This window comes from Pseudomonadota bacterium (assembly GCA_026388315.1).
Classification (GTDB): domain Bacteria; phylum Desulfobacterota; class Syntrophorhabdia; order Syntrophorhabdales; family Syntrophorhabdaceae; genus MWEV01.
This window is the reverse complement of sequence record JAPLKA010000044.1, coordinates 1-57,331: the sequence shown is the minus strand read 5'-3', so window position 1 is coordinate 57,331 and position 57,331 is coordinate 1. Positions and strand designations below refer to the sequence as shown.

Here is a 57,331-nt window from a genome sequence, read left to right as displayed (position 1 = left end):
TTCATCGACCCCACCCGGGCAAGGAAGCAAAAAAGTATCAGGTCGAAGAACTGCGCGAGTGGTTGATACAATTGGAGGTGACACCATGAAAAATGTAATGACCTATAAGGGGTATACGGCCCGGATCGAATTTGATCAAAGAGATAATATTTTTGCCGGCAAGATTATAGGAATTGCGGATAGCATCACATTCCATGGAGAAACCGTAAAAGAACTCCAGGCCGATTTCCAGGCTGCCATTGATCATTATATAGCAGATTGTGCTGCCACAGGCCGCAGACCATTGAAGGCAGCTTCCGGTAAGATGATGCTCCGTGTTTCTCCTGAGGTTCATGCCAGAGCTATTTCCACAGCAAAAACCGTAGGGAAAAGTCTTAATCAATGGGCAGAAGATGTCTTGGGTAAAGCCGCCCACGTTTGAAAAAGAGTGGTAGAATGTTGTGGAGAACTTATTTTATCATTATCTTACACCCTATGAAGACATCAACCCTTACAAATCTGCACATCAGCCCCTTGCCTGGATTTGTTGTAACTGAATGAAATGAGCAAATGCTTGACAGCTTGTTTTCTGTCCCTGCATAGTCTGGGATGTTCTTCCTGTAATGTGCGCTTCGCGGTTTCTGCCTTAGATGCAACCTTTCAAGTGGCATTAAGCAATACTAATTACTGATTGAATAATTCTATCAACATTGATAATATTTCATAAAACTATGCAATAACTTGGTAGGGCCGATCGGAGGAAGATATTTTAAGAGATATTAGATTTCTTCTAAAAACTCACTACACAAATAGCCGCGCATTGATAATTGGCATCAATCTTTACAAGAATGCGTCGCCTCTATCATATGCTGTTAGTGATGCTGAGGAGATTAAAAACGTTTTGGTTAATGCGCTTGCATTTCCACAAGATAATATAACTTATCTCGTAGATGGCGAAGCAACCAAGGAGAACATCTTACGTTGTTTCATGCGCTTTACTTTATCTGACATTGATCTCGACGAACGAATCTTCATCTTCTTCGCAGGGCACGGCCATACGCGCACCGGAATCCGTGGGGAAGTCGGCTATCTGGTGCCTTACGATGCGGATATGGAAGATTTTTCCACGTTTATCAGGTGGGATGAACTCACGCGGAACGCCGAGTTGATACGGGCCAAGCACATGTTTTTTATAATGGATGCGTGCTATGGCGGTTTGGCTCTGACTCGAAGCCTTTATCCAGGCAGTACACGCTTTTTGAGAGACATGATGCTTAGGTATTCCCGTCAAGTCCTTACAGCAGGAAAAGCGGATGAAGTGGTTTCAGACTCTGGAGGACCACTACCTAATCATTCTGTTTTTACTGGTCATTTAATTGAGGGACTTCGCGGAAAAGCGGCTACTGAAAACGGTATATTAACAGCCAGCGGCCTGATGTCATATGTCCATACAAAGGTAGCAAACGACAAGAATTCGAACCAAACGCCACATTATGGCTACTTCGATGGAGACGGGGATTTCATCTTGCAGGCACCTCATCTATCAGACATAGAGAAATCCGAGGATAAAGACCTCGATAGCCTCATCGTTATACCGTTTTCAGAAGAAGACTTCTCCAGAGAATCCACGTCAAGCAAAATAAAGAGGATCAAATCGTTATTAGCAAGTGACTCCTCATCGATTGAGTTACACGATTTCATTATAGAGGAAGTCCAGCGATTTCTATCTGTTACCAATGAGGATCATTTCAAAGTTCAAAACCAGTTCTCTAAGGATGAACTCCTTGAGAGAATTTCCAAGTACGAGGAACGCAGTAACGATCTCGCCTTACTCACCGCCTGCATTGCTTATTGGGGCAAACCCACCCACAAAGCAATTCTGCAGAAAGTTATGGCAAGGTCAACAGATCGCCTTGAACCGCAAGACGGGCTTGAAGTATGGGCAAATCTTCGTTGGTATCCATTGATTATCGGACTTTATTATTCGGGCATAGCTGCAGTTGAAGGCAAGAGATACGACTCGTTGGCAAACATTTTTTATACGCAGGTTGGTTTTTCCGAGCGCAGGCAGCAGGATGAGTTTTTCGTTGAAGCTATCGCAAACGCAATTCTTGAATTAACCCGTATGAACATATTTAAGCAGTTGCCAGGGTATGAGAGATATTATGCACCAATGAGTGAATATCTGTTCAAAATACTTCAACCTAAGCTTGATGATGTTCTATTTATTGGAAAAAGCTACGAGAGGTCCTTTGACGAATTCGAGGTGCTTTTTGCTCTGGCTGCTGCCGATCTTAGAAAGCAACGCGAAAAATATGTGTGGGGGCCAATTGGTCGTTTTGGTTGGAAAAATCGTGGGTACAACAACGCTCCGCTCACACGCATAATTGGTGAAGCGCGTGCATTGAAGGAAAACTGGGAGCCACTTAAAGCTGGCCTTTTCGGAGGTAAATTCGAAAGTATCAATGATGTGGCAACGGAGTTTCAGCAGGAGGTTTCAAACTTGAACTGGCATTGATTCTAAAAAATGGTTCCGGTGGACTACCAAAATTACGCTTTTGTTGTACGCTGAAGTCAAACGTTATACCCCATTTTAATTCGTAATCCTCGATAACTCATTCATTCTAAATAATTTATTTGTAAGTGAAAGGCAGTCATCCTGTTGGCATAGAAAGCATACAACCTTCCTAAAGTTGGGAAAAGCCTCAGCCCAGAGGTTGTGTATTGAAAAAATAAGACTACCAGGCAGTTCCATCGATGTGTATAATATGGATAATCAATACACATGAGAGGCGAGGAATGAGAACGAATGTAGTTATTGATGACAAACTGATGGAATCTGCTCTCAAGGCGTCCGGTTTGAGAACAAGAAAGGCCGCAATAGAAGAGGGGCTGAAATTGTTGCTACAAATGAAGAACCAGGAGAGAATAAAGGGGCTTCGGGGAAAACTTAAATGGACCGGCGATCTTAACGAGATGCGGTTAGTCAGATGATTCTCGTTGACTTGTCCGTGTGGATCGACTACTTCAATGGCAAGAAAACGGTCATCTTTGTTACATGACGACAAAGACTTCGATCCGATGGTAAAGTTTCTGGGGTTAAAGATAGTAGATACATGATCGACGAAACGATTATAAACTCCCTCCCTGAATCATCAGGTGTATACACATTTCGTGATAAAGAGCAGAATATCATCTACATTGGTAAAGCGAAGAACATCAAGGACAGGGTGAGGAGTTACTTCCGCGAGAGCGAAAAAGATCCCAAGACATCCCGCCTGGTTAGTAATATTGAAAACATCGAGATTATGCTGACGGGGAGTGAAAAGGAGGCATTCCTTTTAGAAAATAACCTCATAAAAGAAAACTCGCCAAAATATAATATCAACCTCAAGGATGATAAAACCTATGTTTCCCTAAAACTTACCGTAAAGGAAACATTTCCGGCCCTTTATATAACGAGAGACATTAAAGACGACGGGGCGCTCTATTTCGGTCCCTATCCCCATGCACGGGACGTAAAGGATGTAATGAAACTTGTTCAGACGGTATATGCGATAAGACGGTGTAAAGATACTGTTTTCAGGAAGAGAAAGCGGGCCTGCATGCTTTTTGAACTGGAGAAGTGTCTCGGCCCATGTGCCGGGCACACAGATCAGCAGACATACAGGAAGGTCGTTGACGAACTCGTCGATTTGCTGTCAGGAAAGGACGAGAAACTCCTGAAGGAGCTCCAGCGACGGATAAAAGAAACCTCCGAAAACTGGAATTTTGAAGAGGCGAAGCAACTGAAGGAGAGATATCTGGCCATCAAGGGGATGGTGGAAAAGCAGCGTGTCCATGAACACCTCGGAAGGAACAGGGATGTATGGGCATTCCTTGAAGGGGATCATGGAGTTAAGATCGTTTTGCTTACCTTCAGAAAAGGCGTACTCGTCTCAAAAAAACATTTTAAAGAATCCTTGATGAAAGTTGCCTACGAAGAAGCCATATCGTCATTCCTTTTTCAGTATTATAACACAAGGCCGATCCCCGAGGAGATTATCCTTTCAGAGGATATTGAAGACAGACACTTTCTGGAGAAGCATCTGAAGGAGAGGAAAAAAGGCGTTGTCAGTATTTACGGCCCAAGGAGCAGGTTGTCAAAGGAAATCATTCCCCTTGCCATAGAAAACCTTCTTGAGCCTGAGGCGCTTGACCTCGGAGATGCCTTCAAAAGATCATTGCATCTGAGGAAAGCACCTGAGCGGATTGAAATCTATGACATTTCGCATTTATTCGGTGCAAACCCCACAGGGGTGATGGTGGTTTTCGAGGCGTTTAAAACATATAAGAAGGGTTACAGGGTATTCCATATACGGTCGGCGCCGTCCATGGACGATGTGGCTGCTATGGCCGAGGTGCTTAAGAGAAGGCTCACGGATGAAAAAATAGGGCCGCTGCCCGACCTCTTTATTGTTGATGGTGGAAAGGGGCAACTTTCTGCAGCAACTAAAGCGCTTAGAGGGCAGAATATCGACAGGGATGTCATTGGCATTGCCAAGGGAGAGAGGAGAAGAGGGATGGATGATCTAATCTATGCCCCAAACCGGAAAAACCCGCTTGTACTCCCCAGGGTATCACCGGTATTCAAAGAGATAGTCAAAATGCGCGATGAAGCCCACCGGTTTGCCGTTACCTCACACCGAAAATGGAAGAGAAAGGAAGACTTGCAGTGATACCTGCTTACTTATTTTTCATCCCACAGAATGCCTTTTCTCTTCAAGTATCCCTGAGCGTCTTTGTCGCCCAATCTGGCAGCAGCTTTATAATTTTCCACTGCTTTTTCAGTTTCTCCCATGTTCAGGTAGACACTGCCCAGGCTATACAGGGCATCAGTATTTTTAGGATTAAGTTCGATTGCAGTGTTTAAATCTTTTAAGGCTTTTTCATAATTCTTCAATGCTGCGTAGTTAATACCTCTACCGGCATAGGCAATGCTGATATTGGGATTTAGCGCAAGCGCCATATCGTAATCTTTTATAGCTTCCTTAAAATCACCTGATTTTGCATAGAGCCGCCCACGGCTTAAATAGGGAAATTCATTCCGGGGTTCCATGTGAATGGCATGATCGAGATCTTTTTTTGCTTTCTGAAAATCATTCAGTTCCGAATAGGCAAAACCCCTGTTAATATACCCTGCGATGTTGTCCGGTTTTAATTGGATTGCAATGCTAAAATCTTCTATTGCCTTTTTGTAATCACCAAGATTCATATATGACAGGCCACGATAATTGTAAGCGGCAGCAGAATGAGGACTTAATTCAATAGCTTTATTATAATCGTCTATTGCCGCATCTGACTTACCGGATTCCACATTGGCATTTCCCCTGCCTGTATAAGCCCGCGCAATGGAATAAATATTATTATCGCCGATCTGTATATCCTGTTTCGCTCGAGTAACTGCTCCGCTGGCTATCCAGGCCTCTTTTTTGGAAACAGGAAGTTTTATCCTGTACCAAAGCCCCCCGCTGTCATCTTTCGATTCATCTAATATTAACAGCAATGTCCCCTTTGTAACATATCCGGCTGGTGGTGCGTTGCGTGATGGTTGTGATCTCAAATGGGCTGCGGGTGCTGCAACGGTTCCACTGTTTGTTTCCTGTTTTATGCTGCGGGGTTTTTGCTTAAATGCAATGGCTTTATCAAATGTCTCTATCGAAGCCTTATATTGAGACTTATTCATCAATACATATCCTTCATCAATCCATTGTTCCAGATTTAATTGTTCGACAGCAGCAAGATACTGAGCCTGTTTTTCTCTGTTTTTTTTAGCCGGTGAGATTTCCTTCTGTAGTTTTTTAATTCTCTTTAAGGCTTCTTCAGTGTTCTTTTTCGTTTCTTCAAGTTCTTCTATTTTCTCCTTGTCTTTAAAATGAAAACCTGTGAAATTCAATATCTTATCAGAATCTATTTCAATCCGAATCTTGAAAGAATAGTTCCTGCCATCCCATTTTTCATTGCTGATCTCCGGTGTTACAATGCCTTCCGCGTAAGCCATGAGCCTGTTTTTTGGTAATTGGAACCTTTTAAATCTATTGTCACTGATTAAATTTGCTTCCAATTCATCAAAAATAAGCCTTTTTGCCTCCTCAAAACCTATGATTTTGCATGTTTCTGCTGTATCGAAATCGTTTCCGGTGTAAACGTATTCCTTTGTAATCGTCATTACCTGGCCAAAAAGCGGGGTAGCGAAAACAATAACCAGAATTAATAACTGACCAACAGCGTACAACCCTTTTTTCATTTTTCAATGCCTCGTGCAGATATTTAAAAATAATTTGCTTTATTTTACATATTATTGTCAATAAATGATTGTAATTTTGCGTAATCTTTGCCATTTATAATCAGCAGAATGGTCTCATGCAAATATCATTTATGTGTGATATAATGGAAAAGTGGTTAATGCTCGAAGATGAGAGGTTCCCATGAGCAAAACAAAAGATCATAATTCGATGAATCGCAGGGCATTTTTGAAATTTGGAGTTATGGGAGTGGCTGCGGCAGCAGGTTTGGGCGGTTTGGGCAGAACAACAGAGGCCGCTTCACCTGCTTCAAGGCCGGGCACAACTCCGGTCTACCGGACGCTCGGCAGGACGGGACTGAAAGTGACGGTTGTAAGCTTCGGCGCCATGCTTACCCCGGACTATGAGCCGATGGAGGCTGCCTTTGATCTCGGTGTAAATTATGTTGATACTGCGCGAAGATACATGAACGGCAGGAACGAGGAAATTGTCGGAAAAGCCCTGAAAGGCCGCAGAGACAAGGTCTATGTAGCAACCAAAACACCGCAGACCTCCCAGTCAAAGAAGGATATCTTCAAAGACGTTGAAACAAGTCTCTCAAAACTCCAAATAGACTATATCGATGTGATCCAGCTCCACAGCCTGACGAGCGGAGAAAGGGCGATGAATCCTGAAACCCGGGAAGCGCTGCTGGAGCTTCGCAAGCAGGGCAAGGTCCGTTTTTTTGGTATTACAACCCACACAAATCAGGCTGACGTTCTAAAGGCCATTACAAATGACCCGGGTAAATTCTTTGATATGGCGCTGGTGGCTTATAACTACAAGAGCGAACCGGCTGTGAAGGAGGCAATTGCCCGCGCCGCAAAGGCAGGCATTGGCATCGTTGCCATGAAAACCCAGGTAGGAGGATACAAGACGGATGCGCTCGGGCCCATCAGTCCCCACCAGGCAGCGCTCAAGTGGGTGCTCCAGGACACGAATGTGGCATGTGCAATTCCAGGCATGAAGGATATGAGTATGCTTCAGGAAGCCACAGCGGTTATGGGAATGAGGTTGACCCGGAGGGATGGGCAGATCCTTGAGCGTTATGCCGAAGCCATCACCCCCTATTATTGCCATCTCTGTGCACAGTGTGAGCCCACATGCCCGCAAAATGTTGCCATCAGCACCATTAACCGTTCTATCATGTATGCGGACGGGTATGGAAATTATGAACTTGCCCGATCCACCTATGATGAACTGCAACAGAACGAATCCGCTTTTGCATGCTCTAACTGTACTGAATGTGTTGCTCATTGTGCCAACGGTTTGAATATTGCTGATAAGATGCAAAAGGCGCGGATGTTATTTGCATAACAAAAAAAATAAAGTCATTGCGAGCGACCGCCGGGAAGCGTGGTAATCTGAGTGATGAGGTGACAATGCGCAAACGGATTACAATGTTGGTTTTCATTTTTTTGCTTTCGTTTTTTGCCGTCAATACCTATGCTGCACCTGCTGATATGATTGTGAAACATGTGATGCCAGCGCCTGGTTTTTCAGAAGGGTGGACGTTGGAAGGCAAAACAAAAACATTCAACCCGGACAACCTCTACAAGCATATCAACGGCGAAGCTGAACTTTATTTACCCTATGGTTTTGAAGCCCTCGGCGCAGCGCTCTACATAAGCAAAGACAATCCGGATAAGGCTCTTGCTGTGGATATTTATAAAATGGGCTCGCCGCTCGATGCCTTTGGCATATATTCCCGCTATCGAAATCCGGATTCACCGGAGGCAAAAATCGGGAGCGGAAGCTTCGTAAATGATTCGCAGTTGATGTTCTACCAGGACAGGTATTTTGTGCAACTTTCTGCGTCAGGCTCTATGAATCCTGAACCCGATGTGTTCATCGACTGTGCAAAAGCGATTGCGAAAAACATCCCCGGTGGGTCTTCCCGCCCTGAAGAATTGGAATTCCTGAACATTCCCGATATTACTCCCCGCACAGAAACATATATCTCCCAGAGTGTTCTCGGATATGCATTCTTTAAAAAAGGTCTGGTAGCAAGGGCAAACCTTGATGGTGAGCCTGTGAGGGTTTTTGTTGTTTTCAATGAATCGGTAAATGCCTCAGGTGATACACTCAGCCGCTATGTGAATTATCTGAAAGAGGCAGGCGTTCAACCACAACTCACAAAGAATCCGGGCGGCACGACCCTTATCACGCTGGACCCTTTGTATAAAGGTCTTATACTTCGCCAGTCAGGGTGCTATCTTATCGGCGTTTCCAACATCAATGATCCATCAAAAGGCACCTTGTTAATTGACAGGATACAAGCCCGCATTCCGGCGCAATAAGAGGATGAAAGATTATGAATGAAGAGCATGTATTGTATGAAGTAAAGGGTCATATTGCCTCGATTACCCTTAACCGGCCTGAGGCGAAAAACGCATTCAGCCCGGAGATGATCAGGCTGTGGCGTGAGTATCTTGAAGAAGCAAAAGAAGACGACAGAGTAAGGGTAATCGTTGTGACCGGGAAAGGCGATACATTCTGCTCCGGCGGGGATATTCGTGATATGGCAGAGGGAAAGCTGAAATCATGGGACATGAAGAGGTTCCTCTGGGACGGTGTTCACCGGATAGTCCTGACACTTGAAGACCTTGACAAGCCTGTCATCGCAGCGATTAATGGAGCGGCCATGGGCGCTGGAATGGATATGGCCATCATGTGTGACATGAGGGTCTGTTCCGATAAGGCAAAACTTGCAGAATCCTATATCATGATGGGGCTTATCCCGGGAGATGGCGGTGCATATTTCCTGCCCCGGCTGGTAGGGGTATCAAAGGCGCTTGAACTTCTCTTCACGGGTGAAATCATCAGCCCCGAGGAGGCGCTTAAGCTGGGCATTGTGAACCGTGTTGTACCTCATGACCGCCTCATGGAAGAGACGATAAAACTTGCTGAAAAAATTGCAGAAAAACCCCCGCTCGCTATCCGGATGATGAAGAGGGCAGTTTACCAGGGGCAAACGAATACACTCAGGGCGCATCTTGACTACATATCATCTCAATTATCGCTTCTTTCCGAGACGGAAGACCATGTAGAGGCAGCAAGATCGTTTCTCGAAAAGCGGAAGCCCGTGTTTAAGGGGAAATAAATCCAGCAAAAGGATAATTAATGCCTTTGGGAAGCATTTGAAATGAAAGACAAATACAAAGTAGAAAAGTCGAAGACACAGGAATTGGAGAAGATCGAGGCACAGGCTTCTCCTCCGGAAGAGAGAGGTGCTGACCATATGAATGCATATGCCGCACCTGGAGATGCTGAAGCACTATTAAGATTGATCCTGGGCCTTTCTACAAACTTTATAATTCTCTCCCCGGATGAAGTTGACGATGGGATAAGCGATGTATTGAAGGCTATAGGAAGTTTTGCCGGTGTTGACCGGAGTTATGTTTTTCAGTTTTATGACAGCGGAAAGAATATGAGCAGAACCCATGAGTGGTGCGCAAAGGGGGTAGAAACACAGATACAAACCGCTCATAGCATATCGACCGATGATCTCTCGTGGCTTTATGAGAGGATAAATGGTTTTGAAGTGGTGCATATTCCTGATGTTACTCGGCTTCCGCCTGAAGCAACGGCGGAAAAAGAAGAGTTTTTACGGGGAGGAATTCGATCCATTGTCGCTGTGCCCATAATATCCGGCTATTCCGCTATAGGGTTCATCGGGTTTGAAAACGTTCATTCAAATAAGACATGGTCTGAGAACATAATCGCTTTGCTTAAAATAGTGGGAGAGATTTTTGCTTTTGCTCTTTCAAGGAAACAGATTACAGAGGCGTTGAGAGAGAGTGAGTCTAAATACAAGTCCCTTTTTGAATGTGCCAATGATGCGATATTTCTCCTCAAAGGAGAGGCATTCGTTGATTGTAATACCAAGACCTTAAGCATGTTCGGGTGTACCAGGGATCAGATTATCGGGCACTCTCCTGTTGAATTCTCACCCCGACTCCAGCCGGACGGAAGGGATTCAAAAGAAAAAATCTTTGAAAAGGTAAGTCTTACGTTATCCGGGAAACCACAGTTTTTTGAATGGAAAAACTGCAGATATGATGGGGGCCTTTTTGATGCTGAGGTAAGTTTCAGCCGTGTCGATGTAGGCAATGAAGTTTTCCTTCAAGCGATTGTCCGTGATATTACCGACCGCAAGCAGGCAGAGGAGAAGCTCGAAGATACCCTGGAGAACCTCCGGGAGGCTATGGGGGCAACCATTCAGGTAATAGCCCAGGTGGTGGAAACGAGAGACCCCTATACAGCGGGCCATCAGAGACGGGTGGCGAATCTTGCCCGCGCCATAGCCACCGAGATGAATCTTTCACATAATACGATTGAAGGAATCCGTATGGCAGGGGTAATCCATGACATCGGAAAGATCTCTGTGCCTGCCGAGATATTAAGCAAACCGGGAAAACTGACAAAGAAAGAGTTCGAACTCATTAAAGATCATCCTCAGACAGGATATGATATTCTGAAGGATGTGGAATTCCCCTGGCCTATTGCTACCATTATCCTCCAGCATCATGAAAAGATGGATGGATCAGGCTATCCCCAGGAATTGAGGGGGGAGGAGATATCCCTTGAAGCGCGAATCCTCGCAGTTGCCGATGTGGTAGAGGCTATTGCATCTTATCGTCCTTATCGTCCGGCGCTTGGTATTGATGTAGCCCTTGAGGAAATCTTGAAAAATAAAGGGATTTTCTATGATGATGAGGCGGTAAATGCATGCCTGAGATTGTTTAACGAGAAGGGATTTACGTTACAATAACAGATGCTTTCTCTTTTTTTCTTCATACATCAACGTGTCTGCCTGAGCGATAAGTTCATCGAGAGTTGAGGGTTTTTCAGGTTCATAGTGCGCTATACCCATGCTCAGGGAGAGTGTGTAGTTTCTCCCTTCAGGTTTGTTGTAATCATCAAGGTAATTATGCAGACGCTTCATGAGGACTTCTCTGGTTTCATCAGTGGTATCTATTGCGAGGATTGCAAATTCATCCCCTCCCATACGGCCTATGATATCCGATTCCCTGAATACCTCTTTGAGGATAGTTGCAATCTCAACAAGCGCCTTATCTCCTTCCTGATGACCCAATGTGTCATTAATCTGCTTCATCCTATCCAGATCAACAAAGAAGAGGAGCATGTCTTTCTTTGTCCTCTCTGTTACCTTCATCTGCTGCTGGGCAAGGGTGAAGAACCCCCTTCTGTTATATAAGCCTGTGAGCTCATCTGTAAGGGACATGGTGTGAAGTTGCTCCTCAAGGCGTTTCTGTTCGGTGATGTCATCACAACTTATTATATGCTCTCCTGTTTCGAGCTGGACAGGGATAAAGTTAACAATCTTCTCCGTACCGTCCTTACAGTTTACCTTGAATATCCTTGGTATTTTTTGACCTTCTTTTGCCTGTTTTAAGTCTTCTACCCATGTTGAGATAACTGTTTTTCTGTACTCAGGATCAGGGTATGCCTTTTTAAACCATGTTCGTCCATCAGGAATATCCTCTATATCATATCCGAACAGCTCTTTGAATTTTGGATTGATGTAGATAAAATTTTCTTTTGTATCAATCAGAACCATTCCAAAAGGTGCATTCTCGGAAAGGGTGAGAAACTTTTTTCTCTCGTTAAGAAGCATCTCTTCTGCCTGCTTGCGGTCGGTAATGTCACGGAAGATGCCCATAAGGTAACGCATTCCCCCAATGGTAGTGGGGGTAGAGTCTATATCGGCATAGAAGATTGACCCGTCTTTTCTCAATACCGGCAGGTCCTCGGCAAGAACTTTCTCCCCTTTTAGCTGTTTTTCAAACTCATCAAGAATATGGGAGATATCCTCCGGTGGGTGGATATCGTAGACGGTAAGATTTTTGATCTCTTCTTTTGTATATCCCAGCATGGAGCATATGGCAGCGTTCCCCTGAAGAAATTTTTTGGTTATAGGATCAGCAAGAAGAATCCCGTCACCGGCCCTATCAAAAATTGTCCTGAATTTCTCTTCGCTCTCGCATAGTGCCTCTTCTGCCTTCTTGCGGTCGGTAATGTCCCTGAGATAGGCAAGTGAAACCGGTTTCCCGTTATAGGTAATTTTTGCTACAGAGACTTCGACAAACAGAGTGGTGCCGTCTTTCCTAATCCCTTTGAATTCATATTTTGAGGGAACCGGTTCTCCTCTTTGCCTTTTCCGGTTATACTCCAGAACCATTTCGCGATCGTCAGGGTGGAGTACCATATAGGGAGATTTTCCTAAAATATCCTCTGGTTTTTCATAGCCAAAGATGTCGAGGAATTTCTGGTTCACATATATATGATAATCTCCCTCAACAAGGGCCACCCCGTCATTTGAGTGCTCGATTGCCATCCTGTATCTTTCTTCCGATTCCTGAATAAGCGTTTCGGCGTGTTTCTGCTCGGTGATGTCACGGTTGCTGGAGCATCGACCAAGGAACTGTCCTTCGCTGTTATAAACAGGTTGACATAGATGAGCAATCCAGTGTTCCTTGCTGCTCCGGTTCACAATGCGGAACTCAACCTTGCCCGTTTCGTTAGCCATCAGGTTATGGCACTCATCCGCATGACGTCTGAACAGATCCTGATCATCAGGATGAACGATGTGGTATATTAACCCTGCATCGGCCATGAATTCTTCAGACCTGTAACCACTTATCCTTTCGCAGGAGGGGGATACGTATATAAGATTCCGCTGTGGATCAGTCCAGTACACCCAGTCATAGGTAAAGTCCGCCACAGTCCGGAACTTCTCCCTCTCTTCCTGCAATGCCTTCTCCAAACGCTTGCGTTGCACCGACAAGAATGTGATGATTCCCCCGATGGCAATAAACAGAGCAACTCTTATCAATGCCTGCAATATGATGTTACTGTCTGATGTAAAGGTGAGAATGAGGAAGAAATAAATAATAGCAAGGCATATAGAATATATAAATCCTCGCATTGCGTAATACACACAGCTCAGAATAATAGGGATATAGAAGAGATTCTGAAACACAATAAACGATCCGGAGACAAGACAATAGAGACTAATAAGGATGGTTGCGATTGCTGTGGCAGCGATGAGTAAAATGTGAAGACGGTTTTTCTGAGGATCCTTTTCCGGTTTAGTACTGTTCATTCACGTGGGCCTCTCCAAAAATTGCTGCTACAGCACATATCTTGTTATTATGCCCTATAGCATAATATCCTTATGAAGTTAAGAAAAAAACCTCTATTTCAGGTCATTCATTACCACTTAAAATGTTGCAAAAAAGACCCCTATCGATATACAGATAAGGGTCTATGGCCTAAAAAATCATTCCCTGGGTTTTGCAAGAGGCTTAAGCATAGAGTAATTTAAGAAGCCGCCGAAACCACTACCCTGAAACCGACATCGCCACAACGGTTCTTCATAGGACCCCAGTCGCGCCCGGCAGAACGGCAGCCCTCGCCATGGCTATTGTTGCACCCGCCGCGCATCATGTGGCAAATCCCCGATGGAGTTATCTTTGAATCAGCATCCCAAACCCTACCATCAGTGGGCGCACCATCGTAAGTATAGTGCAGCCCATCCTGACACCACTCCACCACGTTGCCATGCATGTCATATAATCCCCAATCATTGGGTTTTTTCTGGCCTACAGGATATGTGTAATCGTCACTATTGGCAGTAAACCAGGCATATTCAGGGAGCTTGCTACAATCCGGATCGTTTCCGAAACAAAAGCGGGTGGTCGACCCGGCCCGACAAGCATATTCCCACTCCGCCTCGCCAGGTAAGCGAGCATTTTTACCGGTCAAGGCGCTCACCTTTGTACAGAACTCCTGGGCATCTTTCCAGCTCACGCTATCTACCGGCTGATCGGGCTTCCCAGGCATTTGACTGGGATCACTAGCCACCATGTGTCCCAAATGTTCTGGACGAATAAAACGAGCTTTGTGGTGCTTTGAACATTCACTTGGGTCACTGCCCATTGCTTGAACCCACTGTGCCCTTGTCACCAGATAAGCACTCATATAGAAGGGCTTAGCGAAGGTCACCTCGTGCTGCGGCCCTTCATAAATTGTATGACCTTTCTCCGTATCCGGTGACCCCATCATGAACTTCCCCGCAGGAATCTGTACCAAGTCTATCTTCACTCCGTTACCCAAATCCAAGGTTAACTTCTGATCTTTTGCGCTCATTTTATTTAACCCTCCTTTTTTTGTAATTCAGTTAATTACTAATCATCAATTTATAGCGATAACCCATTAGGAAGTCAAACACTTAATCTGATCCACCCTTAACCCATCGCCACAACTTCTACACACTGGTTGAGGTCTTGCAATATAACATTTATTGTTTTGATCCCCACCCACTTTTTCTTCATTGTTCTGCGATCTTATTTAAATTGCAAACAAAAAAATGTGTGTTTTTTATCCGTATAGCCTATAAAAGGAGGTTTTTGAAGTGTTTCGCTGTTTCCCTCAGATAAGAGGGGTCGATGCGGCCTGATGGCGTAGGAACGGTTAAAACCCTTTCCGGTATGGTGAAATTCTCCATGTCAAATCCCATCTCCCTTTTAAGGGCATTTTTTTCCATGAGGATTTTTTTCCCGATTTCACGAAGCCTGTCTTCGCTCACGTCCAATCCGAAAAGTTTCAGACATCTGCTGACGCGCTCCATTGTATAGATATTTCGAGCAAACAAGCATATCACCAGACTTGTGAGGACCTGTCTTTCCGCTTCTTCGTTAAAGAGCTGTTTCGCAAGCTCCTCCGGCGGGAGCAGGGCGCCTTTGCGCAACATTTTCTGATCAATGCTGTACCCGGCACTGTCGAGGTGGCTGTGTCTTGCGCCGGTAATATGGGTAAGATGAATGGAGGGACCGGTATGATAGCCTGATAGCTCATTTCCAAAGTAATTTACTGCGAATTCGCTCCCTCCATACCTTTTTGTCAGTGCATCAAGACCTTTTCCCATGAGTTCGAAAAACTCATTGTCAGGTTCAATCATCTTTTCAATAAGTTCAATATAGCCTCCGGCATCTCCAAAGGCAGGGGAGATGCCACCTGTCTGCTCCCTGCCAATTAAACCTTTTGCATATGCCTCAGTTGTCCAGCCGAGGATGACCCCAGTCGTGATTACATCGATACCGTATTTTTCAACCGTTATCATGATTTTCAAAAACGCTTCAACAGTCTGAATCCCGAGTAATGAACCCACACTGTACAAAGGTTCATAGTCGTAGCATACAAAGGATGTTTTGTAGAAATAGGGATCATCGGGGTATTTTTCGCGGAGAACGGCAAGGTGTATGCATCCTACCGGACAGTGACTGCAGGCAACCCTCCTTCCGAGATGGGCCTCTGCGAGGTTTTCACCGGAGAGTACCTCTGCCTTCTCGAAGCTTGTTTCCTGGAAATTCCTTGTTGGAAGAGCGGAGAGTGCATTGAGGGGAAGGATGTTCTCGGCTGTTCCGAGTTCATGGTATTTTTTTGTGGAGGAGGAGACACATGATGTGTAGATTTGATCATAAAGCGCTTTATATTCTTTTTTGTTCTCGACAGGTACGGTTCGAGTCCCTGTTACCACAAGTCCTTTCAGTTTTTTACTGCCGAAGACCGCACCCAGTCCGAGTCGTCCAAAATGGCGATAGGTTTCTGTAGTCAGTGATGAATAGGTGATAAGCCGCTCACCGGCTTTGCCTATCCTCATGATAGTCCGTAAACCGCTCTTACCGTCGCGTTCACGCATGATACGGCCTGCAACTGCCATATCGTTCACACCCCAGAGCGCCCGTGCATCACGGAAATGGACAGCTTTACCATCGATTACCACGTAAACAGGTATCTGGCTCGCCCCCTTGATGACGATTGCCCCGTAACCGGCCTGCCATATGGAAATGGCGCTTCTTCCACCGGCGTGGCTTTCACCAAGGTAGCCGTTATGAGGAGATTTAAAAAGCGCTACAGTCTTTGAAACCATAGGGAATTTACCTGTAAGTGTGCCCACGGAAAAAACGATTACATTTTCAGGACTCAGAGGGTCAGCCTTCGGGTCAAGGAATTCTTTCAGAAGCTGAATACCGGCGCCTGTGCCACCGAGATATTCGTTGAAATATGCTTCCCTTTTTTCAATGTGATAGGCATGTTTGCTCAGGTCAATAATGAGAACATTGTTGATAAAAGTATCCATTATTCACACTTTCTCTACGCCGAGCACACCGTATGCACAGTAATCCATGCAATAGCCGCAGTACAGGCAGACGAGTGGCTTATTTGTTTCAGAATCCATTGTTATGGCTGAAAAAGGACAGGCATCAACACACCTGCCGCAGCCTATGCATTTCTCCGAACTGAGCCTTACTCCGCCAACCTCCCTTTTCTGAAGTGCATCGACAGGACACACATACATGCAGGATGGGTCTTTACAGGCACGGCATACGATGACAGTGAACCCCCTTGCCACCCCTCCGAGGGATTTTACATGGATTCTCTGGTCCTCGAGCGATGCATTGCCTTCCCTTCTTGTGCAGGCAAACATGCATGACTGGCATCCTACACACCGTTCCGCATCTTCTATGACAAGTCTTCTGATCATTGTATTTGCCCAGTATTAATATTACTACATTTGATGGTCTCGTAAAAAGCACTTTTATTAGTTATCCAGGCATTGTATATTTGTTTGAAAATAACTTGACAGAATAGTCTGCTAAAAGTATAGTAAACATACTAAATTGGTAGTAATTAAAATGAACAGTAACGAATGTTATTATACCGGAGGTTGAAATGGCACATTATTTTGAAGACAACTCGTATTCAATCGGGAAAACGCCATTGGTTAAACTGAACCATGTAACAGATGGTGCCAAGGCAACGGTCTTGGCAAAAATAGAAGGACGGAACCCTGCGTACTCGGTGAAATGCAGGATTGGTGCGGCGATGATATGGGATGCTGAAAAAACAGGAAAGCTGAAACCCGGCATGGAGATTATTGAGCCCACGTCAGGGAATACAGGCATAGCTCTTGCCTTTGTTGCCGCTGCGAGAGGGTACAAACTGACACTTACGATGCCTGAAACGATGAGTATCGAACGGAGGAAGGTATTGAAGGCACTCGGGGCAAATATTATCCTTACCGAGGCGTCAAAGGGGATGAAGGGGGCTGTCGATAAGGCGACAGAGATTGCAGAAAGTGATCCTTCACGCTACTTTTTGCCTCAGCAGTTCGAGAATCCGGCAAATCCAGCTATCCATGAGGCCACGACAGCCGTTGAAATCTGGAACGACACCGACGGGAACATGGACTTTTTTGTATCAGGGGTCGGCACCGGCGGCACGATAACCGGTGTGAGCCGTTATTTTAAGAAAACAAAAGGAAAAAACATCGTATCTGTTGCCGTAGAGCCGGTTCACTCGCCAATCCTCACACAGGCACGTAATGGTGAGGAATTAAAGCCGGGTCCTCATAAAATCCAGGGTATCGGGGCTGGTTTTGTACCTAAGGTTCTTGACTTGAGTCTTGTTGACCGTATCGAAACTGTGACGAATGATGAGGCAATAGAGATGGCGCGCCGGCTTGCAAAGGAAGAAGGTATTCTCTCAGGAATTTCCTGTGGCGCCGCAGCAGCCGTGGCAGTACGAATCGCAAAGGAGCCGGAAAGCGCAGGAAAAACAATCGTTGTTTTATTGCCGGATAGCGGAGAGCGTTACCTGTCAACACCACTTTTTGAGGGAGTTTTTACAGGCGTGGAAAAGGCGACTGCCTCTGATTCAATAATTTGATCAGGCAGATTATTAAAGGGTTACCCCGGGAAGACTTTTGATTATATAAAAATATGGGGAATATATTGAAGATTATTGCCAATGGTCTTGAAACAGAAATTCCGGAAGGAACAACGGTGACGCAATTGCTTGATATTCTCGAAGAACCGTCGAAACCTGATATGATTGTCGAAATCAACAGACGGTTCATCCATGCAAAACTTTATGAATCAACGATTCTGAATGCAGGAGACTATGTAGAGATTATCCACCTTGATATAGGGGGATAATCTGTTATAGCCTGCACCCTCCGCTATAATCGCCCGTTAGATCCTTGATTACAGGGTTACCACCACAGAGAGGGCATGAGGGATTTCTGTCAACGATGAATGTTCTGAAATCTGCCTCAAGGCAGTCGTAAACAAAAAACCGTCCCATGAGGGGATTGCCTTTTTTCAAAATGAGTTTCAGCGCTTCAGCGGCCTGAACCAGGCCGATCTGTCCGGGGACAACCCCCAGGACCCCTACCTCGCTTCAGGTGGGCGCTGTGCCTGCCGGAGGTATCTCCGGGATCATACACCGCAGACAAGGGCCGCCGCCTTTTGGATAAAAGACACTTGCCTGCCCGTCGAATCTGACAGCTCCTCCGAAGATGTAAGGTTTGCCTGAAAGGAAGGCAGCGTCATTGAGGAGAAATTTTGTTTCAAAGTTGTCGGATCCATCTATAACAATATCAAAATTATTCACAATCTCGAGGGCGTTATCCGGCGTGAACCGTTCCTGATAAGTGATAATATTGACTTCAGGGTTGATCCGCTCAATAGCCTCTTTTGCTGAATCTGTCTTTGGCCTGCCGATATCGGCAGTAGCATGCAGTACCTGGCGGTGGATATTGCTCAAATCCACCCTGTCAAAATCGACAATGCCAATTGTTCCTACACCTGCCGAGGCGAGATAGAGACCAGCCGGGCATCCGAGCCCGCCCACCCCTACAAGCAAAACCTTTGCTCGCAATAATCGTATCTGACCTTCTTCACCAATCTCGTGGAGCAGGATTTGCCTGCTGTAACGCTTAATCTGATCCTGGGTCATTGTCCCTTCGGTCTTGAACTTGTAGCCGGCTTCAACCCAGGCATTAAACCCGCCAGCCATCGAAGTGACATCGGCGTACCCCATGTTTTGAAGCGTTTTCGCAGCAATCAGAGAACGTCTCCCGGAAGCGCAATACAATAATAAAGGGACATCTTTTTCTGTATGCAACTCTTCTGGTTTTACTTTTAAAATGCTATTCGGTACGAATGCTGCACCGTCAATGTAACCGGTTGCAAGCTCTTCTTTTTCCCTTATATCGATGAGGCGGATATCCCGGTTTTTATCCTGGATTACCCGGTAAGCATCCTGTACAGAAACTTCACGAACATCATTCATCTATCCTCCTGAACAAGAAATATAAAAAACCTCTTTAAATTTATTAAATCTAATGAGAAAATACAAGACGACTTATGAATTTTTCCGAATAATTCATGCAAAGGCAGCGGAGTTGTCAAAAAACACATGAAAAGCCTTTTTTATTTAGCCGCAGACGGACGCAGACAAGAGATGGACGGTATTTTATATCGGCTGCCGACCTGGCACCCGATATACTCCATGCCCTTCGGGCAGAGTGAAAATATAATATATTCGCCCGTTAGGGCTGAATATATGATAGACGGCAATGTCGCTGGCTATCAAAAAGACTATTCATCAGTATTCATCCGCTCTTGTCCGCATTTGTCGAGCGATAGCGGGCGGCAAAATAATTATAGATGCTTTGACAAAACGATAAATAAGTTAAGGAGGTGTTCCGATGATTAAAAGGACTATGTCATTTTTTATTGTTCTGTTTGCTATTCTGCTTTTGCTTGCAGTGAATGGAGGATACGGGTTCAACGATGCCGATGTCCAAAAACTGAAAGCAACAAATCAATGTATGGGCTGTGATTTATCCGGTGTCCGACTGACCGGTATGAGCCTGTCCGGTGCAAACCTGTCCGGCATAAACATGACAAGTGCAAAGCTGACGGGTGCAAACCTGTCCAAGGCAAATCTGCATCTTGCAATCCTGACCGGCACAATTCTGCAGAATGCCGACCTATCCGGTGCAAACCTGATGGGTATGGTCCTGTGGGATGCAAACCTTACCGGTGCAAACCTTACCGGGGCTAACCTGACCGGAGCGCGCCTGGGTGGCGCTACCTGGACTGACGGAATAAAATGTACAGAAGGCTCTGTCGGAGAGTGTAAGAAATAAATGTTTTCATAATCATCGCAGCATACTGGTAAATAAAAAATATTTGACAACGCAATAAGAAAGTAATACTATAGTATTTCTACTAAAATAGTAGGAGATAAGATATGAAAATATCCACAAAAGGGAGATATGGTTTAAGGGCGCTGATTGACCTTTCCATGAACGGCAAGAGCGGGTCACCGGTTTTTCTTTCCGATATTGCAAAACGGCAGGGGATATCCGATAAATATCTTGAACAGATAGCCACTCAACTGCAAAGAGCCGGGCTGGTAAAAACGATTCGCGGGAGAAAAGGCGGCTATCTGCTCAATAAACCGGATAATGAGATTAAGTTGAGCGAAATAATAAAAGTACTGGAAGGGCCCATCTGTCTGGTCGATTGTGTCGCTGAGCCGGATACCTGCTCAAAATCTTCTTTATGTTCTTCAAGGGATATATGGACAATAGTGAGCAATAAAATCGAAGAGGTATTATCAAGTTATACATTGGCCGATCTGTCAAAATTGCAGGAAGAGAAAAGCGGGGCGGGCTCTTTAACGTACCACATATAGGGAGGGTTTACTTATGTCTAAGAGAAGGCTTGATACATTGGCGATCCATGCGGGCCAGGAAACCCCCGACCCGGCAACCGGGGCAAGGGCTGTGCCCATTTATCAGACTACATCGTATGTCTTTAATAATACGGAACACGCGGCGAACCTTTTTGCCCTTAAAGAGTTTGGCAACATTTACACTCGTATCATGAACCCTACCACGGATGTCTTTGAAAAGAGGATGGCCGCTATTGAAGGCGGGACAGGCGCCCTGGCGGTAGCATCCGGGCAGGCAGCCGAGACCCTTGCGCTCCTTGCAATTACCAAACCTGATGATGAAATTGTCTCTGCAAATAATCTCTATGGAGGATCCTACCAGCTTTTTCACTACACATTCCCGAAAGTATTCTGCCGTTTCGTTAAGTTTGTGGATTCAACTAAGCCTGAAGAATTCAAAAAGGCAATTACAGAGCGAACGAGGGCGATCTATGCTGAAACGATAGGGAATCCGAAACTCGATGTGCCGGATTTCGAGGCGATAGCGAAGATAGCCCATGATGCAGGCATACCTTTTGTGGTGGACAATACCGTCGGTGTCGGCCTGGTAAGGCCTATCGATTACGGGGCTGACATTGTCGTATTGTCGGCAACAAAGTTTGTGGGAGGTCACGGTACGTCCATAGGCGGTGTGATTGTGGATTCCGGCAACTTCAACTGGGGTAATGGCAAATTCCCCGATTTTACCGAGCCGGAGCCAAGTTACCATGGATTGAAATTCTGGGATACCTTCGGCAACCTTCCGGGCATGGGGAATATCGCCTTTATCATTAAAGTGAGGGTGGAGCTCTTAAGAGACATAGGTCCCTGCCTGAGTCCCTTCAACTCCTTCCTTTTTCTGCAGGGGCTGGAGACACTGTCTTTGAGGCAGAGAAAACATTCGAAAAATGCCCTCGCCATTGCGCGATTCCTTAAAGAGCATCCTTTGGTGAACTGGGTCAATTATCCCGGACTTGAAGAACATCCGGGCCATGCGGTGGCAGCGAAATATCTGAATGGTGACTATGGGGCGCTGGTAGGTTTCGGGATAAAAGGTGGACTGGAGGCAGGGAAGAGATTTATCAATTCCGTGGAATTATTATCACACCTTGCAAATATCGGTGATACCAAGACCCTTGTTATCCATCCGGCATCCACCACCCACCAGCAATTAACAAGGGCGGAACAGGAGGAGACGGGGGTGACCGAGGATTATATACGGCTTTCCGTAGGCATCGAAGACGTGGAAGATATTAAGGAAGATATAGATCAGGCGCTTAATAAAGCAGTGAATAGTGAATAGTGAATAGTGAAAAGCTGAAGGTGAAAGGTGAAAAGTGAAAGGAAGAAATGGTAAAACGTGATAAGGACATAGGCTTAGTTGAAACCAAATACTATACCTTTGCCCATCCACCCGATGAACTGGAACTGGAGAGCGGCGAGAAGCTCGGGCCTGTTACCCTTGTCTATGAGACCTATGGCACCCTGAATGAGAGTCGCTCCAATGCAGTACTCGTTCTCCATGCCCTGACCGGCGATGCCCATGCTGCAGGGTTTCACGAAGGCGATAGGGACCCTGGCTGGTGGGATAATATGATCGGCCCCGGAAAGGCATTCGATACAAACAAATACTTTATTATCTGTTCCAATGTCCTTGGCGGCTGCAAGGGTTCAACCGGCCCATCTTCTATAGATCCAAAGACAGATCGGCCTTATGGGCTTAATTTTCCTGTTATTACCATTAAAGACATGGTAAATGCCCAGCGGTACTTAACGGACTACCTTGGTATCGGTAAATTTCTCTCTGTTGCCGGTGGTTCCATGGGTGGGATGCAGGCTCTCCAGTGGGTCGTCTCGTACCCTGACAGGGTAGGTTCGGTGATCCCCATTGCAACAACGGCAAACCATTCTCCCCAGCAAATAGCCTTCAATGAGGTGGGGAGACAGGCAATCATGGCCGACCCAAACTGGAACGATGGTGATTATTACGGAAAAGAACTCCCTGCAAAGGGCCTTGGTGTGGCAAGGATGGTCGGTCACATCACCTATATGAGCGACGTATCGATGAGTGAAAAATTTGGCAGACGGTTCAAGGATATCAAAAAGCCCTTCAAGTTCAGTCCGGAGTTTGAGGTTGAGGGGTACCTCCAATACAGGGGCGACAATTTCATTAAACGTTTTGACCCTAATTCCTATCTCTATATCACAAAGGCCATCGATTATTTTGACCTTTCAAACGGGAGGGGGCTTTACGAGTCATTAAAGGGGATTAAGACCCGTTTTCTCATTATTGCCTTCAAATCTGACTGGCTTTATCCGGCTTATCAGTCGCAGGAGATCGCACGGGCATGCAAACTGGCAGGTGTAGAGGCAATATACTGTGAATTGAGCTCTACATATGGCCACGATGCCTTTCTTGTAGAGGTTGAAGAGCAATCCCACCTGATAAAGCACTTTCTTGAGAGGGCGACACGTGATTTCAATCAAGCCTGATTATAAAACCATTCTTGAACTGGTAACCCCTGGATCCTCCGTTCTTGACCTTGGCTGCGGAAATGGGGATTTACTTGCCCTTCTTGTGAGCGAGAAAAAGGTCAGGGGTCAGGGGATTGAGATTGATGACAAAGCGCTATTCGAGTGTGTTGCCAAAGGATTAAACGTCTTTCATGACGACATTGATACCGGATTGGCCGAATATGGAGATAAATCTTTTGATTTTGTCATCATAAACCAGACCTTCCAGCAGGTTAAAAGGCCGGATGTAGTCATGAGAGAGGCTATGAGGGTGGGAAGAAAGGTGATTATCGGTATTCCCAATTTTGCCCATATTAAAGCACGTTTTCAGATGTTTTTCGGGGGCAGGGCGCCTGTTACACAGGCACTTCCTTTTGAATGGCATGATACGCCTAATCTGCACTTTCTGAGTATTCTCGATTTCATCGAGTATTGTTCGAAGCGTACCATAAGGATAGAAGATTCATATTTTTTCGGGAACAGCAGGCGGGTATGGATATTTCCGAATCTCTTTGCCGAGACGGGAATCTTTGTCATCGCAGAATAACCATCCAAAAGGGTTTTATTTTCCCGTGCAGATTATGCTAATAATGATCTATTTTATAAATGGTGAGGAAAAATGAATGAACATGAATTGTCAAAAAAGACCATTGAGATATTACGTAAGATCAGGAAACAACAGCCCCTGATTCACCATACAACAAATTTTGTGGTAATGAACAGCACAGCCAACGTGACGCTTGCCATCGGCGCCTCGCCTATCATGGCACATGCGCATGAGGAGATGGAGGCAATGTCTGCATTTACCAGCGCATTGAATCTGAATATCGGGACGCTCACCCCTTATTGGGTGGATTCCATGCTTATTGCAGGGAAAGCCGCAGGGGGAAGGGGTATCCCTATTATTTTGGACCCGGTAGGCTCTGGCGCCACCCCGCTCAGAACTGAGGCGGCTAAAAAAATCCTGGCGGAGGTACCCGTGACCGTTATCCGTGGCAATGCATCGGAAGTGATGTCTTTGTTTACGCATAAAGAAGAGATAAACATCCGCGGGGTGGATTCTCTTGAAACAGTTGATGCTGTTCGTGATGGGGCACACCGGTTGGCAAGAGAGTTGAAGAAAGTAATCGCAGTCACCGGTGAAGTCGATTTTATCACCAACGGCGAAAAGGCTATAGAAGTCCACAACGGGCACCCCATGTTCGGACGGGTTACCGGTACAGGCTGTGCAGCAACAACTGCTATCTCATGTTTCTGCGCCGTTGAACCGGATCCATTAGTGGCAGCGGCCTGCGCCCTCGGATATTACGGGCTTGCCGGAGAAGAGGCGGCCCTGGTGTCGAATGGTCCCGGAAGTTTCCAGGTGGCATTGTATGATGCGCTGTATAATATGTCCGAAGAAACGATGATGGAAAGGCTGAGAATAAAGCCGGTGAGATGAGCGTAGAGCGGAGAGCAGAGACGAGATGGCGATGGGGCGAATCGGCGAATCGGCGAGAGATACAAGGGCAGGGATCAGGGAGAAGGTAGCAGGTAGCAGTGGGTCAGGTAGCAGGGGTCAGGTAGCCGCAGGCTTTCCCGCCTTTCACTCGGTTCTGGCGGACAGGAGCCTGCGTACTGACAGCCGACCCTGACAGCTGACAGCTAAAGGCCGATTTGGTATATGATAAAAAAACCTACATTGCAGGATTACCGACTGTACCTGGTAACTGATCCCCGTTTCAACAAGGGGTATTCGGTGCTTGAGCAGGTAAAACTGGCGCTTCAGGGCGGGGTAAAGATAATCCAGATAAGAGAAAAAGAACTGCCCGTAACAGATTATATCAAACTTGCTTCAGAGTCATTAAAAATGACCCGCGCACATGATGCCTTTTTGATTATCAATGATTCCATAGAGGTCTTATTGGCCGTAGGCGCGGATGGGCTTCACCTGGGTCAGGAGGATATGCCTGTCAAGGAGGCCCGTAAAATTGTGGGTCAGGATGTTATTATCGGGGTATCTGTCAAGACCATAGAGGAAGCGATTCATGCCGAAAAAGATGGGGCGGATTATTTAGCAGTGAATGGTGTTTTTCCCACCGGCACAAAAGAAAACCTTGGATATCTTCCAGGGCTTGAAGGAGTAACGAAGATACGGCAGGGCACGCATCTCCCGGTTATCGGGATTGGAGGAATCAATCTTCAGAATTGCCGCAGCGTCATTGAAGCAGGGGCACACGGTATAACAGTCGTGACAGCCATTACCATGTCAGACGACATTCCCCGCACCTGCCGGTCTTTTTTTGAAATAATGGGAATGCAATAAGTCTGAGATTGCCACGCCCTTCGGGCTCGCAATGACATGGGGTATTAATAAAATGTAACACCTATAAAATGAAGAGGATTCAAGGGGTCAAGGGGAAGAGCCGAACCAGCGAACCGGCGAGTGGCGAGTGATTCATACCATTTCACCATCATGCATTAAAACAATTACCTGGGCTCACGTTGCCCCCTTCAGCCCGCCTCTTTTTCTTTCTGCTATTCACTATCTACTATTCATTCTTCACCGGTCTGTTCATGCTGCCGGTTCTGTAACCCTGGAGGTCGAGGGTTATGTAGAAGAAACCGCAGTTTTGTAATGCCTCAGCTATTTTGTCTTTATTTTCAATCACTTTATTGATTTCATCATTCGCCACTTCTATGCGCGCCACACTGCCGTGATATCTTACCCTTGCCTGGCGTATGCCAAGACCCCGGATAAAATCTTCAGAAACTTCTATCTTTTTAAGGAGTTCAATATCAATGGGTGTGCCATAGGGTATCCTTGATGAAAGGCAGGCAAAGGAAGGTTTGTCATGCGTAGGGAGATGCAATTGCCTTGAAAGTTCCCTGATGTCGTTTTTTGTAAGTTCAGCCATTAATAATGGGCTTACTATTTCCTGCTCAACACATGCCTTTCGTCCCGGCCTGTAATCATCCATGTCATCGAGGTTTGATCCTTCAACAACATGGAGAAAACCCTTTTCCGTTGCTATCTCCCATGCCTTGCGGAAAAGGTGGCTTTTGCAATAATAGCACCGCGACTTATCATTCCGGACAAAATCAGGGTCTTTCATTTCCGATGTTTCTACAATGATGTATTCGGCTCCAATGAGCGCTGACAGAACCTTTGCTTCTTCTATTTCTCTTGCAGGACATGTGGGGGAAAGCCCGATAAAGGCCAGAACATTTTCTTTTCCAAGTACGTCAACACACGTTTTCAGGAGAAACGTGCTGTCCACACCGCCGGAAAAGGCTACGATCACCCTCTTAAGTTCCTTGGTAATCTCTCTTAAATATCTATGTTTTTGCTCAATGTCCATAAATTGATGATTTTATAATAAGTTATCTTTCAGCGTAATTTCCTTTTTTTCTCTTCTTGTCCTCATACATCAACTTATCAGCCAAAGCTATGAGAGTATCAAGGGAAACGGGGTTTTCAGGATTATAGCGAACCATGCCGATACTCGTCGAGAGTGTGTAATCAAGCTTTGCGCCTGTATTGTATTGATCAAAGTTGTCCTGCAAGCGGGAAGTGATGAATTGAGAGATATCTTCTATTGCCTCCATTGCGAGCACCACAAACTCATCGCCGCCAATACGGGCAATAATATCCGATTCCCGGAATGTTTCCTTAAGTATGTTGGAAGCGGCAACCAGCGCCCTGTCTCCCTCTTCGTGACCCAGGTTGTCGTTGATCCACTTCAAACGATCAAGGTCTGTAAAGATGAGGAGTACATCTTTTTTCATACGGTCAGCGATTTTGAGCTGTTGTTCGCCGAGTGCAAAAAATCCCCTCCTGTTATAGAGGCCTGTAAGTTCATCTATCAGGGAGAGTGTCTTAAGTTCCTCCTCAAGCCTTGTCCGTTCAGTGATATCCTCGCAGGTCATTAAAAACTCACCTGTCACTAATTTAACCGGTGTAAAGCTTACTATCTTTTCGGTCCCATCTTTACAGGTTGTTCGAAAAACCTTAGGGTATTGTTCTCCTATCTTTGCAGTATCAACAAAGTGAGCCCATTCCAGTATAACGATTTCCCTGTATTCACGGTCAGGATAACCCTTTCTGAACCATGACTTTCCATTGAGCACATCACTTAGATCATACCCGAAGAGTTCGGTGAACTTGGAATTGATGTATTTGAATCTACCATTCCTGTCAAACAATACCAACCCGAATGGCGCGCTCTCGGAGAGGATTTGGAATTTCTTTCTCTCTGTTTGCAATGCTTCTATCATCCGCTTGTTATCGGTAACATCACGGATGGTTTCTATTGCACCGACGACATTGCCGTAGCGGTCGTACAGCGGTTTTGCCTTTGCCCAGAGCCAGGCCCCGTATTCTCCAAAAGTGGGGATGAATATCTCTGTGTAGAGGGTATCCTTTTCCTTCTTCATAAGAGGGTATCTCTGTTCGATTGTATCGTCTTCAGGTGAGAGGGCCAAATCAATCATGATAGGTCTTTTTTTTCCGTAGAAAGGTACCCCATACTCATAGTTGCCCTTCCCGACCATATCTTTTCCCTTCACACCGGTCAATTCCTCCATTGTCTTGTTCCATGCAATCACAACGCCCTGTCTATTAATTACAAAAGTCGGGTCTGGAAGATAGTCAAAGATATCAAAGAGGCGTTTTTCCGATTCCTTTAAAGATTCAACTGCCCTCGTACGCTCAGTAATGTCCTCAAAAGATATAATATTCTCACCATTTTCAAGCGCAACAGGGATAAAATTTACCACCTTTCTTGACCCGTCCTTGCAGGTCACTGTGAACACTCTCGGTCTATGCTCGCCGGGTTTTGCCTTTTGAGAATCATCAATCCAGGTTGAAATAACCTCATGTCTGTAATCCGGATCGGGATATGCCTTTCTGAACCACGTTCTCCCGTCAGGTATATCGTGTAAATCATACCCGAACATTTCTTTGAACTTTGGGTTTATATGGGTGAACGTGCCATCTTTATCGACCATTACCAAACCGAAAGGGGCATTTTCTGAAATGATTGAGAATTTATGTTTCTCGTTTTGGAGTTTCTGCTCTGCCTGCGTGCGTTCGGTGAGATTGTTGTTCATGTTGCTCAAACCTCTGATACCGGTAAACCGTTGTTTGCAAATCATACATTGTTTTTAATCAAAACACAAAGTACAATATAAAAAAGGAGGGGATAGGCCATGACAGAATTTCAAAAATGGTACCAGGATATGCAGATAGAGAGAACCATTAAGGCGTTGAAAAAGCATAATTTTGATGCACGGTTTGTACCGAAGGCTTCTGATGCCCTTGGAGAGATTTTCGGAATCATCCCGGAAGGGGCAACGGTTGGGGTAGGGGGTTCGCTCACGCTTAATCAGATTGGGTTTTTCGATGAGGCAAAGAATCACCCTATTAAGCTAATGAATTCGGCTGTACCGGGAATCTCGCCGGAAGAAGCACTGAAGATGCGCCGGGAGATGTTGCTTGCTGATTTTTACCTATGCAGCAGTAACGCTGTCACAGAAGACGGGCAGCTTTATAATATCGATGCTACGGGAAACAGGGTAGGGGCTATGATGTTCGGACCGGGGAAGGTGATTCTTGTTTGCGGGGTGAATAAGATTGTAAAAGATATCGAAGATGCCCGGAGAAGAGTCCAGGAGTGGGTTGCACCGATGAATGCGAGGAGACTTGGATTGAAAACGCCCTGCGCAGAGACCGGGGAATGTGCGGACTGTTCCTCCCCGCAAAGAATTTGCAATATTTATACGGTTCTGGCCAGGAAGCCATTACGGACTGATGTCGTGGTTATACTTGTCGGTGAGCAGTTGGGTTTCTGATCTGCAATACAGGTTCTATTGGTTCTATTTGTCCCATTAGTTCTATTGGTTTTAACCAATAAGACCAATGAAGCCAATCAAACAAATATAACAGGTTCTTAATATAACATGGTTCTATTTTATTCATATTGACACAAAATTGAGAAAGTGTTAATTTTACAACGATTTTTTGGACGTCTGCTTTCTCAGGAGTCACGGGCAGGCAGACTTTTAACGGGTTAATAATTTATATTTCTGGAGGAGAGGATGGATATTAAACCGCGATGCTATGATAAGGTTGTTCAGCTTATCAACAAAGGCGCCGATATTCCGAATCCGTTAACCCTGGATCTGGGCGACGAGGTGGATGTTGAGCGTATATCCGGAAAGGATGTCAGGATTTATCCGGGTTGCAGGATTTACGGTGAACAGACTGTTATATCGGCAGGCGCCCGGATTGGCTATGAAGGTCCTGTCACAATAGATAATTGCCAGTTGGGCCCTAAAGTTGAGCTTAAGGGCGGATATTTTAATAAAGCTGTCTTTCTTGAAAAGGCAAACATGGGTTCGGGGGCGCAGGTACGTGAAGGCTGTATTCTTGAAGAGGAAGCCAACGGTGCACATTGTGTAGGTTTAAAACAGACAATACTTTTCCCTTTCGTGACCCTCGGAAGCCTGATTAATTTCTGTGATTGCTTAATGGCCGGAGGGACAAACCGTAAGGTTCACAGTGAGGTGGGGAGCTCTTATATCCATTTTAACTATACGCCTGATGGCGATAAAACCACAGCTTCACTGATCGGTGATGTGCCAAGGGGTGTGATGCTTAATCGGCCGGCCATCTTTCTTGGCGGCCAGGGCGGTATAGTGGGCCCCTTGCGTATGGGGTACGGCAATGTAGTTGCTGCCGGTTCGGTGCTCAGAAATGATTTTCCTGAGGACAATAAACTTGTTGTCGGGAAGACGCATTCCTCAAAAACCATTAATTTTACTCCCAGGGCATATACAAACCTCCACCGGATAGTTGGCAATAATATCATATATCTATCGAACCTGATGGCCCTTGAAGAATGGTACATACATGTAAGGCGTCCGTTTTTTGATGCACAGGAATTCGGTCATCTTATATATGCGGGTGTGCTTGACAAACTGGCGCTTGCGAAAAAGGAACGGATGAAACGTTTACAAGTATTGGCTGAAAAGGCAAAACTGTCTTCTGATGATGAGACAGACAGCAAACGGGAACTGGCTGGAAGAAAAGAATTCCATGAGAGGTTTATTGAAATAGAAGGGCTTTTTACAGGCGCTATACAGGATGATGTTGTTGAGAAATGCCGGGATGATTTTCTCTCTTCCTTTGATAAAACAAAGCGGGGGAGCGAAACAAATTATATAGCGGCCATACAGGGTTTGCCTGCTCACATCTCTGAGAAAGGCACGCTATGGCTTCAAAAGATTGTTGATACTTTTTGCAAAAAGGCGAAAACTATAACGCCGGCGCTAAAAATGTTCAATGTATAATTATCCCGCAATAAGTATTTTCATTAGTTATTGCGAGGAACAAAGCGATGCGGCAATCTAATAATATAAGGAGAAATTGCTATGGGTAAGCTCTTCGGCACCGATGGGGTAAGAGGAGAAGCAAATCGCTATCCGATGAACGCAGAAGTTGCTTTTGCCATAGGGCAGGCAGTTGTCTATCTTTTAAAAAAAGAATATCACCGGACGAGGATAGTTATCGGGAAAGATACACGTATCTCCGGTTATATGCTTGAGGGTGCTCTCGAATCAGGGATAGCTTCAATGGGTGGGAACCCCTATTTGCTTGGCGTTTTACCGACCCCGGGAATTGCCTTTATTGCGCAGAGCATGCGCGCTGATGCGGGAATTGTCCTTTCGGCATCGCACAACCCCTATCAGGATAACGGCATAAAGATTTTTTCCGGCAATGGCTTTAAACTGTCAGATGAGCAGGAGGAGGCAATACAGGATCTCATGCGGAGTAACAAACTTAACAGCTTAGTGCCACCGGTTAAGGATATGGGGCAAGCATTCCGGCTGGAAGATGTACACGGCCGTTACATCGTTTTCTTAAAGAATACCTTTCCCCGTGATTTATCCATGGAAGGAATGAAGATTGTTATAGATACCGCCAATGGAGCTACATATAAAATCGCCCCCGATACATTCTGGGAGCTGGGCGCAGACATAGAAGTCATCCACAATACCCCCAACGGTATCAACATTAATGATAAATGCGGTTCTCAGTATACACAGGATTTGAGAAAGAGGGTTGTTGAAAGCGGAGCAGAAATTGGACTTGCCTTTGATGGTGACGGTGACCGTCTTATAGCCGTGGATGAAAAAGGGCAGGAAATAACCGGTGATCAGATCCTGCTCATATGTGCAAAGATGCTGAAAGAACAGGATAAATTGAAAAACGATCTCCTTGTGAGCACCGTGATGAGCAACCTGGGATTAAGGGTTGCGTGCAAGAGATGCGGCTTCAAATACCATGCCTCCCAGGTGGGAGACCGTCATGTCCTGGAAGACATGGTGCGTTTAGACAGTGTGGTTGGCGGAGAAGAATCGGGTCACATGATATTCCTCGATCACCATACTACCGGGGATGGCATTGTCACTGCTCTGCAACTGATTGCGGCCATGGTCAGGTCAGGCAAACGATTGTCAGAGCTTGCACAAATGATGGATATCTATCCACAGAAGCTGATTAATGTGGATGTAAAGAACAAACCGGTTATCTCAACGATACCTCAGGTAATGAAGGTGATCCGGAAGATCGAAAAGAAATTGGGAGATGAGGGTCGTGTCCTTGTCAGATATTCCGGTACCCAGAATATGTGCAGGGTGATGGTTGAAGGGCCATCCGATGATGTAACGGAAAAATACTGTAAAGAGATCGCTGATATCGTAAAAAGTGCGCTGGGTTGATATGGAATAAAACCTGCGGAAGAATTCGAGGAATTTGAGTAAGTCCTAAAACAAGGATGAGGGATATTACCCGTATCCGAGTTCCTTCAGCCTTTCCTCTGTTATTCCAAAAAAATGTGCTATTTCGTGTACCACGGTGACTTCAATCTGTTCTTCCAACTTTTTCATTGTTTGGCAGACCTCTTCAATCGGCTTCTGGAATAGGAGGATTGTATCAGGAAACAAGGGGGGCATTATGGCTGAACGCTCAATCAATGGGACTCCATGATAAAGCCCAAGGAGTAATCTGTCTGAAGGCAATCCCATCTCTCTCAGCATTGTTCTTGTGGGTTGCTGCCGCACGGAAATGATTATGTTGTCGAGGTACTGCCGGATCTCTTTCGGTATCCGCCTGATAGACCTCTTTACAATTCTGTCAAATTCTTCTTCGCTTAGTTTCATAATGATTTGCTGCCATATAATAAACACAATACCCCTACGAAACACAATTTTTCTCGTTCAGCAGTGATCCTCATTTGCTTATAACCAGGTTATGTATTACAATAAGAACAGAAAAATGTGATGTAAATGTGATGTAATAGTATAATAGTTTTTTTATCTTGACTCTCCTGTTGTGCGTCTTTATATTTTCTTTCAATTATTCACGCAATTATCCTGTTTTACGTTGTCTTTGTAGGAGGAGACCAGTGAAAAGAAGCGACAATGAAAATGCGTCTGACGAGATCACAAAACCTGCACGGTCCGATGTGATTCCTGCCCTCGTTGAGTTTGTTTCTAACCACGCATGGGAAGCTGGTTTTGATGATGAGAAGATACGTCAAATCAATCTTGCCGTTGAAGAGGCTCTCGGGAATATCGTACGTTTTGCATGTTGTGAAGGAAAAAGCGAGATCACGATATCCTGCAACGTTCATGAAAGCGGGGCGATTATCATAAACATCATAGACACAGGGGCTCCTTTCAATATGCTCATTGCAAGTTCTTTCCCGGAAGCGGGAGATTTTGCAAAGCCGGGACAGATTCCATCAACAAAGATGATGAAGAAAGGGATAGGGAACATCGAGTACAGGAGGGCTGCAAGTAGGAATATGCTCATCTTTACCGTTCTGCGGAAAATGTAAAACACAGCTCACTAAAAGTTTTTTGGAGGATAATGATAATGAACAGAAAGCTTTTCATTGTTATGGGAATTATTGCCCTTCTTGGATTCGGCTGCGAAACCCCGATTCTCAGGCAGGACATTCCTGTGTCGACCAACCCTATGGGTGCAAAGATTTATGCGGACGGAAAGTTTGCGGGGCAAACACCCGGCGCTGTTTCTCTTGAGCGGACACGCGACCACATTGTGACGCTTGTCAAGGAGAACTACCGCCAGGAAGATGTGGTAATCAGAAAGCAGTACCAGTCTGACAAAGTGCTTATGAAGGCAGTTCAATCAGGGGTTAATTCGGGACTCTTCTTCAAGGACACCAAAATGGCAATCAATAGCGGCTATAATTCCATCTCCAGTCAGGAAGAGTCAGGAGAGGCATATATCCTCGTACCGCCTGCAGTAAAGATAAGTCTTGTTCCGCTTTATGGCCCGCCGCCGGGCCCCTCCGGTGCGGGAGGATACCCCCCTGCTGCCGTTGATTCTCAAACTCTGCCTGCGGATACAGCGTTTACAGCAAAAGACATGCTCAAAGCCGGTATTGTTGCCGGGGCTGTTGCAGGAACCGCCCAGACAAAACCGATTGAAAAGAAGTGGGAAACCTCATCCTCGTCGAGAAGCTACACCAAACCGGACGGCACCATGGTTACAGAGAAATCCGGCACCTCTGTGGGGGTCAGCGTCAACCCGGCAGGACTTTTCAATGCGCTTGACGTTCTGTTTAAGTGATAATAAGGAGATATGCCTATGAAAGAAATAACTAAAATTATCATTGGAATCATGATGGTTTGTCTGCTTGCCGGCACGACCATGGCAGTAGATATAAATGCCCTTGACCAGGTGAGTGTCCTCATGACCAAATCCAAAGTGCTTTCTCTTCTCGGTATGCCGGATGATGTGGGTGAAGCGGGAAACGGCCTGGAAGTGGACATATACAGAGTGAACAATATAAGCCCCATGGTGGGGGCGGGCTGTATATACGAAGACAACCAGCGTCTTGCCGGACAGGCTTTTATTTTTCAGGGAGAAATGGGCAAAGAAGCTGCCGAAAGACTAAAAAAGCACGGATTTACTGTAACGGAAGAAAAGGAAGGGGCTTTCCGTCTTCTCGGTAAAGATGATGACACGGGTCAGCCTCTTGTGGCCTATATCACTCTCAACAACGGCATGACGGTTATAATGACATTTGAAAAGGATTTTTATGACCGGCGGGTGAAATAAGGCGTTCTGCTTGTCATTGAGGCGCTTTATTAGATGCCCCCGGAGGGTGATTCTGATATAATGATGAAAAATACGAACGTCTGAAAGGAATAATATTATGTCTGTAAGAGTACGTTTTGCACCAAGTCCTACGGGATTTCTCCATATCGGCAGTTTACGCACAGCGCTTTTTACGTATCTTATTGCAAAAAGCGCCGGGGGGAAGTGTATCCTGCGCATCGAAGACACTGATCAGGAAAGAGAAGTGGAAGGCGCTGTAGAGAGTCTCATAGAGATTCTTCGCTGGGTGGGGATTATCTTTGACGAAGGTCCTCACGTGGGGGGCGGTTATGGACCTTATATCCAGACAGAGCGGGTTGACATATACAACAAGTATGCCCGGATTCTCCTGGAGAAGGATGGCGCTTACCGGTGTTTCTGTACACCGGAAAGGTTGAAGGAGATGCGGGAGGAACAGAGGATTAAAAAACTCCCGACCAAGTATGACAGAAGGTGCCGTAATCTGACAGATGCGGAAATTACAGAGAGGCTGGAGTCCGGTGAAGCCTTTGTGATAAGGCAGAAAATGCCTCTTGCCGGCGATGTCGTTGTTTATGATGAAATACGGGGGGAAATACGCTTTGATGCTTCTCATCTCGACGATCATGTTCTTGTCAAATCAAACGGTATTCCAACCTATCAGTTTGCCAATGTCGTTGATGATTATCTTATGGAGATTACCCATGTTACGCGGGCCGACGAGTGGATCCCGTCATTCCCGAAAAACGTTCTCTTGTACCGGGCCTTTGGATGGGATATGCCCAAATTTGTCCACTACCCGGTGATTTTGAACAAAGGGGGCGGGAAGTTGAGCAAGCGGCATGGAGATGTAATGGTAGAGGAATTCCGCGACAAGGGGTACCTCCCGGATGCGCTGGTCAATTTTTGTGTCCTCCTGGGCTGGCACCCGAAGGACGATAACGAGATACTGTCACTCCATGAATTGGAGAAAAATTTCGATATGAAGAGCATTGGCGCCAGCGCAGCAATTTTTGATACGGACAAGCTTGACTACTTTAACGGGTATTATATTAGGCACATGTTGCCAAACGACCTGTTATCGGTTTGTTTGCCTTACCTTATCAATGCAGGCTTAATCAAGGCTGTCAATGATGACAGCTTCGAAATAATGAAGAGCGGAAAGGTTGTAGGACGGGATTATCTTGAAGGCGTTGTTGCTTTGGAACAGGAGCGGATTAAAAAAATCTCCGATGTGGTTGGTGCGGTAGATTTCTTTTTTGTTGATGAACTGGAATATGCACCGGAACTGCTGATATGGAAAAAGATGACTGCCGGGGAAGCAAGGACAAACCTTGACAATTTGCTCAAAATCCTTGATGTGATTCCCGTTAATTCATGGAATGCCGCTGTCCTTGAGGAGGTCATCGGAAACCACATCAAATCGGCTGGACTCAATGTGGGAAGCGTGCTCTGGCCATTCAGGGTTTCTTTGACAGGTCGCAAGGCAAGTCCGGGGGCATTTGAGGTTGCCTCTGTACTGGGGAAGGAAGAGACGCTCAGAAGAATGGAAAAGGCCATAAAACAGGTTTAAAATTCCTGCTGCAATTTAAATATAATACATGTTGCACAACTTTTATTCCTGTCTTATACTGTTACTATGACAAACGAAGAAAAACATTTGATAACAGTATATGCTGATCAGGCGTTCCATGGAAATACGATTCGTCAGGAGATTCCCGTTTGCCAATGTGGGAAGATTTATGATGAAAAAGAACTTTACGATGCCCCGGGCGTTTTTTTCAAAGAGGTGGATGTCTTCGGTAAGACCTTCACCCTCATAGAACCCATGTGCCCGATATGTAAGCGGAGAATCCCGGCTAACTTCAATATACTGAATTAATAACATTCTGCAATCTAATAGTTAGGGGCTACCCTTTAAAATATTTTGACCAAATACAATGTTTCCTATACAATAAAGTATCGATGCCAACACCACAAAACATGATTATCGTCTCGGTCATTAACCAGAAAGGCGGGGTCGGAAAGACCACCACCTCCATAAATCTTGCTGCCGGGTTAGCCCTGAAAGGCAAGAGTGTTCTTTTGATAGACTTTGACCCCCAGGCTCATTCAACAATTGGTTTAGGCATAGAACCGGAGAATTTTAAGATAGCCATTAATGATATACTTATAAGTAAAAAAAACATTAACGATGCTGTAATGGAATCAAAGGTGCCAGGCCTGTTCATTATTCCATCACATATCAGGCTCGACAGGACAGAGCAGCAATTAACTCCCGAATTATTCCGGGAAACTTTTCTCTCTAAGGTAATTCAAAAAATAGACAAAAAATTCGATTTTATAGTTATTGATTGCCGGCCAACGCTGGGAACACTCACGATAAATGCTCTGTATGTCTGTAATTTTGTTATTATCCCCTGCGATGTGGGCAGATACGCATTGGAGGGGTTCTCAGACCTGATGGAAACCCTTGATAATGTTAAAGACAGTACGGTATGGGATAAACAAAAATACGTCCGGATCCTTATCACAAAATACGATTCACGTAATAAATTGAGTAACGGCTGGGTGCTGCAACAATTAAAACCCTATAAAAAGATGATCTTTAAAACTGTTATCAGAAGGAACGAGGCGCTCAATCAGGCTCATATGGCCCAGGAATCTGTTTTTACCTATAAAAAAGACAGCAGTGGCGCAGAAGACTACAGACAGTTAGCGAACGATTTTTTAAAATTATGTCGAAGCTTAAAGATAAACTAACAGATAAAAAGACTAAATTATCGTCTTTGCAGGAACGCTTGAAAGACCACCCTGCAAACCTCAATAATTACGAGGACGGGAACTTTTATTTTGCAGACATCAATATGATCCTTTCGAGCCCGGATCAACCGAGAAAATATTTTAATCCGGACACATTAGCGGAACTGAGTACCTCTATTAAAGAAAAAGGTGTATTGCAACCTGTTGTGATTCGAAAGACTAACGATGGCAATATTATTCTGGTTGCCGGGGAGCGTCGTTTAAAGGCAGCTAAAATGGCTGGTTTAGAGAAAATACCTGCCATTCTTACCAGTGGAAATCCTGCAGAAATAGCTTTAATTGAAAATCTGCAGAGGGAAGATTTAAAACCCATAGAAATAGCGGAAGCACTCAACAGGATGATGTGGGAATATGGCTATACCCACGAACAATTAGCTGCTGTTATCGGTAAGGCAAGATCCACGGTAACGGAAATGTTGAGTCTGGTTAAATTGCCTGATGAAATAAAGGAAGAAAGTCGGCGTGCCGACAACTACCCGAGAAGGCTCTTAACCGAGGTAGCGAAGCAGGATACGCCGGAAAAGATGATTGCCCTTTTTAACCGTGCAAAAGAGGGCAACTTAAAAAGCGACCAGATAAGAGAAGTTACAAGAAAAAAGAGCGCCAGGACGAAAATAACACTGGTGGAAATAGCCATAGAAAAGATTTCGAGTCTAAATAAACAATTACAAACATTAGATCTTCAGGGTGCCGACGAAGGCGAACGATTGTCTTTTGTCCGGGAACTACAGGGCCTCGAAGTCACCATCGGGAAACTTTTACGTATTGTTCAGGGCCGGTAAAATCCAACGGTTTATATGCCCATGTTTGCCAATATCTGAGAGACTTTGTTTACTGTTTCCACAAGCTCTGGATGGGTGCTCTTAAGTTCATTTACTGATGTGGCCAGGGCTGTTAGTGACAGTTTTACCAGGTGTGGATTCCTTTTTTCCCGGATTGCCTCATGGGCAGAAACCTGAGTAAAACCTGTGATACTCTCTGCATGTTCTGCATGGGTTTTGGAAAGCTCCGTAACCTCGGATTTTAAAGTAGATAATAATTTCAAAAGATCAGTTCTGTCTTTTTCCCCGATTGACCCTGCTTTTTTGATCTTTGTTTCAATATTGGTGATAGTTTTTTCTAACATAATCTTCTCCCTTTCTTTGATGTTTATTACATGACCATTCTAACAGAAGTTCCCGAACCATTCAAGGTGTTGTATAAGTCAAGCACATTTGGAAGGGGAACATAAGAAAATATTTGTATTTTCCGGTGTTGCAGGGTTAGAATTTCAACAAAAACTATAGGGGGAAATAATATGGCGACGAAGAAGACGAGTGCAAATCCTGAATTTTTGTACATTCCCATAGGAAATATCATTGTGCTGGAACAGGTGCGATCAAATATTAATACAGAAGCAGACTCATTCAAGTCACTTGTGCAATCGATCAAAGACAAAGGCATCTTAGAGCCTCTCCTTGTAACAAAAGGAGACGGTGACTCATATACCCTCATCTGCGGGGAGAGACGTCTGGAAGCAGCCCGTCAACTCGGACATGAATTAGTACCGGTGCGGATCATAGAAGCAGGTAAGGAATCAGGTGAGACCATAGCCCTTCAACTCACAGAGAACCTCCAGAGAGAAGACTTAAATCCCATGGATCAGGCCAAAGGAATATTGGCATATATTCAGGCGAAACATCCTGATAAAGGGTACGATGTGGATGGTGTTATGAGCGATCTGGTGAACATCATTAGAGCGTCCGGCTATGCTCCGGAAAATTTTTCTGCAACTGTTGCAGAAACTCTTGAAATCTCCGGAAAGTCAATACGGACAATATTCAACATCATTTCACTTCTAAAACTTCCTGATGAGTTTCAAACCGCTATACGGGAAGGAAATCTCCCTGTCTCCCAAGGGTACCTCTTCGCTGCCAACCTCGAATGTCCTGATCGTGACAAGATATTTGAGGCCATCATGAAGACACCTGTAACCAATGCCACCCTGAATAATCTGCTCACAGCATATAAAAAGGTCAAGCCAGTCCCGGGTGTTACAAGGCTCGTACCTATGAAGAAGCAGATTGCAAGCTTACGATCCGTAGAGTCACGCATTGAAATGGGTATTGTAAAATACACAAAACCTGACCTTCAGGCGCTTCTTGATGAGCTGCGGGTTTTCTGTGCTTTAGTGGAACTGCGGATACCGATTGCCCCGGAACCTGCGCCGGAGAAGAAAAAGCCCCCACAGGTGTGAAAAAGGCAGTGAATAGTGAATAGTAGATAGTGAATAGTTAAAAAGGCAGAAAATATGAAATGCTGTGAATGGTAAATAGTTTTTTGACTAACCCCTATTCACTAACGACTATTTACTGAATCACTGCTGAAATGGGATGGGGGGGAATAAGCAATTCTGTAATAGTATTTTCCCTTGCAAATTAATTAAAATTTCAGGAGAATTAAGAAAAGGAGCATTGGGATTAAGGCTAAACGTGTCATTGCCAGTCCCCTTTTGCTTTTTCAAGAGTGATGTCAAACAGTTTCCTACTTTTTAAAGAACACCCCGTTGGCTCAAGACCCTTTAGATCATCTAAAACATGTCCGCTTTTATCTTTAAGATGACATGTATATATTTTTCTATTGTTTCCCGGTATATAAATAATGTAAATAATAAAAACAACTTTGAAAATAATATTAATATAGATAATGGACATAAGACCTGGGCTGATAGTCAAGATTGTAGTAAATATAGATTACATCAAAGAAGTCAGCGATGTAAGAAGCTCTACAATTTTCGATATCATTGAAAAGAAACTGATAATAGCACAGACCGAACCGTCTATCTTAAAAAGCAAGATAAACAAAACCGTTATCATTACTTACCTTACAAAAGAAAATAATGACATTGTACGTTATGGTTTTGATGCAGATATCGTCGACCTGATCAAGAGCTACGAACTGTCGACCGATCACAAAACAGAGGCTGTTATCCTTTTGAAAAAAACAAATCCCGTAAAGAATAATCTAAGGTTCTTCTTCAGGGTTGAGCCTCTGAGTAACAGTGATATTTATATGTCTATTTACAGAAAACCCGTTAACATACTCGATATCTCTATTGGAGGCGCTAAAATAAGTCATAACAGGGAGTTCAGGCTTCAGTCCGGGAGTATTATAGATATAAGACTTTCGATTGACAACGCACTTTTCGATATAAACGCTGTTATCATAAGAACCTGGGATCCCAAAGAAGAGAAGATGATCAAAAGTTTAGAGTTTGTCGCATTGGAGTTCATAAATACAAGCATGCATTTTAAAAATGCGCTTGGAAAGAAAATTCTTGAGATTCAGGGAGAATTGCGTTCCAGGGGGATTTTGTAGTTGTTTTCGTAGAAACCCGCATGCTAAAGCCTGTTTAAACGTCCTTTTTCTCCATAAGTTTACACCCTCCATATACCCTTTTACAACACGTAATAGCATCTTCTCATCTCAACAATCATATGATTGAATTTACTTCAAAGCAAAAAATACACTATTTATTTTGATTTAAAGCAAATATTTATACAACGCCTTCTCAGATGTCGTGAAGATAATACGGGGAATTGATGGGGGTCTTGTTTTTTTGCAAATGTCGGCAAAAGAATCGGTATGGAGGTTTACGCCGTCTCTATAAATTACTTGTTGCACGCCCCCATAGAGCCATCTACGCATTGTTTCCCGTCAGTCCAGGTGGCGCCGTCCAGGGTAGCGCCTTCAAATATTGCTTTGGTGATTTTTGCTTTGGAAAGGTTTGCATCAACAAGCCATGCATTGGATAGATTCGCCCCCGACAGATTCGCGCCTGACAGATTAGCTCCCGACAGATCCGCTGTTTGCAGGTCTGCACCGGTCAGGTCCGCACCTGACAGGTCACAGTCAACACAGATATTTGTATTTTTAAGGGTTTGAAGATCTGCAGGGTTGAAGGTATATCCTTCACTTATCATAAGCGCTATAACAATAAATACCATACCTGTGAGTACGAGTATATTTTTCATTACCATTTGCTATACCCCTTTTTTAACAATATGTAAATTTATTTTGATAACAGTTCACCATCTATAGCCAGATTTGTTGGTATTTAACCCCTCCTGCCAATATTATGTAACATTATTATACACATCACTATGTGTGATGTAAAGTGTAAGGAGAAGACATAGATTTTCTGCAACAGTTGCAGACACCGTATATAGCGACATTATTGTCGAACATACGATATATTTTCGACAATATTTTTCTTATTTTCCGGTGGATTACATTTAATTATACAACAAATACAGTATGTTGTAGTTTATTACCAGATGGCATACTTATTGCATACCTGTTTATATATGACAGAGAGGTAGAATTTATCATCATAATGAGCAGATATATCTGTAATAAGGCCGAAGGAGGGTGATGAAGATGAAACTAAGGATGTTAGTGGTCTTAGTTGTTATATTGGGGCTTTCATTTATCCTGCCAACTGCAAGTTTTGCCTGGAGTGGGAGCGTTGGAGGCGGAGCCGGATATCGTGGTGGATGGGGTCCGTACAGGCCCTATGGGTGGTATCGTCCCAGAGTTTATGTAGGAGCAGCATTTGTGAATCCATGGTATGTTCCCACTCCTGTATATGCCTACTCGCCTGTTGTTGTGTATACCAATCCCGCTCCCCCACCCGCTTATGCCTATCCGGATCCCCGGCTTACAGGACAATATACGGGTGAGAACCCTCCCGGAGAGTGGATTACAGTGCCCGGTCAGTGGGTAGACGGTAAATGGATTCCTTCACATAGCACCTGGGTTTCCGTGAATCCGTAGTTATACCAATTTGACATAATATGATTTTTCCCGGATAAGATTTAGCATGACAATTTTACACAATTGTCGGCGCGCCGACAAAGTAGATTCCCACGTACAAGCCCGAGACACTGAATATATACACTCGTTGCGTGAATAATAATGCATTCAACCACGCTTGAAAGCGTGGTCCTCTGCTTGTCTTGTGTCGCCGGATACCCGTGGCATTACACGGGTATTGGAATCTATCCAGCTTACACGGTGAGCGAGAGGGGGAGGCTCCGGCGGCTTGGCAGCCGGAGGGGGCGACGCAAGCCCCAGCAATAGATTCCCACGGGCTTACGCTGTTGTTAACTACTCCACTGTGACGCTTTTTGCAAGGTTGCGGGGCTGGTCAACATCGGTTCCAAGCAGGTTTGCAATGTAATATGCGATGAGCTGCAGCGGGACTACACAAAGGATGGGGAGAAGCTCATAGATTGTTTCCGGAACAGTGAAAACAGCATCGACCCTGTCTGCCATTTCGTGGGAGGGATCGTCGGTGAAGAGGATCAGCCTGCCTCTTCTTGCTAAGACTTCTTCAATGTTCCCGCAGGTCTTTTGGTAGGTTTGATCGCGGGGAGAAACAACTGCTACAGGTAAATTTTCATCGATAAGGGCGATGGGACCATGCTTCATCTCGCCTGCAGCATAGGCCTCTGCATGGATATAAGAAATCTCTTTAAGTTTTAATGCACCTTCCATAACGGTAGGATAATGAATGCCTCTCCCGATATAGAGAAAATCTTTACTTGTCATATATTTTCTTGCAAGTTCCTCCAGGGGAGAGACGTGATCGAGTATTGTCTGAATTTTATGCGGTATCTTCTTTATTTCTACTATCATATCGCGTATTTCATTGGCATCCATTGTGCCCAGTTTTTTTGCTATGTGAAGCATGAGCATGAAAAACACGGAAATCTGTGTTGTGAAAGCCTTTGTTGATGCAACACCGATCTCCGGCCCTGCATGAGTGAATATTACTCCATCTGCGTCCCTGGCAAGCGTGCTGCCAAGTACGTTACAGATGGACAATGTATAGACACCATTCCGCTTACCTTCCTTCATGGCAGCTATGGTGTCAGCCGTCTCGCCGGATTGGGAAACGAGGATGAGAATATCGTTTTCACTTAAAATAGGATTTCTGTAACGAAATTCGGAAGCAATATCTGTTTCCACGGGAATTCTTAAGTTTGCCTCAAACATATGTTTTCCGATCATACAGGCATGGTATGAAGTCCCGCATGCTACCATCCAGATCTTATTCACCTTTTTAAGGTCAGGGAGGGCCAATTCCTCGAAGTCAACCTGTCCTTTCTCTTCTTTGAACCTGCCTAAAAGCGTTTCTGAGATCGCCCTTGGCTGCTCAAAGATTTCTTTTAACATAAAATGCCTGTAGCCGCCTTTTTCAGCCATGGCGCCAGTCCAGTTCACAACATGGATTTTCCTTTCCACCTTCTCGCCATCCGTATTCATAAGAAACATTTCACCATCCCGGAATACAGCCATATCATTGTCTTCAAGGAAGATAAACCTGTTTGTCCTGTCAATAACGGCAGGGGCGTCGCTTGCTATAAAAAATTCTTTGTTGCCCACACCAACGATGAGGGGGCTTTCCTTTCTGGCGGCAACCATCACCTGCTCTTTTTCACGCATAATGCCCACTGCGTATGAGCCATGGAGCTCTTTCAGGGTAAGTCTTACCGCTTCAATAAAATCTTTCCCTTTATTAAGGTGGTTGATGATAAGGTGGGGAATGACCTCTGTATCCGTATCGGATGCAAACTTGTGACCTTCATTTCGTAATCCTTCCTTAAGCTCTATATAATTTTCTATAATCCCGTTATGAACAACAACGACATCTCCAACCCTGTGTGGATGGGCGTTCCGCTCCGAGGGCGCTCCGTGAGTGGCCCAACGGGTATGGGCAAGCCCCATGGTTCCTTTAAAATTCCCATTAGAGACGACCTTTCTCAGATCATCTACTTTCCCTTTTTTTCTTTCCACCACTATCTTGTTGTTGTGCCAAATGGCAATACCGGCAGAATCGTACCCCCTGTACTCGAGCCTTTTTAAAGCATCAATGAGGATATCGCATGCCTCATCTTTCCCTTTATATCCGACTATCCCACACATACATTCCCCCTTGTGATTTCACTTTACGCCCTCTGCTGCATGCTCATTGCTGTTATCAGCTTTTATGTTTTTTCATTTCGTAATAGTTACAAGTAATTGCTGCTGTCCCAATGTTAACATTTTTACCGAATTAGAGCACGGTTGTTGGACGTATCCGTGAAAATGGACCAATTACCGCACCTTCTTTAATCTCGCCCCCTTCAATGACGGAAAACCCCTCTATATGTACATTGTTGTGTATGGTTGAATTTTTAATAATCGTATTGGGGCCTATAACGACATCTTCCCCGATTGTGGTGTTTCCCATGATATAGGAGTTTGGGAAAATGATGGTATCTTTTTCAATTGTTACCGTACTTTCGATGTAGACATTCCTGTCAAGCAACGTCACGCCATTTTTTATGTGGGCATCGAGAACTCTATCTTTCATTGTTAAATTGGCCTCTAATAATTCTTTCCTGCCGTTAACGCCCAGTACCTCTGATGATTTATCATAATGGTAACCCTTGACGGTGAGGCCTTTGTTTTTTGCCACTTTGCATATATCGGTAAGGTAATACTCACCTTTTTTATTGTTGTTTTTGATCTCTCCGAGAAGGGAGAAACACTCTTCAGGGATAATACATATTCCGGTATTGATCTCCTGTATTGCTTTCTCTTCAGGGGTTGCATCGGCATCTTCGATAATATCTTTGATTACATTGCCATCCATAAACACCCTTCCATACCCTGACGGATTATCTACCCTGGTTGTCATAAATGTGATATTCCCCGATTTTTTGTAAAAGGAGATGAAATCATTCAGAGTAGAGTATTCCATGAGGGGCACGTCGCCATATAGAATGAGGATATTGCCTCCGTGAATAAACCGTTTGGCCGTGAGGACTGCATGTGCAGTGCCTTTTTGTTCGGTTTGCACGGAAATATTGACATTGTACCTTTCCAGAAAGGCCTCAACCTTTTCCCTCCCGAATCCGGTCACGACGGTTATGCTTACAGGAGCCAACTCTTTTGCCCTCTCAACCGCATACACTATCATGGGTTTTCCCATAATCTCATGCATTACTTTCGGTTTTTTTGACAACATCCGCTCGCCTTTTCCTGCAGCGAGAATCACAATATTAAGCTGTTTCATCGATTGGCACCTTCTTCCCAAAAAATCTTGTAATAATGATACTTAATTCATAAAGCCCCCACATTGGTAAAGCCATTAATATCTGGCTTGAAACATCCGGGGGTGTAATGATTGCGCTCAGTATGAATATCGCGAGTATTGCATACCTTCTTTTTGTTGAAAGCATTCTGTGGTTAATGATACCAGCCTTGCCAAGATAGAATGCAACAAGAGGCAACTCGAATATTAACCCGAATATTATCAGCAGCTTCAGGGTGAGGTTCATGTAGCCTTTCAAATCGGGCATAGGTATAATAAAATTCCCTGCGTAACTGACAAAGAATTTATATATGACCGGCATTATGATGTAATAACTGAACAGTGCTCCGGAAACGAAGCAGAGGCTTCCAAAAAAAATAAAAGGAAGGACATATTTCTTCTCTTTTTCATAAAGCCCCGGCGCAACAAACATCCAGAATTGATAGAGGATAACGGGGGACGAGATAAAGATGGCAACAACAAAGGATATTTTGAAGTATGTTATGAATGCCTCGGTTACATAGGTAAAAATGAAAGAACTTTTTTCCGGCATTACCTTTACAAAAGGTTGCATAAGAAATGAAAAAACCTTTTCTTTGAAATAGTAGGCAAAAACGAAGGCGATGGCAAGGGCGATGAAGCTGACTATGAGCCTGTCCCGAAGCTCCTTTAAATGGGAGAGGAACGGCTGCTTTTCATCTGTACGGGGTTGTTTTGTCATAAATAAAAACTCGTTACGCGTTACGCATCATGCGTGACGGGTTTAGTATTGTTGTCTTCCTTCTTTTCTGTTTCCGGAACGGTCTCCTGGCTTATAACCGTTTCTTTAGGCGGTTCTTCTTTGATAACCTCTTCTTGTATTGTGTCTTTTACTTCATCTGCCATCCGCTTGAATTCATTGAATGCCTTACCAAGCGATTTTGCAAGCTCGGGTAACCTTGAAGGACCTACAACAATTAAAGCAACAACAAGTATTACAAGTATCTCAGGAAGACCTATACCAAACATATATGTAAAATATCACAAAAATATCGCGAGGTAAATGAAAACCCGTAAACAGTGAATAGTGAATAGTGGACAGGGCAGATAGAAGAGAGTAGACGCGAAAATTATGTTGGGAATTGATTTTAATAATTATGCTTGACATCATTATTAAATTAGAATTATAATAATTATGTTATTATTACAATTATGGAAACATTAATAAAAAAACTTACTTCAAAAAACATTCAACCCTCTCACCAGAGGATAAAAATATTGGAAATTCTTGAAGGAAACCGTGATCATCCCAACGTGAGTACAATTTTTGATCTGTTATGTAAAGAGATGCCCACGATTTCAAAGACGACCGTTTACAATACTTTGAACACCTTTGTAGAAAAAGGTCTTGTGAGCTCCCTTACGATAACGCCTGAAGAATTACGTTACGATTACATCACAATCCCACACCATCATTTGTTGTGTAAGAAGTGCGGTCGTATTATTGATGTGGAAGTACAATGTGGTTTTGCGGTGAAACAGGAGATTGATGGACATAAGATAGAAGAAGTCCATGGCTATTTCAAAGGTATTTGCAGGGATTGCTTAGAGAAGGAATACACAGATAAGGCACAAAAATAAAAAAAGGAGGTTTATCATGGCAGAGAGATCAGAGGTTTACAAATGTGGTATTTGCGGTAATATTGTTGAAGTAATGCAGGGTGGAAAGGGACAGCTTGTTTGCTGCAACCAGCCGATGGTACTTTTGAAGGAAAATACAGTTGATGCATCCCTTGAGAAACATGTTCCAGTAATTGAGAAGACAGCAGGTGGCATCAAGGTAAAGGTTGGCGGTGTTCCTCATCCGATGGAAGAAAAGCATTACATTGTCTGGATTGAAATTATTCATGATGGTAAGAGTTACATTCAGTTCTTAAAGCCCGGGGAAGCACCGGAGGCATTCTTCCCGGTAAAGGGTGAACAGGTAACGGCGAGAGAATATTGTACGCTACATGGCTTGTGGAAAAGCTGATTTTCCATTCTAACGATGAGGAGGATGATACATGAAGAGCCTAAAAGGAACAAAGACTGAGAAAAACCTTCTTACTGCTTTTGCAGGAGAATCACAGGCAAGGAACAGATATACATATTTTGCATCCCAAGCCAAGAAAGAAGGATACGAGCAAATATCATGGCTTTTTTCTGATACTGCTGACAATGAGAAGGAGCATGCAAAGAAATTCTTTAAATTTCTTGAAGGAGGAGAGGCTGAAATTACTGCAGCTTTCCCTGCTGGGGTAATAGGAAAAACCGCTGAAAACCTTCAGGCAGCAGCAGCCGGTGAAAATCTTGAGTACACCGTGTTGTATCCTGAAGCTGCAAAGATTGCCGATGAAGATGGATTTCCCGAAGTTGCCCAGATATTCAGGTCCATTGCGCACGTTGAACAGGGGCATGAAAAGAGATATCTTGCATTGCTGAACAATGTTAAGCATGATAAGGTTTTTAAGAAGGACACTATTGTCAAATGGAGATGCAGGAATTGCGGTTATGTCCATGAAGGCAAAGAAGCCCCGAAAGAATGCCCTGCCTGTGCCCACCCCACGGCATATTATGAGGTGATGGCAGAGAATTATTAATTTAAGGATTCGAGGATTCGAGGGTTCGCGGGTCTAAGGGTTTAAGGATTTGAGGGTTTTTTTGTCCCTTCCTGACCCCCGATCCCTTATTTCTTAAGTGGGTTTTCCCTTGACACACCTCTTTACCATCTGTTACCTTTCACATTGAAACGAATTACCCCCAGAAGGAGAACGATTTTCATATCATGAAAATAGCAGGTATTCAGTTCGCTTGTTCCGTTGACAGGAACGCTAATTTTGAAAAGGCGTTAAAGATAATGGATCTTGCCCTCAAGGAAGGGGCTAAGATTATCTGCTTTCAGGAATTATTCAACCTTCAATGGTTTCCTAAAGATAGAGACGCCAATGCATTCAGTTTAGCTGAAGGCACGAGAAGCGAAACCATTAAGATTATGAGAAAAAAGGCAAAATCAGCCGAAGCAGTGATTATGTTACCTCTCTTTGAAAAAAGTGGTTCCCGCTATTTTAATTGTTGTATGGTAATAGATTCCGATGGCACAATTTTGGGGAGATACAGGAAAATTCATCTTCCGGATATACCTCTCTGGGAAGAAAAATATTATTTTTTTCAGGGTGATAAAGGATTTCCTGTTTTTGAAACAAAATTTGGAAAGATTGGTGTTCAAATCTCGTGGGACAACCTCTACCCTGAAGGGACAAGAATCCTTGCGCTAAAAGGCGCTGATGTTGTGTTTGCCCCCACAGCATGTGCATTCAAATCCCAGCATATCTGGCAAACTGTTATATCTGGGAATGCCATTACAAATGGGGTTTTTATTATGAGGGTGAACAGGGTAGGGAGTGAACCTGCCCAGGATTTTTATGGAATGAGTTTTTGTGCAAGTCCTGAAGGAGAATTGATCGGAGGGCCAACAGGCGGTGGCGACAGTATTCTTCTTGCAGATATTGATCTGGAATATTTAAAAAGAGTGAGAAGAGAGTGGCCCTTGATAAAAGAGAGAAAACCATCGCTATATAAAGAAATTCTGGAGTGAAAACAATGAGTGACGAACCTTCGCTTTGTATAGTATGCGCCTGGCGGGAAAACTGTAAAAAAAAGTTCTTAAGAGGAAAGGATGTCAGCATGAGATGTCCTGATTATACGAAGGATTTATCTATAAAGCATTCGGAGAAAGGTGATGATAAAAAAGAGGATAGCGGAGATCATAAAGGAGGCATGTGACAATTGTAAGGGGAAAGGCATTTTCCCTTACGAGATTAATATTGACCCCATTGTAGAGATACCAAGAGAAGGAGAATTCGGAGATTATTCAACCAATATCGCTTTTCTTCTTTCCCCTAAACTGAGAAAAAATCCACAGGAAATTGCAAAGACAGTTATTCAGAATATGAATTATAACGATACATGCGAGAAAATAGAGTCTGCAGGCAAGGGTTTTATAAATTTTTATGTAAAAGACGAAATATGGAAGCAAACATTAATGAATATTTATGAATCAGGGATAGATGCCTTTTTGCCTGATGTGGGCAATGGAAAGAAAGTCCTCATAGAATTTGTGAGCGCCAATCCTACGGGCCCCCTGCATATAGGTCACGGGCGGGGTGCGGCGGTAGGCGATGTCCTGGCAAACGTATTAAAGAATACCGGCTATAATGTGATAAAGGAATATTATATTAATGACGCAGGGAAACAAATAGCCACCCTCGGTGCATCAACCTATGCACGCTGGAGGGAACTAAAAGGGGAAGATATTGAGTATCCGCAACACTTTTATCAGGGGGATTACGTAAAAGAACTTGCAGCAGAACTGATAGAACATAATGTCCCCATTCCGGCTAATCAGGATGAGGCCATCAAATTTATGGCAGGTTATTCGGGTAGTAAAGTAATGAAGGGCATTCAGGAAGACCTTGAAGAATTTGGTGTGTTCTTTGACAACTATTATAAGGAATCTACACTATTTGAGAGTGGTATTGTTGATGATACCCTTGAATTCCTGAGACAGAGAGGTTTTTCTTACGAAAAAGATGATGCGCTATGGTTTAAGACAAGTCTATTTGAAAAGGATGAAGACAGAGTTTTAATAAAATCAGATGGTGAAAAGACGTATTTTGCCTCGGATATTGCCTATCACAGGGAAAAATTAGAGAGAGGCTTTAAATTATTAGTTGATTTATGGGGTTCGGACCATCATGGGTATATCCCGAGGTTAAAGGCCTCCCTGGAAGCCCTTGCCGGGCAAAAAGACAGCCTGAAGGTGATTCTTATACAGTTTGTTACACTCTTGAAAGATGGCAAACCCGTGGGTATGTCGACCAGAGCAGGGCAGTTTACCACTTTGAAAGAGGTTTTGAGCGAGGTTGGCAGAGATGCGGCGAGGTTTTTCTTCCTTATGAGGAAGAGTGATGCTCACCTGGAATTTGATCTCGATCTTGCAAAAAAGACTTCAAATGAAAACCCTGTGTTTTACGTTCAATACGCAAATGCACGGATTCAGAGCATCTTCAGAAATGCGGAAGAAGATGGAATAGATGTGGATACCCTTATCGCAGAAGGCAGAAGACAGAAGACAGAAGGCAGTATTAATATAGACCTTTTAACGCGGAAAGATGAGATTGATTTAATTAAAGCCATCCATCATTTTTATGATGTCATGGAAGGCTGTGCGAGAAACCTTGAGCCGCATCGTTTAACGTTTTATCTGATTGACCTTGTTGGGAAATTCCATAGTTATTATAATAAAACGAGGGTGTTGAAAAACGAGGTAAATCTCACTATGGCGAGACTGTTGCTCCTCTTTATGCTACAAAAGATTATTAAAAAGGGTCTGGATATTCTCGGTGTATCTGCACCGGATAAGATGTAAAATTGCAGAGATCAGAGAGTTAAGGGTAGAGGGTTTAAACTCCTTGCTCTAAGCTCTATGCTGAATTGGAGAGGGAATGGAAAAAAAGAAGAGTAAAACCAGGGAATATATTGAATCGCTTGTTATTGCTGCGATTATTGCCTTTTTTGTGCGAGGGTTTTTTATTCAGGCATTCAAGATACCGTCAAGCTCGATGGAACCTACTTTATTGATAGGTGACCATCTGCTCGTAAACAGGCTTAGTTATGTTATGAAAGTACCCTTCACGGATACTGTAATTTTTAGCCTCGGTGACCCAAAAAGAGAAGATGTCATTGTATTCCGTTATCCTGTGGACAGAAGTAAGGACTTTATCAAGAGGGTCATTGCCATTGAAGGAGATATCGTTGAGATTAAAAGCAAAGTTATTTATATAAATGGAAAAAAAATCAACGATAGGTGGGGACATTATAGCGATAGCGGGATTGTCCCGTTTTACTTATCACCAAAAGACAACCTGGGACCTGTTACTGTACCCAAAGACTCCTATTTTGTCATGGGTGACAACAGGGACAGAAGTCTTGACAGCAGATTCTGGGGTTTTGTAAGGAAGGAAGACCTTGTCGGGAGAGCCCTCATATTATATTTCTCATGGAACAACAAATCTGACGGTGTTCTTAATTATGTGAGATGGACGAGGATAGGAAAACTGATTCACTAACATCCTTATACAGAATCGAGCTATTTTGTGTTTTAGATTCAGTTGATAGATTTTAAAAAAGAGTTATGGTAGTATTACGTCCATGAAAAGACTCATAACATGCGTAATTTTCGTTTTACTTCCCCTTTGTGCAACTGCAAATGATTATTCTTCCTCCATACTTTCTTTTTTGAAAGGTTACAGGAGCGAAGTTCAGGGAAAATATGATGATGCTATTGAATATTACAAATCAGCACTCCGTTTCGATCCGAAATCTTCTGATATAAGAAGTGAACTTTCTTTTTCGTACATCAAGAAGGGTGAAATCGATAAAGCTGAACCTATTTTACAGGAAGCAGTCAAATTTAACGAAAACAACCGCAGCGCCCTTATCCTATTAGGAAGCATCTATTCTGCAAAGGGCGAGTTTGATAAAGCAAAAACCATGTATGTGAAATGCATTGTTTTGAATGAGGAGGACACAGAAGCATACCTGTATCTCGGTTCTATTTATATAGGGGAAAAAAAATATGAAGAAGCAATAAAAACATATGATAAAATTCTTACCTACGATAGCGATAACCTCATTACACTCTATTATATCGGGCGAATAAAGGCAGAATTAAAGCAATATGGCGAAGCCAGGAAATATTACAATAAAGTATTAGAAATTAAACCTAATTTTGAGCCTGCTCTTCTGGATCTGGGGAATATTTGCGAAATTGAGGGCAATTACTCTCAGGCCATAGAGTATTACCAGAGAGTCATTGTTTTTGACCCTCTTAATAAAAAGGCAAGATCGAAAATTGCCGATATATTTATCAAGCAGAGGCAGTACGACAGGGCAATAAATGAATTTGAAAAATTGTCTGATGTTGACAGGAGTGATCTTTCTGTGAGGGTAAAAATAGGTCTTTTACATCTTGAACAGGAGAGATACGATGAGGCAATAAGGGAATTTAACATATTACTTGCAACAAAACCGAAGAACAATTCGGTAAGGTTGTACCTTGCTCTGGCGCTCAAGGGCAAGGGTGATGCGCGAAGGGCTATTGATGAATTCTTAAAGATTGACACTAAATCAGAGGAATTTCAAACTGCCATTAAAAGTCTCACCTTGCTCTATATGAAATCGGGGTTAATTGATGAAGGAATTAAGAAATTGTCTGAATTTCTTGAGACTAAGAAGGATGATGCAGATATCTATATGATGCTGGCCACTCTTTATGAAGAAAAGAATGATTATCCTAAGGGGATAGAGGTTCTTGAACAGGCAAGAAAGAATATTCCTGAAAATCTGGACCTTTTGTATCAGACAGGTGTGTTGTACGAGAAAACTGGTGATACAGAAAGGGCTCTAACATATATGGAAAATGTTTTGAAGATTGACCCGGAGTACCCGAATGCCCTGAATTTTATCGGATATACATGGGCTGACAAAGGCATCAATCTAGACAAAGCCGAAGAGATGATAAAAAAGGCGTTAGCCAAAAAGCCTGATGATGGCTACATCATCGATAGCATGGGGTGGGTCTATTATAAAAAAGGTGATTTCGATAAGGCTCTCAATGAGTTGCAGAAGGCTTACCAGAGATTGCCTGAAGACCCTACGATTGCCGAACATCTGGGCGATATATACGCAAGTTTAAAAGAATATGGTAAAGCAAAGGAGTATTACGAAAAATCTCTGACATTAGAAAAAAATGAGGATAAAAAGAAGGCTATCGGAGAAAAATTAAAAGGTATTGAAGAAAAAGCAAAGTGAAAAAGATAGCCCTTTTGATTTTTGTCTTTCTCCTTATTTCTGCATGTGCATTAATTCCCCGAAAGACTGTTCAGATTGTGTGGCCGGATAACATTCAATATATAGAAGCTCTTTGTGAGCTTGATATGGCATGGAAAAATACGAAATATTCCGGTTCCATGTCATTAAAACTTGAATATCCTGATAAACTTATCATAGATGTCTATGGCCCCTTTGGGGATACTGTCATCCATCTGGAAAAAGAAGGGGAGAAATTTCTTTTAGTTACAAAAGAAGGATCGACCTCCGAAGAGGCTGAATTCGAACAAGATTTTGGTATAAAACTTTCCGAATTTATCGATGACTTAGTTTTAAAAGATTATAGAAGAGGAGAGACGGGGAATAAGTACATTCAAAAAAGACTTTATAAGGTGAAGTATGACTTAGATAGTGGAGGTGACAATAGCATTTGCTGGGAAATAAAAGATGGCGATATGTGCATAACCTTCCTTGAAATAAAATTTGAAAGATAAGAAAAATATGGCCGGAAAAGTAGTAATAGGAAGATGTGAAACCTATGATACTGATAAAATTAAGAATTTTATTAACAAAGGTTTTGAAGAAATAGACTTTAAGATTGCAAAATCAAAGGTTCTATTAAAACCCAATCTCTTAAGCGCCAACCCCCCTGATAAGGCCGTGACAACCCATCCAGAATTTATAAGGGCAATTTCTGAAATTCTTATGGACTACTCCTGCGATGTCTATATCGGGGATAGCCCTGGTTTTGAATCGACCGGAAAGGTGCTTTTGCACAGCGGGATCATGGATGTTGTTAAGAGTCATGGCTTAAAAGTAATACCATTTAACCAGAAAGTGATAAAAAAGTGGCAGGGAATATCCCCATACAGAGAGTTTACGCTTGGTGAAAATCCTGATGATTATGACATTATTATAAATATTCCAAAACTTAAAACGCACGCAATGATGGGGTTGACACTGGGTGTAAAAAATACATTTGGGTTTATTCCCTCTTTTGACAAGGCGAAATGGCATTTAAGGGCTGGCAGAGACAGGATGCTTTTTGCTTCTCTTCTTATTGATATTCATAACATTGTCAAGCCCTCGTTGACTATTATTGACGGAATTGTGGGGATGGATAAAGATGGTCCTTCAGGTGGCCGGGTACGAGATTTAGGGTTTATGGCTCTCAGCAGAAACACCTTTATGCTTGATCACGCAATTGAGAAGATGGTTGGGTTAACCTATTTATTGCCTGTTAGCGCATTAGCTTTACAGCACCGATTGATAGGAGACTATGAGGTTATCCATGTTTCTTCTCCCTTAATGGGAGGGGGTAGGGGTAGGGAGACATTCTCTGATTTTCAATTACCTGCTACCATGAACACCGATTGGAACCTACCTCAACTTGTTAAAAGAATTTTGAGTAGTTTTTTTATAAAAAAACCAAAAATAAATTCTCACATTTGTAAGAACTGCAAAGTATGCATAAAGGTGTGTCCGGCAGGTGCACTTTCAGAATCTCAAGAAACGCCGTTTTTTGATTATAAAAAATGCATACGATGCTATTGCTGTCAGGAAATGTGCCCGGAAGGGGCAATAAGGGCAGTATAGGTTTTTCCATCAAACAAAAAACATCTATCAATCTCAATTTTGTTTACCTGTTTCAACACATCTTCAATATTGCCTTTTAACTTTATGCATGAACCACAGTCAGAACTGAGATTTCTGGGGACAGGAACAAGTTCAAAATTACAGCCATGTGCTTTAAGCAACTTTTCAGTTTTTAGCACATCGTGAATGGTATGGAAAAGTAAATAGTAAATATTTTTATTTTCTTGCAATATCTTTTAGTGCCTCTATGAAAATATCAATATCGTCTTCGGTTGTAAAATATCCGGGTGCGATTCTGACTGTGCCTTCGGGAAATGTTCCTATCGTTTGATGTGCCATAGGAGAACAGTGAAGACCAACTCTCACATATATTTCTTTCTTATTTAATTCATAACCAACCTCTGATGGCAACTTATTTTTTATATTTATTGACATAACAGGAATGTTATTTTCGTTTTTATAATTACCATAAAAAATAATGTCATCTATTTCAGAAATTCTATTTAAGAATGTTTTTATTAACGACTTTTTTTTCTTAAGAATCCTGTTGTAGCCTGTCTTCTCGATGAATGTAAGCCCTCCAAGGAGAGATGCAATTGCAGGAGTGTTCGGTGTTCCACATTCATATTTATCTGGCATGAATTCTGGATGCTCTACTGATTCTGATTTACTGCCGGTTCCGCCGAATTTAAGTGGTGTGAGTTCGATACCGTTTCTTAAATAAATAGCACCGAGACCCTGTATACTATAGAGTGACTTATGACAAGAGAAGCAAAGGATATCTATGTTGTCATGTTGTATATCGATAGGTGCTGAACCTATTGTCTGACATGCGTCAACAATGATGGGTATGTCGCCGATATTTTTTTTAATTTCTTTTATTGGCTGTACAATGCCGATAACGTTTGATCCATGATTTATGATAACTGCCTTTGTATTGTGGCGAATAGAATTTTTTATTTTTTGTATGTCAAGTATTCCATCAAAAGAACATTGAATAATAGAAATATCAATTTGTTTTTCTTTTTGTAAAAAAGTTAATGGCCTCATTACAGAGTTGTGTTCCAGTGAAGTTGTGATGACATGATTTTTTTCTTTGAGAAATCCCAATATAGCAAGATTTAAAGACTCTGTTCCGTTTTGAGTAAAAATTAATCTTTCTGAATTTTTACCATTAATGAAACTCGTTAATTTTTCACGTGCATCAAAGATTATTCGTGCTGCATCAACAGAGAGCTTGTGCCCGCTTCTTCCTGGATTTCCACCAATGCCCTGAATAAAATTATTCAAATATTGAATAGATTCTATTGGTTTTGGGAATGATGTAGCTGCATTATCTAAATAAATCATGACGCCTCAGAAGAACATTCCTTTTATTTTTATATTAAGTGATTTCATTATATTATTTTAAAAGAAGCAAAGAGTTAAAGCAAATGAATATTTTGCATAAGTATACCTGTATTTATAGTTAAAAGTTTGCTTATTAAGATTTTTATTGTTTTTGCTGTTGGTACTCTATATTCGGATTATCGTTTACTCCAGGTATAAACACCTTACCATTTGCTAACGTAGCACCGGTAAGAATTGTATTTGAAAAAATTGCCTTAGATACAGCGGATCTGAACATAATTACATTAGTGAGATTGGCACTGGAAAAATCAGCAAAATAAAGATCTGTACTGCTAAGATTGGTACCAGTAAGATCAGAGTTTTTTAAATTTGCGCGACTCAAATCTGCACTTGTGAGATCAGCTCCATGCATACGAACACCTGTAAGATTTGCGTAATGTAAGTCAGTACAGAACATGTTAGCATCAATTAAATCTGCCCCAGATAAATCTGAACGGATTAAATTTGTTCCTGCGAGGTTTGTACTTCTCATAGTCGCTTTGTTGAGATTTGCATTTGTAACAATTGCGCGTGTCACATTTGCATCCGATAAAATTGCACGTGTAAGATTAGCATTAGTGAGATTTGCACGAGAAAGATTAGCCTTAAAAAGCTTTGCGCCGGTTAAGTTTGCGCCGGTTAAGTTTGCGCCGGTAAGATCTGTTTCAGATAAGTTTGCATTAAACAAATTTGCTCCAGTGAGATTTGCACCAGCTAAATTTGCTCCAGTGAGATTTGCACCTGAGAGATTTGCAATATCCAAAGAAACTTTTTTTAAACTTGCAAAATATAATTCTGTTTTTGTGAAATCAGTATCTGATAATTTTGCGTTATCAAGAATAGATGCGGTTAAATCTTTATTAGTTAAATCTATCCTGAATAAATCGCAGTTCTGACAGGCATTGGTTGTCATAAGTTTTACATAATCAT

General features: G+C 43.5%; 57 protein-coding genes and 1 pseudogene. 40 read left to right on the top strand and 18 right to left on the bottom strand.

Annotated elements, in window-relative coordinates:
* Positions 1–85 precede the first annotated feature (85 nt).
* The 4 genes from NTX75_05025 (at position 86) to uvrC (ending at position 4,697) form a co-directional block, all read left to right on the top strand.
* Positions 86–421 carry a type II toxin-antitoxin system HicB family antitoxin gene (locus NTX75_05025; GenBank protein ID MCX5815592.1) on the top strand — a complete coding sequence of 112 codons (336 nt, stop codon included), beginning with the start codon at positions 86–88 and terminating at the stop codon, positions 419–421.
* Positions 422–799: 378 nt separating this feature from the next.
* Positions 800–2,497, top strand: a complete 1,698-nt coding sequence (locus NTX75_05020) for a caspase family protein (protein MCX5815591.1) — start codon at positions 800–802, stop codon at positions 2,495–2,497.
* A 281-nt stretch (positions 2,498–2,778) separates the two neighbouring features.
* On the top strand, positions 2,779–2,973 hold the full coding sequence (locus tag NTX75_05015) for a type II toxin-antitoxin system VapB family antitoxin (GenBank protein MCX5815590.1): 195 nt from the start codon (positions 2,779–2,781) through the stop codon (positions 2,971–2,973).
* 122 nt (positions 2,974–3,095) lie between these two features.
* Positions 3,096–4,697 carry an excinuclease ABC subunit UvrC gene (gene uvrC, locus NTX75_05010; GenBank protein MCX5815589.1) on the top strand — a complete coding sequence of 534 codons (1,602 nt, stop codon included), beginning with the start codon at positions 3,096–3,098 and terminating at the stop codon, positions 4,695–4,697.
* Between the two features lie 11 nt (positions 4,698–4,708).
* Here uvrC and NTX75_05005 read toward each other — a convergent pair whose 3' ends face one another.
* Positions 4,709–6,265 carry a tetratricopeptide repeat protein gene (locus NTX75_05005; GenBank protein MCX5815588.1) on the bottom strand — a complete coding sequence of 519 codons (1,557 nt, stop codon included), beginning with the start codon at positions 6,263–6,265 and terminating at the stop codon, positions 4,709–4,711.
* Between the two features lie 181 nt (positions 6,266–6,446).
* Here NTX75_05005 and NTX75_05000 point away from each other — a divergent pair, with 181 nt between their 5' ends.
* The 4 genes from NTX75_05000 (at position 6,447) to NTX75_04985 (ending at position 11,076) form a co-directional block, all read left to right on the top strand.
* Positions 6,447–7,619: an aldo/keto reductase gene (locus NTX75_05000; GenBank protein ID MCX5815587.1), complete on the top strand. Its 1,173-nt coding sequence runs from the start codon at positions 6,447–6,449 to the stop codon at positions 7,617–7,619.
* 65 nt (positions 7,620–7,684) lie between these two features.
* Positions 7,685–8,602: a hypothetical protein gene (locus NTX75_04995; protein MCX5815586.1), complete on the top strand. Its 918-nt coding sequence runs from the start codon at positions 7,685–7,687 to the stop codon at positions 8,600–8,602.
* Between the two features lie 14 nt (positions 8,603–8,616).
* Complete coding sequence (locus tag NTX75_04990) at positions 8,617–9,405, top strand: enoyl-CoA hydratase-related protein (GenBank protein MCX5815585.1); 789 nt, start codon at positions 8,617–8,619, stop codon at positions 9,403–9,405.
* A 42-nt stretch (positions 9,406–9,447) separates the two neighbouring features.
* Entirely contained in the window at positions 9,448–11,076 is a 1,629-nt protein-coding gene (locus NTX75_04985; GenBank protein MCX5815584.1) for an HD domain-containing protein, read from the top strand.
* On the opposite strand, the gene NTX75_04980 is transcribed toward NTX75_04985, so the two are convergent.
* The 4 genes from NTX75_04980 to NTX75_04965 form a co-directional block, all read right to left on the bottom strand.
* Positions 11,068–13,431 (bottom strand): PAS domain S-box protein, encoded by a 2,364-nt coding sequence (locus tag NTX75_04980; GenBank protein ID MCX5815583.1) that lies wholly within the window; start codon positions 13,429–13,431, stop codon positions 11,068–11,070. The two genes, NTX75_04985 and NTX75_04980, sit on opposite strands and share 9 nt — an antisense overlap.
* Before the next feature lie 218 nt (positions 13,432–13,649).
* A complete protein-coding gene (locus NTX75_04975) occupies positions 13,650–14,477 on the bottom strand; it encodes a formylglycine-generating enzyme family protein (protein ID MCX5815582.1) in 828 nt (275 codons plus the stop codon).
* 244 nt (positions 14,478–14,721) lie between these two features.
* Complete coding sequence (locus NTX75_04970) at positions 14,722–16,470, bottom strand: aldehyde:ferredoxin oxidoreductase (GenBank protein ID MCX5815581.1); 1,749 nt, start codon at positions 16,468–16,470, stop codon at positions 14,722–14,724.
* 3 nt (positions 16,471–16,473) lie between these two features.
* Positions 16,474–16,875, bottom strand: coding sequence for a 4Fe-4S binding protein (locus NTX75_04965; protein MCX5815580.1), 402 nt, complete (start codon positions 16,873–16,875; stop codon positions 16,474–16,476).
* 188 nt (positions 16,876–17,063) lie between these two features.
* Between NTX75_04965 and cysK the strand changes: the two genes are divergently transcribed.
* Positions 17,064–18,059 (top strand): cysteine synthase A, encoded by a 996-nt coding sequence (gene cysK / locus NTX75_04960; GenBank protein MCX5815579.1) that lies wholly within the window; start codon positions 17,064–17,066, stop codon positions 18,057–18,059.
* Between the two features lie 65 nt (positions 18,060–18,124).
* Positions 18,125–18,328, top strand: a complete 204-nt coding sequence (gene thiS / locus NTX75_04955; protein MCX5815578.1) for a sulfur carrier protein ThiS — start codon at positions 18,125–18,127, stop codon at positions 18,326–18,328.
* A 4-nt stretch (positions 18,329–18,332) separates the two neighbouring features.
* On the opposite strand, the gene NTX75_04950 is transcribed toward thiS, so the two are convergent.
* Together NTX75_04950 and NTX75_04945 are read right to left on the bottom strand one after the other, a co-directional pair.
* On the bottom strand, positions 18,333–18,476 hold the full coding sequence (locus tag NTX75_04950) for a hypothetical protein (GenBank protein ID MCX5815577.1): 144 nt from the start codon (positions 18,474–18,476) through the stop codon (positions 18,333–18,335).
* Between the two features lie 96 nt (positions 18,477–18,572).
* Entirely contained in the window at positions 18,573–19,466 is an 894-nt protein-coding gene (locus tag NTX75_04945) for a ThiF family adenylyltransferase (protein MCX5815576.1), read from the bottom strand.
* A 418-nt stretch (positions 19,467–19,884) separates the two neighbouring features.
* Here NTX75_04945 and NTX75_04940 point away from each other — a divergent pair, with 418 nt between their 5' ends.
* From NTX75_04940 to thiE, 8 genes are all read left to right on the top strand, one after another.
* Entirely contained in the window at positions 19,885–20,328 is a 444-nt protein-coding gene (locus NTX75_04940) for a pentapeptide repeat-containing protein (protein MCX5815575.1), read from the top strand.
* 104 nt (positions 20,329–20,432) lie between these two features.
* Entirely contained in the window at positions 20,433–20,879 is a 447-nt protein-coding gene (locus NTX75_04935; protein ID MCX5815574.1) for an Rrf2 family transcriptional regulator, read from the top strand.
* 13 nt (positions 20,880–20,892) lie between these two features.
* Positions 20,893–22,200 (top strand): O-acetylhomoserine aminocarboxypropyltransferase/cysteine synthase, encoded by a 1,308-nt coding sequence (locus NTX75_04930; protein ID MCX5815573.1) that lies wholly within the window; start codon positions 20,893–20,895, stop codon positions 22,198–22,200.
* A 47-nt stretch (positions 22,201–22,247) separates the two neighbouring features.
* Complete coding sequence (locus NTX75_04925; protein MCX5815572.1) at positions 22,248–23,390, top strand: homoserine O-acetyltransferase; 1,143 nt, start codon at positions 22,248–22,250, stop codon at positions 23,388–23,390.
* Complete coding sequence (metW, locus tag NTX75_04920; GenBank protein MCX5815571.1) at positions 23,371–23,958, top strand: methionine biosynthesis protein MetW; 588 nt, start codon at positions 23,371–23,373, stop codon at positions 23,956–23,958. Before NTX75_04925 ends, metW begins: the two co-directional genes overlap by 20 nt.
* 72 nt (positions 23,959–24,030) lie before the next feature.
* On the top strand, positions 24,031–24,852 hold the full coding sequence (gene thiM, locus NTX75_04915) for a hydroxyethylthiazole kinase (protein MCX5815570.1): 822 nt from the start codon (positions 24,031–24,033) through the stop codon (positions 24,850–24,852).
* Positions 24,853–24,877: 25 nt separating this feature from the next.
* Positions 24,878–25,045 carry a hypothetical protein gene (locus tag NTX75_04910; protein ID MCX5815569.1) on the top strand — a complete coding sequence of 56 codons (168 nt, stop codon included), beginning with the start codon at positions 24,878–24,880 and terminating at the stop codon, positions 25,043–25,045.
* A 29-nt stretch (positions 25,046–25,074) separates the two neighbouring features.
* Positions 25,075–25,716, top strand: coding sequence for a thiamine phosphate synthase (thiE, locus tag NTX75_04905; GenBank protein MCX5815568.1), 642 nt, complete (start codon positions 25,075–25,077; stop codon positions 25,714–25,716).
* 226 nt (positions 25,717–25,942) lie between these two features.
* On the opposite strand, the gene larE is transcribed toward thiE, so the two are convergent.
* Together larE and NTX75_04895 are read right to left on the bottom strand one after the other, a co-directional pair.
* Positions 25,943–26,752, bottom strand: a complete 810-nt coding sequence (gene larE, locus NTX75_04900; GenBank protein ID MCX5815567.1) for an ATP-dependent sacrificial sulfur transferase LarE — start codon at positions 26,750–26,752, stop codon at positions 25,943–25,945.
* A 22-nt stretch (positions 26,753–26,774) separates the two neighbouring features.
* Entirely contained in the window at positions 26,775–28,502 is a 1,728-nt protein-coding gene (locus NTX75_04895) for a PAS domain S-box protein (protein ID MCX5815566.1), read from the bottom strand.
* Between the two features lie 99 nt (positions 28,503–28,601).
* Between NTX75_04895 and NTX75_04890 the strand changes: the two genes are divergently transcribed.
* The 3 genes from NTX75_04890 (at position 28,602) to glmM (ending at position 32,174) form a co-directional block, all read left to right on the top strand.
* Positions 28,602–29,243, top strand: a complete 642-nt coding sequence (locus NTX75_04890) for a lactate utilization protein (GenBank protein ID MCX5815565.1) — start codon at positions 28,602–28,604, stop codon at positions 29,241–29,243.
* Between the two features lie 246 nt (positions 29,244–29,489).
* The gene (locus NTX75_04885) at positions 29,490–30,743 is read left to right on the top strand and encodes a UDP-N-acetylglucosamine pyrophosphorylase (protein ID MCX5815564.1); all 1,254 of its coding nucleotides are present in this window, start codon (positions 29,490–29,492) and stop codon (positions 30,741–30,743) included.
* An 81-nt stretch (positions 30,744–30,824) separates the two neighbouring features.
* Entirely contained in the window at positions 30,825–32,174 is a 1,350-nt protein-coding gene (glmM, locus tag NTX75_04880) for a phosphoglucosamine mutase (GenBank protein ID MCX5815563.1), read from the top strand.
* Between the two features lie 66 nt (positions 32,175–32,240).
* Here glmM and NTX75_04875 read toward each other — a convergent pair whose 3' ends face one another.
* Positions 32,241–32,615 (bottom strand): metallopeptidase family protein, encoded by a 375-nt coding sequence (locus NTX75_04875; protein MCX5815562.1) that lies wholly within the window; start codon positions 32,613–32,615, stop codon positions 32,241–32,243.
* A gap of 245 nt (positions 32,616–32,860) precedes the next feature.
* Between NTX75_04875 and NTX75_04870 the strand changes: the two genes are divergently transcribed.
* From NTX75_04870 to NTX75_04840, 7 genes are all read left to right on the top strand, one after another.
* Positions 32,861–33,295 (top strand): ATP-binding protein, encoded by a 435-nt coding sequence (locus NTX75_04870; protein ID MCX5815561.1) that lies wholly within the window; start codon positions 32,861–32,863, stop codon positions 33,293–33,295.
* Positions 33,296–33,333: 38 nt separating this feature from the next.
* Positions 33,334–34,053, top strand: coding sequence for a PEGA domain-containing protein (locus NTX75_04865; protein ID MCX5815560.1), 720 nt, complete (start codon positions 33,334–33,336; stop codon positions 34,051–34,053).
* Positions 34,054–34,071: 18 nt separating this feature from the next.
* Complete coding sequence (locus tag NTX75_04860; GenBank protein MCX5815559.1) at positions 34,072–34,545, top strand: hypothetical protein; 474 nt, start codon at positions 34,072–34,074, stop codon at positions 34,543–34,545.
* A 97-nt stretch (positions 34,546–34,642) separates the two neighbouring features.
* Positions 34,643–36,136: a glutamate--tRNA ligase gene (gltX, locus tag NTX75_04855; protein ID MCX5815558.1), complete on the top strand. Its 1,494-nt coding sequence runs from the start codon at positions 34,643–34,645 to the stop codon at positions 36,134–36,136.
* Positions 36,137–36,223: 87 nt separating this feature from the next.
* Positions 36,224–36,445: a hypothetical protein gene (locus NTX75_04850; GenBank protein MCX5815557.1), complete on the top strand. Its 222-nt coding sequence runs from the start codon at positions 36,224–36,226 to the stop codon at positions 36,443–36,445.
* An 83-nt stretch (positions 36,446–36,528) separates the two neighbouring features.
* Complete coding sequence (locus NTX75_04845; GenBank protein ID MCX5815556.1) at positions 36,529–37,326, top strand: ParA family protein; 798 nt, start codon at positions 36,529–36,531, stop codon at positions 37,324–37,326.
* On the top strand, positions 37,302–38,168 hold the full coding sequence (locus tag NTX75_04840) for a ParB/RepB/Spo0J family partition protein (GenBank protein ID MCX5815555.1): 867 nt from the start codon (positions 37,302–37,304) through the stop codon (positions 38,166–38,168). The genes NTX75_04845 and NTX75_04840 overlap by 25 nt, the downstream gene beginning before the upstream one ends.
* An 11-nt stretch (positions 38,169–38,179) precedes the next feature.
* Here the strand turns inward: NTX75_04840 and NTX75_04835 are convergent, their stop codons facing one another.
* Complete coding sequence (locus tag NTX75_04835) at positions 38,180–38,512, bottom strand: hypothetical protein (GenBank protein ID MCX5815554.1); 333 nt, start codon at positions 38,510–38,512, stop codon at positions 38,180–38,182.
* 171 nt (positions 38,513–38,683) lie between these two features.
* Here NTX75_04835 and NTX75_04830 point away from each other — a divergent pair, with 171 nt between their 5' ends.
* Together NTX75_04830 and NTX75_04825 are read left to right on the top strand one after the other, a co-directional pair.
* On the top strand, positions 38,684–39,622 hold the full coding sequence (locus NTX75_04830) for a ParB/RepB/Spo0J family partition protein (GenBank protein MCX5815553.1): 939 nt from the start codon (positions 38,684–38,686) through the stop codon (positions 39,620–39,622).
* 449 nt (positions 39,623–40,071) lie between these two features.
* Complete coding sequence (locus NTX75_04825) at positions 40,072–40,743, top strand: PilZ domain-containing protein (protein MCX5815552.1); 672 nt, start codon at positions 40,072–40,074, stop codon at positions 40,741–40,743.
* 350 nt (positions 40,744–41,093) lie between these two features.
* On the opposite strand, the pseudogene NTX75_04820 reads toward NTX75_04825, so the two are convergent.
* Positions 41,094–41,291, bottom strand: a pseudogene (locus NTX75_04820) (pentapeptide repeat-containing protein).
* Positions 41,292–41,805: 514 nt separating this feature from the next.
* Between NTX75_04820 and NTX75_04815 the strand changes: the two are divergent.
* The gene (locus NTX75_04815) at positions 41,806–42,201 is read left to right on the top strand and encodes a hypothetical protein (protein ID MCX5815551.1); all 396 of its coding nucleotides are present in this window, start codon (positions 41,806–41,808) and stop codon (positions 42,199–42,201) included.
* A 333-nt stretch (positions 42,202–42,534) separates the two neighbouring features.
* Here the strand turns inward: NTX75_04815 and glmS are convergent, their stop codons facing one another.
* The 4 genes from glmS to tatB form a co-directional block, all read right to left on the bottom strand.
* The gene (gene glmS, locus NTX75_04810) at positions 42,535–44,355 is read right to left on the bottom strand and encodes a glutamine--fructose-6-phosphate transaminase (isomerizing) (GenBank protein ID MCX5815550.1); all 1,821 of its coding nucleotides are present in this window, start codon (positions 44,353–44,355) and stop codon (positions 42,535–42,537) included.
* A 130-nt stretch (positions 44,356–44,485) separates the two neighbouring features.
* A complete protein-coding gene (locus tag NTX75_04805) occupies positions 44,486–45,490 on the bottom strand; it encodes an NTP transferase domain-containing protein (protein MCX5815549.1) in 1,005 nt (334 codons plus the stop codon).
* Positions 45,477–46,229, bottom strand: a complete 753-nt coding sequence (gene tatC / locus NTX75_04800; GenBank protein MCX5815548.1) for a twin-arginine translocase subunit TatC — start codon at positions 46,227–46,229, stop codon at positions 45,477–45,479. The genes NTX75_04805 and tatC overlap by 14 nt, the downstream gene beginning before the upstream one ends.
* A 20-nt stretch (positions 46,230–46,249) precedes the next feature.
* The gene (tatB, locus tag NTX75_04795; GenBank protein ID MCX5815547.1) at positions 46,250–46,516 is read right to left on the bottom strand and encodes a Sec-independent protein translocase protein TatB; all 267 of its coding nucleotides are present in this window, start codon (positions 46,514–46,516) and stop codon (positions 46,250–46,252) included.
* 183 nt (positions 46,517–46,699) lie between these two features.
* Here tatB and NTX75_04790 point away from each other — a divergent pair, with 183 nt between their 5' ends.
* From NTX75_04790 to NTX75_04750, 9 genes are all read left to right on the top strand, one after another.
* The gene (locus tag NTX75_04790; protein MCX5815546.1) at positions 46,700–47,128 is read left to right on the top strand and encodes a Fur family transcriptional regulator; all 429 of its coding nucleotides are present in this window, start codon (positions 46,700–46,702) and stop codon (positions 47,126–47,128) included.
* 16 nt (positions 47,129–47,144) lie between these two features.
* Positions 47,145–47,519 (top strand): desulfoferrodoxin, encoded by a 375-nt coding sequence (locus NTX75_04785; protein ID MCX5815545.1) that lies wholly within the window; start codon positions 47,145–47,147, stop codon positions 47,517–47,519.
* A gap of 31 nt (positions 47,520–47,550) precedes the next feature.
* Positions 47,551–48,126, top strand: coding sequence for a rubrerythrin family protein (locus tag NTX75_04780; GenBank protein MCX5815544.1), 576 nt, complete (start codon positions 47,551–47,553; stop codon positions 48,124–48,126).
* A 185-nt stretch (positions 48,127–48,311) separates the two neighbouring features.
* A complete protein-coding gene (locus tag NTX75_04775; protein ID MCX5815543.1) occupies positions 48,312–49,121 on the top strand; it encodes a hypothetical protein in 810 nt (269 codons plus the stop codon).
* A 144-nt stretch (positions 49,122–49,265) separates the two neighbouring features.
* Complete coding sequence (argS, locus tag NTX75_04770) at positions 49,266–50,954, top strand: arginine--tRNA ligase (protein ID MCX5815542.1); 1,689 nt, start codon at positions 49,266–49,268, stop codon at positions 50,952–50,954.
* 76 nt (positions 50,955–51,030) lie between these two features.
* Positions 51,031–51,654, top strand: a complete 624-nt coding sequence (gene lepB / locus NTX75_04765; protein MCX5815541.1) for a signal peptidase I — start codon at positions 51,031–51,033, stop codon at positions 51,652–51,654.
* A gap of 82 nt (positions 51,655–51,736) precedes the next feature.
* Positions 51,737–53,398 (top strand): tetratricopeptide repeat protein, encoded by a 1,662-nt coding sequence (locus NTX75_04760; protein MCX5815540.1) that lies wholly within the window; start codon positions 51,737–51,739, stop codon positions 53,396–53,398.
* On the top strand, positions 53,395–53,910 hold the full coding sequence (locus NTX75_04755) for a hypothetical protein (protein ID MCX5815539.1): 516 nt from the start codon (positions 53,395–53,397) through the stop codon (positions 53,908–53,910). The genes NTX75_04760 and NTX75_04755 overlap by 4 nt, the downstream gene beginning before the upstream one ends.
* Positions 53,900–55,012 (top strand): DUF362 domain-containing protein, encoded by a 1,113-nt coding sequence (locus NTX75_04750; protein MCX5815538.1) that lies wholly within the window; start codon positions 53,900–53,902, stop codon positions 55,010–55,012. The genes NTX75_04755 and NTX75_04750 overlap by 11 nt, the downstream gene beginning before the upstream one ends.
* A gap of 216 nt (positions 55,013–55,228) precedes the next feature.
* Here the strand turns inward: NTX75_04750 and NTX75_04745 are convergent, their stop codons facing one another.
* Together NTX75_04745 and NTX75_04740 are read right to left on the bottom strand one after the other, a co-directional pair.
* Positions 55,229–56,362, bottom strand: a complete 1,134-nt coding sequence (locus NTX75_04745) for an aminotransferase class V-fold PLP-dependent enzyme (protein MCX5815537.1) — start codon at positions 56,360–56,362, stop codon at positions 55,229–55,231.
* Between the two features lie 142 nt (positions 56,363–56,504).
* On the bottom strand, positions 56,505–57,331 hold an 827-nt coding region (locus NTX75_04740), incomplete at its 5' end, for a pentapeptide repeat-containing protein (protein ID MCX5815536.1).

What these genes read in the sequence shown, in the direction of transcription:
- NTX75_05025 (MCX5815592.1), top strand. Translation starts at nt 86, where the DNA reads ATGAAAAATGTAATGACCTATAAGGGGTATACGGCCCGGATCGAATTT.
- NTX75_05015 (MCX5815590.1), top strand. Translation starts at nt 2,779, where the DNA reads ATGAGAACGAATGTAGTTATTGATGACAAACTGATGGAATCTGCTCTC.
- uvrC (MCX5815589.1), top strand. Translation starts at nt 3,096, where the DNA reads ATGATCGACGAAACGATTATAAACTCCCTCCCTGAATCATCAGGTGTA.
- NTX75_05005 (MCX5815588.1), bottom strand. Translation starts at nt 6,265, where the DNA reads ATGAAAAAAGGGTTGTACGCTGTTGGTCAGTTATTAATTCTGGTTATT.
- NTX75_05000 (MCX5815587.1), top strand. Translation starts at nt 6,447, where the DNA reads ATGAGCAAAACAAAAGATCATAATTCGATGAATCGCAGGGCATTTTTG.
- NTX75_04995 (MCX5815586.1), top strand. Translation starts at nt 7,685, where the DNA reads ATGCGCAAACGGATTACAATGTTGGTTTTCATTTTTTTGCTTTCGTTT.
- NTX75_04990 (MCX5815585.1), top strand. Translation starts at nt 8,617, where the DNA reads ATGAATGAAGAGCATGTATTGTATGAAGTAAAGGGTCATATTGCCTCG.
- NTX75_04985 (MCX5815584.1), top strand. Translation starts at nt 9,448, where the DNA reads ATGAAAGACAAATACAAAGTAGAAAAGTCGAAGACACAGGAATTGGAG.
- NTX75_04980 (MCX5815583.1), bottom strand. Translation starts at nt 13,431, where the DNA reads ATGAACAGTACTAAACCGGAAAAGGATCCTCAGAAAAACCGTCTTCAC.
- NTX75_04975 (MCX5815582.1), bottom strand. Translation starts at nt 14,477, where the DNA reads ATGAGCGCAAAAGATCAGAAGTTAACCTTGGATTTGGGTAACGGAGTG.
- NTX75_04970 (MCX5815581.1), bottom strand. Translation starts at nt 16,470, where the DNA reads ATGGATACTTTTATCAACAATGTTCTCATTATTGACCTGAGCAAACAT.
- NTX75_04965 (MCX5815580.1), bottom strand. Translation starts at nt 16,875, where the DNA reads ATGATCAGAAGACTTGTCATAGAAGATGCGGAACGGTGTGTAGGATGC.
- cysK (MCX5815579.1), top strand. Translation starts at nt 17,064, where the DNA reads ATGGCACATTATTTTGAAGACAACTCGTATTCAATCGGGAAAACGCCA.
- NTX75_04950 (MCX5815577.1), bottom strand. Translation starts at nt 18,476, where the DNA reads ATGGGACGGTTTTTTGTTTACGACTGCCTTGAGGCAGATTTCAGAACA.
- NTX75_04945 (MCX5815576.1), bottom strand. Translation starts at nt 19,466, where the DNA reads ATGAATGATGTTCGTGAAGTTTCTGTACAGGATGCTTACCGGGTAATC.
- NTX75_04940 (MCX5815575.1), top strand. Translation starts at nt 19,885, where the DNA reads ATGATTAAAAGGACTATGTCATTTTTTATTGTTCTGTTTGCTATTCTG.
- NTX75_04935 (MCX5815574.1), top strand. Translation starts at nt 20,433, where the DNA reads ATGAAAATATCCACAAAAGGGAGATATGGTTTAAGGGCGCTGATTGAC.
- NTX75_04930 (MCX5815573.1), top strand. Translation starts at nt 20,893, where the DNA reads ATGTCTAAGAGAAGGCTTGATACATTGGCGATCCATGCGGGCCAGGAA.
- NTX75_04925 (MCX5815572.1), top strand. Translation starts at nt 22,248, where the DNA reads ATGGTAAAACGTGATAAGGACATAGGCTTAGTTGAAACCAAATACTAT.
- thiM (MCX5815570.1), top strand. Translation starts at nt 24,031, where the DNA reads ATGAATGAACATGAATTGTCAAAAAAGACCATTGAGATATTACGTAAG.
- NTX75_04910 (MCX5815569.1), top strand. Translation starts at nt 24,878, where the DNA reads ATGGCGATGGGGCGAATCGGCGAATCGGCGAGAGATACAAGGGCAGGG.
- thiE (MCX5815568.1), top strand. Translation starts at nt 25,075, where the DNA reads ATGATAAAAAAACCTACATTGCAGGATTACCGACTGTACCTGGTAACT.
- larE (MCX5815567.1), bottom strand. Translation starts at nt 26,752, where the DNA reads ATGGACATTGAGCAAAAACATAGATATTTAAGAGAGATTACCAAGGAA.
- NTX75_04895 (MCX5815566.1), bottom strand. Translation starts at nt 28,502, where the DNA reads ATGAACAACAATCTCACCGAACGCACGCAGGCAGAGCAGAAACTCCAA.
- NTX75_04890 (MCX5815565.1), top strand. Translation starts at nt 28,602, where the DNA reads ATGACAGAATTTCAAAAATGGTACCAGGATATGCAGATAGAGAGAACC.
- NTX75_04885 (MCX5815564.1), top strand. Translation starts at nt 29,490, where the DNA reads ATGGATATTAAACCGCGATGCTATGATAAGGTTGTTCAGCTTATCAAC.
- glmM (MCX5815563.1), top strand. Translation starts at nt 30,825, where the DNA reads ATGGGTAAGCTCTTCGGCACCGATGGGGTAAGAGGAGAAGCAAATCGC.
- NTX75_04875 (MCX5815562.1), bottom strand. Translation starts at nt 32,615, where the DNA reads ATGAAACTAAGCGAAGAAGAATTTGACAGAATTGTAAAGAGGTCTATC.
- NTX75_04865 (MCX5815560.1), top strand. Translation starts at nt 33,334, where the DNA reads ATGAACAGAAAGCTTTTCATTGTTATGGGAATTATTGCCCTTCTTGGA.
- NTX75_04860 (MCX5815559.1), top strand. Translation starts at nt 34,072, where the DNA reads ATGAAAGAAATAACTAAAATTATCATTGGAATCATGATGGTTTGTCTG.
- gltX (MCX5815558.1), top strand. Translation starts at nt 34,643, where the DNA reads ATGTCTGTAAGAGTACGTTTTGCACCAAGTCCTACGGGATTTCTCCAT.
- NTX75_04845 (MCX5815556.1), top strand. Translation starts at nt 36,529, where the DNA reads ATGCCAACACCACAAAACATGATTATCGTCTCGGTCATTAACCAGAAA.
- NTX75_04840 (MCX5815555.1), top strand. Translation starts at nt 37,302, where the DNA reads ATGTCGAAGCTTAAAGATAAACTAACAGATAAAAAGACTAAATTATCG.
- NTX75_04835 (MCX5815554.1), bottom strand. Translation starts at nt 38,512, where the DNA reads ATGTTAGAAAAAACTATCACCAATATTGAAACAAAGATCAAAAAAGCA.
- NTX75_04830 (MCX5815553.1), top strand. Translation starts at nt 38,684, where the DNA reads ATGGCGACGAAGAAGACGAGTGCAAATCCTGAATTTTTGTACATTCCC.
- NTX75_04825 (MCX5815552.1), top strand. Translation starts at nt 40,072, where the DNA reads ATGGACATAAGACCTGGGCTGATAGTCAAGATTGTAGTAAATATAGAT.
- NTX75_04815 (MCX5815551.1), top strand. Translation starts at nt 41,806, where the DNA reads ATGAAACTAAGGATGTTAGTGGTCTTAGTTGTTATATTGGGGCTTTCA.
- glmS (MCX5815550.1), bottom strand. Translation starts at nt 44,355, where the DNA reads ATGTGTGGGATAGTCGGATATAAAGGGAAAGATGAGGCATGCGATATC.
- NTX75_04805 (MCX5815549.1), bottom strand. Translation starts at nt 45,490, where the DNA reads ATGAAACAGCTTAATATTGTGATTCTCGCTGCAGGAAAAGGCGAGCGG.
- tatC (MCX5815548.1), bottom strand. Translation starts at nt 46,229, where the DNA reads ATGACAAAACAACCCCGTACAGATGAAAAGCAGCCGTTCCTCTCCCAT.
- tatB (MCX5815547.1), bottom strand. Translation starts at nt 46,516, where the DNA reads ATGTTTGGTATAGGTCTTCCTGAGATACTTGTAATACTTGTTGTTGCT.
- NTX75_04790 (MCX5815546.1), top strand. Translation starts at nt 46,700, where the DNA reads ATGGAAACATTAATAAAAAAACTTACTTCAAAAAACATTCAACCCTCT.
- NTX75_04785 (MCX5815545.1), top strand. Translation starts at nt 47,145, where the DNA reads ATGGCAGAGAGATCAGAGGTTTACAAATGTGGTATTTGCGGTAATATT.
- NTX75_04780 (MCX5815544.1), top strand. Translation starts at nt 47,551, where the DNA reads ATGAAGAGCCTAAAAGGAACAAAGACTGAGAAAAACCTTCTTACTGCT.
- NTX75_04775 (MCX5815543.1), top strand. Translation starts at nt 48,312, where the DNA reads ATGAAAATAGCAGGTATTCAGTTCGCTTGTTCCGTTGACAGGAACGCT.
- argS (MCX5815542.1), top strand. Translation starts at nt 49,266, where the DNA reads ATGATAAAAAAGAGGATAGCGGAGATCATAAAGGAGGCATGTGACAAT.
- lepB (MCX5815541.1), top strand. Translation starts at nt 51,031, where the DNA reads ATGGAAAAAAAGAAGAGTAAAACCAGGGAATATATTGAATCGCTTGTT.
- NTX75_04760 (MCX5815540.1), top strand. Translation starts at nt 51,737, where the DNA reads ATGAAAAGACTCATAACATGCGTAATTTTCGTTTTACTTCCCCTTTGT.
- NTX75_04745 (MCX5815537.1), bottom strand. Translation starts at nt 56,362, where the DNA reads ATGATTTATTTAGATAATGCAGCTACATCATTCCCAAAACCAATAGAA.